Source organism: Streptomyces sp. NPDC025793, from assembly GCF_055558375.1.
Genome location: NZ_JBVHMR010000030.1, coordinates 1 through 57671, shown reverse-complemented (window position 1 = coordinate 57671; position 57671 = coordinate 1). Strand labels below are relative to the sequence as shown.

At 72.1% G+C, this 57671-nt stretch carries 42 protein-coding genes and 2 pseudogenes; 13 read left to right on the top strand and 31 right to left on the bottom strand.

All coding sequences use genetic code 11. The features are described 5' to 3' along the window. Positions 1–62 precede the first annotated feature (62 nt). Complete coding sequence (locus ACZ4MF_RS36580) at positions 63–986, bottom strand: NAD-dependent protein deacetylase (protein ID WP_467496985.1); 924 nt, start codon at positions 984–986, stop codon at positions 63–65. 155 nt (positions 987–1141) lie between these two features. On the opposite strand from ACZ4MF_RS36580, the gene ACZ4MF_RS36575 reads away from it, so the two are divergent. Further along, positions 1142–1804 carry a DUF998 domain-containing protein gene (locus tag ACZ4MF_RS36575; protein WP_467496983.1) on the top strand — a complete coding sequence of 221 codons (663 nt, stop codon included), beginning with the start codon at positions 1142–1144 and terminating at the stop codon, positions 1802–1804. A 51-nt stretch (positions 1805–1855) separates the two neighbouring features. On the opposite strand, the gene ACZ4MF_RS36570 is transcribed toward ACZ4MF_RS36575, so the two are convergent. Both ACZ4MF_RS36570 and ACZ4MF_RS36565 read right to left on the bottom strand, forming a co-directional pair. Then, positions 1856–2728 (bottom strand): phenylalanine 4-monooxygenase, encoded by an 873-nt coding sequence (locus ACZ4MF_RS36570; protein ID WP_467496981.1) that lies wholly within the window; start codon positions 2726–2728, stop codon positions 1856–1858. 140 nt (positions 2729–2868) lie between these two features. Then, positions 2869–4137 (bottom strand): MFS transporter, encoded by a 1269-nt coding sequence (locus tag ACZ4MF_RS36565; protein WP_467496979.1) that lies wholly within the window; start codon positions 4135–4137, stop codon positions 2869–2871. 133 nt (positions 4138–4270) lie between these two features. On the opposite strand from ACZ4MF_RS36565, the gene ACZ4MF_RS36560 reads away from it, so the two are divergent. After that, a complete protein-coding gene (locus ACZ4MF_RS36560; protein ID WP_467496977.1) occupies positions 4271–5206 on the top strand; it encodes a LysR family transcriptional regulator in 936 nt (311 codons plus the stop codon). 61 nt (positions 5207–5267) lie between these two features. On the opposite strand, the gene ACZ4MF_RS36555 is transcribed toward ACZ4MF_RS36560, so the two are convergent. Both ACZ4MF_RS36555 and ACZ4MF_RS36550 read right to left on the bottom strand, forming a co-directional pair. Then, a complete protein-coding gene (locus tag ACZ4MF_RS36555) occupies positions 5268–6989 on the bottom strand; it encodes a DEAD/DEAH box helicase (RefSeq protein ID WP_467496975.1) in 1722 nt (573 codons plus the stop codon). 87 nt (positions 6990–7076) lie between these two features. Beyond that, complete coding sequence (locus ACZ4MF_RS36550) at positions 7077–7280, bottom strand: cold-shock protein (RefSeq protein WP_071365560.1); 204 nt, start codon at positions 7278–7280, stop codon at positions 7077–7079. A gap of 699 nt (positions 7281–7979) precedes the next feature. Between ACZ4MF_RS36550 and ACZ4MF_RS36545 the strand changes: the two genes are divergently transcribed. Further along, positions 7980–9188 carry a cytochrome P450 gene (locus tag ACZ4MF_RS36545; protein WP_467496973.1) on the top strand — a complete coding sequence of 403 codons (1209 nt, stop codon included), beginning with the start codon at positions 7980–7982 and terminating at the stop codon, positions 9186–9188. A 219-nt stretch (positions 9189–9407) separates the two neighbouring features. Here ACZ4MF_RS36545 and ACZ4MF_RS36540 read toward each other — a convergent pair whose 3' ends face one another. Continuing rightward, the gene (locus ACZ4MF_RS36540) at positions 9408–10739 is read right to left on the bottom strand and encodes a carboxypeptidase regulatory-like domain-containing protein (protein ID WP_467496971.1); all 1332 of its coding nucleotides are present in this window, start codon (positions 10737–10739) and stop codon (positions 9408–9410) included. 142 nt (positions 10740–10881) lie between these two features. On the opposite strand from ACZ4MF_RS36540, the gene ACZ4MF_RS36535 reads away from it, so the two are divergent. Next, positions 10882–11451 carry a TetR/AcrR family transcriptional regulator gene (locus ACZ4MF_RS36535; RefSeq protein WP_467496970.1) on the top strand — a complete coding sequence of 190 codons (570 nt, stop codon included), beginning with the start codon at positions 10882–10884 and terminating at the stop codon, positions 11449–11451. Positions 11452–11619: 168 nt separating this feature from the next. Here the strand turns inward: ACZ4MF_RS36535 and ACZ4MF_RS36530 are convergent, their stop codons facing one another. Both ACZ4MF_RS36530 and ACZ4MF_RS36525 read right to left on the bottom strand, forming a co-directional pair. Further along, positions 11620–12456 (bottom strand): maleylpyruvate isomerase family mycothiol-dependent enzyme, encoded by an 837-nt coding sequence (locus ACZ4MF_RS36530; protein WP_467496968.1) that lies wholly within the window; start codon positions 12454–12456, stop codon positions 11620–11622. 111 nt (positions 12457–12567) lie between these two features. Next, positions 12568–13221: a TetR/AcrR family transcriptional regulator gene (locus ACZ4MF_RS36525; protein WP_467496966.1), complete on the bottom strand. Its 654-nt coding sequence runs from the start codon at positions 13219–13221 to the stop codon at positions 12568–12570. 159 nt (positions 13222–13380) lie between these two features. Here ACZ4MF_RS36525 and ACZ4MF_RS36520 point away from each other — a divergent pair, with 159 nt between their 5' ends. Both ACZ4MF_RS36520 and ACZ4MF_RS36515 read left to right on the top strand, forming a co-directional pair. Then, positions 13381–14712: a lanthionine synthetase LanC family protein gene (locus tag ACZ4MF_RS36520; protein WP_467496964.1), complete on the top strand. Its 1332-nt coding sequence runs from the start codon at positions 13381–13383 to the stop codon at positions 14710–14712. An 85-nt stretch (positions 14713–14797) separates the two neighbouring features. After that, positions 14798–15754 carry a hypothetical protein gene (locus ACZ4MF_RS36515; protein WP_467496963.1) on the top strand — a complete coding sequence of 319 codons (957 nt, stop codon included), beginning with the start codon at positions 14798–14800 and terminating at the stop codon, positions 15752–15754. Between the two features lie 15 nt (positions 15755–15769). Here the strand turns inward: ACZ4MF_RS36515 and ACZ4MF_RS36510 are convergent, their stop codons facing one another. The 12 genes from ACZ4MF_RS36510 to ACZ4MF_RS36455 all read right to left on the bottom strand — a co-directional run bounded on the left by ACZ4MF_RS36510 (position 15770) and on the right by ACZ4MF_RS36455 (position 38276). Continuing rightward, positions 15770–16933 (bottom strand): substrate-binding domain-containing protein, encoded by a 1164-nt coding sequence (locus ACZ4MF_RS36510; RefSeq protein ID WP_467496962.1) that lies wholly within the window; start codon positions 16931–16933, stop codon positions 15770–15772. A gap of 68 nt (positions 16934–17001) precedes the next feature. Then, entirely contained in the window at positions 17002–18096 is a 1095-nt protein-coding gene (locus tag ACZ4MF_RS36505; RefSeq protein WP_467496960.1) for an ABC transporter permease, read from the bottom strand. Then, positions 18093–19646 carry a sugar ABC transporter ATP-binding protein gene (locus ACZ4MF_RS36500; RefSeq protein ID WP_467496958.1) on the bottom strand — a complete coding sequence of 518 codons (1554 nt, stop codon included), beginning with the start codon at positions 19644–19646 and terminating at the stop codon, positions 18093–18095. Before ACZ4MF_RS36500 ends, ACZ4MF_RS36505 begins: the two co-directional genes overlap by 4 nt. 120 nt (positions 19647–19766) lie before the next feature. Next, on the bottom strand, positions 19767–22589 hold the full coding sequence (locus ACZ4MF_RS36495) for a SpoIIE family protein phosphatase (protein WP_467496956.1): 2823 nt from the start codon (positions 22587–22589) through the stop codon (positions 19767–19769). Positions 22590–22710: 121 nt separating this feature from the next. After that, positions 22711–23679, bottom strand: a complete 969-nt coding sequence (locus ACZ4MF_RS36490) for a cyclase family protein (protein WP_467496955.1) — start codon at positions 23677–23679, stop codon at positions 22711–22713. 560 nt (positions 23680–24239) lie between these two features. Continuing rightward, positions 24240–27209, bottom strand: coding sequence for a condensation domain-containing protein (locus ACZ4MF_RS36485; RefSeq protein ID WP_467496953.1), 2970 nt, complete (start codon positions 27207–27209; stop codon positions 24240–24242). After that, positions 27199–29034 carry an amino acid adenylation domain-containing protein gene (locus ACZ4MF_RS36480; RefSeq protein WP_467496952.1) on the bottom strand — a complete coding sequence of 612 codons (1836 nt, stop codon included), beginning with the start codon at positions 29032–29034 and terminating at the stop codon, positions 27199–27201. Before ACZ4MF_RS36480 ends, ACZ4MF_RS36485 begins: the two co-directional genes overlap by 11 nt. A 1-nt stretch (position 29035) precedes the next feature. Then, complete coding sequence (locus ACZ4MF_RS36475) at positions 29036–30940, bottom strand: non-ribosomal peptide synthetase (protein ID WP_467496950.1); 1905 nt, start codon at positions 30938–30940, stop codon at positions 29036–29038. Next, a complete protein-coding gene (locus tag ACZ4MF_RS36470; protein ID WP_467496949.1) occupies positions 30937–34137 on the bottom strand; it encodes a non-ribosomal peptide synthetase in 3201 nt (1066 codons plus the stop codon). The genes ACZ4MF_RS36475 and ACZ4MF_RS36470 overlap by 4 nt, the downstream gene beginning before the upstream one ends. A gap of 300 nt (positions 34138–34437) precedes the next feature. After that, complete coding sequence (locus ACZ4MF_RS36465; RefSeq protein ID WP_467496947.1) at positions 34438–35739, bottom strand: non-ribosomal peptide synthetase; 1302 nt, start codon at positions 35737–35739, stop codon at positions 34438–34440. Between the two features lie 148 nt (positions 35740–35887). Beyond that, positions 35888–37228 carry an MFS transporter gene (locus tag ACZ4MF_RS36460; protein ID WP_467496946.1) on the bottom strand — a complete coding sequence of 447 codons (1341 nt, stop codon included), beginning with the start codon at positions 37226–37228 and terminating at the stop codon, positions 35888–35890. A 319-nt stretch (positions 37229–37547) separates the two neighbouring features. Next, positions 37548–38276: a hypothetical protein gene (locus ACZ4MF_RS36455; RefSeq protein ID WP_467496944.1), complete on the bottom strand. Its 729-nt coding sequence runs from the start codon at positions 38274–38276 to the stop codon at positions 37548–37550. A 433-nt stretch (positions 38277–38709) separates the two neighbouring features. On the opposite strand from ACZ4MF_RS36455, the gene ACZ4MF_RS36450 reads away from it, so the two are divergent. Beyond that, positions 38710–39171, top strand: a complete 462-nt coding sequence (locus tag ACZ4MF_RS36450; protein WP_467497058.1) for a hypothetical protein — start codon at positions 38710–38712, stop codon at positions 39169–39171. Positions 39172–39877: 706 nt separating this feature from the next. On the opposite strand, the gene ACZ4MF_RS36445 is transcribed toward ACZ4MF_RS36450, so the two are convergent. Continuing rightward, on the bottom strand, positions 39878–40714 hold the full coding sequence (locus ACZ4MF_RS36445) for a MerR family transcriptional regulator (protein ID WP_467496942.1): 837 nt from the start codon (positions 40712–40714) through the stop codon (positions 39878–39880). Positions 40715–40853: 139 nt separating this feature from the next. Here ACZ4MF_RS36445 and ACZ4MF_RS36440 point away from each other — a divergent pair, with 139 nt between their 5' ends. Beyond that, a complete protein-coding gene (locus ACZ4MF_RS36440) occupies positions 40854–41261 on the top strand; it encodes a hypothetical protein (RefSeq protein WP_467496940.1) in 408 nt (135 codons plus the stop codon). A gap of 461 nt (positions 41262–41722) precedes the next feature. Beyond that, positions 41723–42640, top strand: coding sequence for a hypothetical protein (locus tag ACZ4MF_RS36435; RefSeq protein WP_467496938.1), 918 nt, complete (start codon positions 41723–41725; stop codon positions 42638–42640). Positions 42641–42820: 180 nt separating this feature from the next. Here the strand turns inward: ACZ4MF_RS36435 and ACZ4MF_RS36430 are convergent, their stop codons facing one another. Then, entirely contained in the window at positions 42821–43522 is a 702-nt protein-coding gene (locus ACZ4MF_RS36430) for a Clp protease N-terminal domain-containing protein (protein ID WP_467496936.1), read from the bottom strand. 1026 nt (positions 43523–44548) lie between these two features. Continuing rightward, positions 44549–44776, bottom strand: coding sequence for a hypothetical protein (locus tag ACZ4MF_RS36425; RefSeq protein WP_467496934.1), 228 nt, complete (start codon positions 44774–44776; stop codon positions 44549–44551). A gap of 6 nt (positions 44777–44782) precedes the next feature. Here ACZ4MF_RS36425 and ACZ4MF_RS36420 point away from each other — a divergent pair, with 6 nt between their 5' ends. Continuing rightward, positions 44783–44938, top strand: a complete 156-nt coding sequence (locus tag ACZ4MF_RS36420) for a hypothetical protein (RefSeq protein WP_467496933.1) — start codon at positions 44783–44785, stop codon at positions 44936–44938. A 540-nt stretch (positions 44939–45478) separates the two neighbouring features. Further along, complete coding sequence (locus ACZ4MF_RS36415) at positions 45479–46375, top strand: LysR family transcriptional regulator (protein WP_467496931.1); 897 nt, start codon at positions 45479–45481, stop codon at positions 46373–46375. Positions 46376–46444: 69 nt separating this feature from the next. Here the strand turns inward: ACZ4MF_RS36415 and ACZ4MF_RS36410 are convergent, their stop codons facing one another. From ACZ4MF_RS36410 to ACZ4MF_RS36395, 4 genes and pseudogenes are all read right to left on the bottom strand, one after another. After that, positions 46445–47215 (bottom strand): SDR family oxidoreductase, encoded by a 771-nt coding sequence (locus tag ACZ4MF_RS36410; RefSeq protein ID WP_467496929.1) that lies wholly within the window; start codon positions 47213–47215, stop codon positions 46445–46447. 519 nt (positions 47216–47734) lie between these two features. Continuing rightward, positions 47735–49483, bottom strand: coding sequence for a sigma-70 family RNA polymerase sigma factor (locus tag ACZ4MF_RS36405; protein ID WP_467496928.1), 1749 nt, complete (start codon positions 49481–49483; stop codon positions 47735–47737). An 804-nt stretch (positions 49484–50287) separates the two neighbouring features. Then, a complete protein-coding gene (locus tag ACZ4MF_RS36400) occupies positions 50288–51328 on the bottom strand; it encodes a vWA domain-containing protein (protein WP_467496927.1) in 1041 nt (346 codons plus the stop codon). Between the two features lie 159 nt (positions 51329–51487). Next, positions 51488–52434 (bottom strand): annotated as a pseudogene (locus ACZ4MF_RS36395) (GlxA family transcriptional regulator). Positions 52435–52734: 300 nt separating this feature from the next. Between ACZ4MF_RS36395 and ACZ4MF_RS36390 the strand changes: the two are divergent. Further along, complete coding sequence (locus ACZ4MF_RS36390; protein ID WP_467496925.1) at positions 52735–53535, top strand: alpha/beta fold hydrolase; 801 nt, start codon at positions 52735–52737, stop codon at positions 53533–53535. 301 nt (positions 53536–53836) lie between these two features. On the opposite strand, the gene ACZ4MF_RS36385 is transcribed toward ACZ4MF_RS36390, so the two are convergent. The 4 genes from ACZ4MF_RS36385 to ACZ4MF_RS36370 form a co-directional block, all read right to left on the bottom strand. After that, a complete protein-coding gene (locus tag ACZ4MF_RS36385) occupies positions 53837–54745 on the bottom strand; it encodes an NmrA family NAD(P)-binding protein (RefSeq protein ID WP_467496923.1) in 909 nt (302 codons plus the stop codon). Between the two features lie 203 nt (positions 54746–54948). Continuing rightward, complete coding sequence (locus ACZ4MF_RS36380; RefSeq protein WP_467496921.1) at positions 54949–55080, bottom strand: hypothetical protein; 132 nt, start codon at positions 55078–55080, stop codon at positions 54949–54951. 1103 nt (positions 55081–56183) lie between these two features. Then, on the bottom strand, positions 56184–56804 hold the full coding sequence (locus tag ACZ4MF_RS36375; protein WP_467497056.1) for a glycosyltransferase: 621 nt from the start codon (positions 56802–56804) through the stop codon (positions 56184–56186). A 318-nt stretch (positions 56805–57122) separates the two neighbouring features. Then, positions 57123–57344: a hypothetical protein gene (locus ACZ4MF_RS36370; RefSeq protein WP_356031115.1), complete on the bottom strand. Its 222-nt coding sequence runs from the start codon at positions 57342–57344 to the stop codon at positions 57123–57125. A 204-nt stretch (positions 57345–57548) separates the two neighbouring features. Here ACZ4MF_RS36370 and ACZ4MF_RS36365 point away from each other — a divergent pair. Continuing rightward, positions 57549–57671, top strand: a pseudogene (locus tag ACZ4MF_RS36365) (DNA-directed RNA polymerase subunit alpha); the annotation flags it as partial.

The following is a 57671-nucleotide window of genomic DNA, read 5'->3' as shown; positions in this document are numbered from 1 at the left end:
CGTCCGGCATCGACCGGGCCGAAGATCTCAATGCGCCGCTCCGCCGAGCGGCGAGCAGCGCTTTACGGCGCTGAGGGCTTCACCGGTTCTGCCGTCGGACCGCCGTCGACGGGAATGCCCAGTCGGCCGGCCACGGTGGTGAGGGCGTCGCCCAGCGGAAGTGCGACCCGGGTGAGGGCGTGCCCGTCGCCCCGGGTCGGGTCCCGGTTGACGATCAGGACCGGTTTCCCGGCCTGGGCCGCCTGGCGGACGAACCGGAGCCCGGACATCACCGTCAGTGAGGAGCCCAGGACCAGCAGCGAGGTCGCCCCACGGACCAGCTCACGGCAGTGCTCCACCCGCTGCGGCGGAACGGCCTCGCCGAAGAACACCACGTCCGGCTTGAGGATGCCGCGGCACACCGAACAGGGCAGGACGCGGAAGTCCCGGACCTGTTCGTCGGTGAGGTCGGCATCGCCGTCCGGGTTGATCCCGGCGGCCACCGGCTCGAAGCCCGCGTTGGCCTCCTCCAGCCGCCGGGCGAGTTCGCGGCGCGGGCTGAGGGCACTGCAGGACAGGCAGACGACCCGGTCCAGACCTCCGTGGAGTTCCACGACGCCGTCGGTGCCGGCGGCCTGGTGCAGGCCGTCGACGTTCTGGGTGATCACACCCGAGAGCAGGCCGTGGCGCCCGAACGCGGCCACGGTCCGGTGCCCGGCGTTGGGGCGGGCGCGACCGAAGGTGCGCCAGCCGAGGTGGCTGCGCGCCCAGTACCGGCGCCGCGCCCGGGCGCTGGTGGTGAAGTCCTGGTAGGTCATCGGGGTGTGGCGGCTCAGGCTCCCGCCCTCGCCCCGGTAATCGGGGATGCCCGACTCGGTGGAGATGCCCGCACCGCTGAGCACCAGCACACCGCCCGTGCGCAGCACATCGGCGACCGGCTTCAGATCCGTGGTGCCCGGCGGCAGGTCCTCGGTGGGGGTCCAGCTCAGAGTGGGGCGCGTGCGCATACCGCCAGGGTACGAAACCGGCAGCCGTCCTCCGCTCGTACCGTGGCCGTGGGGCGGGTCTGCCCTACCTCGTGCCCGGGGGCCTGCCGGAGTGTCCGAGGCCGGCCGTGCATGATCCGCTGTTCGCACGTGAACCGTGCGAGAAGGGCGGAGAGTTGAAGGCTCGGATCGGATACGTCGCGTGGGTCGCAGGTGTAGCGCAGTTCTTCGTGGCCCATGTGATCGTCGAGTCGGCCTGGAGCAGGCCGTACAGCTGGGCGCGGAACAACATCAGCGACTTGGGCAACGTTCGCTGTGCGCTGCAGTCGGCACCAGAACCACGCTATGTCTGCTCGCCCGAACACGGCGTGATGAACGCCTCGTTCGTGGCTTTGGGGACGCTCCTGGTCGTCGGCGCCGTCTGCGCCGGGACCGTGTGGGGCAGAGGCGCGACCGCGAGGGCGGCCCGGTCCCTGGTGGCCTGCGCCGGAGTCGGGTTCGCGGTGGCCGGGCTGGCGCCTGCGGACGTCCACGAGAACCAGCATGTCCTCGGTGCGCTGCTCATCATGGCCCTGGGCAACATCGGCCTCGTGCTGACGGGAGTCGGCCTGGCGGATGAAGCACCGGGGCCGCTGCGCTGGGCGACCAGTCTGCTGGGAGCGACGGCGATCACGTCGTTCGGGCTCTTCCTCTCCCACCGCTACCTCGGACTCGGCATGGGAGGAATGGAGCGGGCCGCGGCGTTTCCCCTCCTCGCGTGGGCGCTGTTCGTCGGTGTCCGCGGTCTGCTCCACCGGGCGACTCGCACGGAGCCGCACCATGACCCGGCGCGGGCCTGACGGCCGCTCCTCCAGCGTGCGTCGACATGTGCTGAGCCGTCGAACGGCGCTCTACGGTCTGCCGGCGCAGGGCTGCGGTGCGGTGTCGTCGCCGAGCCTGTCCAGGAAGCCGGCGAGGGTGTCGGTGACCTCGTCGAGGGTGCGGGCGGCGAAGAGGACGGGCTGGTAGCCGCCGACGTCGTAGGGGGTGGCGAGCATGGCGTCGATGTCCAGCCGGCGGATGCGGGATGCGTGCAGCCGGCTGATCTCTCCGTAGGAGGAGAGCAGGGCCGCGCCGTAGGCCTTGGGTGCTCCGTTCTCCTCCAGGACGCCGTACTCGAGCGTGAACCAGTACACGTCGCTGATCATCTGGAGGACGTCCTCGCGCTCGATGCGCTCCGCGGCTTGGCCGAACAGGCGGTAGATGTCGGCGAAGGCGGGGGAGGAGAGGTGGATCCCGTGCCCGAAGACGTCGTGGATGATGTCGGGCTCGGGGGTGAACAGCGGCACGGCCGGGTGGCGCACGAACTGGACGGCGTGGAAGTAGCCGGCCGCCATCGAACCCAGGAACCGCTTGTTCGCGACGACTCCTCCCGCGAGGGTGAAGTCGAAGCCGGTCAGCCGGCGCAGGTGGGAGCCGACCTCGGCATGCTGCGGGATGTGGTCGGCAGGGATCGGAGCCTGGTCCCGGGCGCCGAGCGCGGCGCGGCAGGCATGCGCGTCCTGGGCGCCGAGCAGCGCCCGGTGCACGGTCCGCCAGGTCCGCTCCTCGCCCTCGCTGTAGTCGACCGTCGGGTAGGGATCACCGACCCGGTGACCGCGGGCGGCCGCGGCGATCGTCCTGCGCCGCAGCAGGTAGCCCGGATCGCTCAGCCCAGGGTGCTGGGCAGCCACGCCCATCCGGCCGTCGGCCGCTATGGGCGTTCGCACGGGAATACCGCTCACGCACCCGATCCTCCCATCGGGCAGAAGGGCACACATCTCGGCGCCCGGTCGCCAACAGGATGTGGCGCGATCCAGGCGGTGACCTGCTCCGGGACGCCCGCTCGTGGGTGCCCTCGGCGAGGGTTCTCGGCGGGGCGCTGCTACGGGGTGACCGGACCCGGCTCCGGCTCGGGGACAGCCGCTGGCGCGCGGCGGGGGAGCAGCAGCGGGGTCGCCAGCAGGAGCACACCGGCCAGGCCGATGGCCGTACGCGGGCCGAGCAGGCCGCCCAGCACACCCCAGACGGCCGTCAGGAGCGCGGTCGAGGCCTTGGTCGTCACCGTCCAGGCGGACAGTGTGCGGGTGACCCGGTCGGTCGCGGTGCGGTCGAGGCGGTAGGTGGCGTAGACGGGGTTGAAGACCCCGCAGCAGAAGATGAGCCCGAGTTCCACGCCCATCACCAGCAGCAGCCCGCCGGTGCCCGGCCCGAGGAAAGCCAGGCCGACGGGCCAGAGCGCGCGCAGCGCCCCGACCACGACCAGGGTCCGGTGCTGCCCGTACCGGGTGACGAGCGGTCGGGCCAGCCGTGAACCGAGCAGTCCGCCGATCGAGGGCGCGGCGAAGGCGAGGCCGTACTGCCACGGCGCGAACCCGAGTGGGCCGAGCATCAGGACGGCCAGCAGTGGCTGGGTGGCCATCACCAGGCCGTTGAACAAGGCGGTGTTGAAGAACAGCGGGCGCAGTGTCGTGTCGGCGAGGATGTACCGCCAGCCGTCGAGCAGGTCCACGGCCCGCATGCGCGCGGCCTCCCGGCGCTCGGGCCGCGGCTCGTGGCCGCCCGTCGCGCGGATGCCCAGGGCCGAGAGCAGGTAGCTGACCGCGTCGGCCACCACCGTCGCCACCGGACCGAGGAGCCCGATCGCCGCGCCGCCCAGCGGCGGTCCGATGATCGTGGTCGTCCAGGCCGTGGACTCGAACCGGGCGTTGGCGACGAGCAGGTCCTCGGCCGGCAGCAGCGTCTTCAGGTACGCGCCGGACGCGGCGCGGAAGGTGATGTCCGCCGCCGCGACGACGACGGAGACCAGCAGGAGCTGAAGGAAGCCGAGCACGCCGAGCGCGTACGCGACGGGGATCGTCAGCAGCGCCCCGAACCGCACCAGGTCCATCGCGATCAGCACCGGCCGCTTACGGCGGAACTCCACCCACGGACCGAGCGGCACCGCCACGGCCGCGCCCACCGCAGCCCCCACGGAGGAGAGCGCGGCGACCTCGGCGGGTCCGGCGTGCAGCACCCGGACGGCGATCAGCGGGAACGCGCCGAAGGCGAGCCACGTGCCGAGCGCGCTCGTCCCGTATGCTCCCCAGAGCCATCCGAACGGCCGCCCCAGCCGACCTCCGAGCAGATGCCCCAGCCGGTCCCCGCTCCTCATACCCGGTGCTCCTCGCCACTCACCCGCACAACCGATCCGCGACCGGAATCATCAAAGCGAGCGCCATAGCCTGGGATCAAACAACCACGGGGCTCTCGGGTACAACCAGGAGTTGTACCCATAGGCTGTCCGCATGGACCTCGACACCGTCCGGACCTTCGTCGCCGCCGCCGACGCTGGGCAGTTCCAGGAAGCCGCCGCCGAGCTGGCGGTCACCCAGCAGGCCGTCTCCAAGCGCATCGCCGCGCTGGAGCGCACCCTCGGCGTGCGGCTGTTCACCCGCACCGCGCGCGGCGCCGAGCTCACCATCGACGGGCAGGCGTTCCTGCCCCACGCGCGCGAGCTGCTGCGCGTCGCCGAGCGCGCGGTCGCGTCCGTGCGCACCGGCCGCCGTCCCCTGCGCGTCGACATGATCTCCTCACGCGGCGCGGCGTCGGGCCTGATGCGCGGCTTCCACCACGCGCACCCCGAGATCGACCTCGACGTGCTGATGCTGCTCGACATCGAGACGGCCGTCGCCGCCATCCGGTCCGGTGCGATCGACGCGTCCTTCCGCGCCGTCGCCGCACCCGGTCGGCCCCTTCCCGAGGACATCGAGTCCATCCGGGTGCTCGACGAGCCGCTCCAGCTCATGACCGGCCCTGCCCACGCGCTGGCGGGCGCCCGCTCGGTGACGATGGCTCAGCTCGTCGGGCACCGGATCTGGATGCCCGGCATCGTCCCTGGCTCGGAATGGGCCGCCTACTACGACGACCTCGTCGCCGAGTTCGGCCTCACCATCGAGGCGACCGGCCCCAACTTCGGCTCCGACGCGCTCCTCGACACCGTCGCCGACACCCCGGCCCTGGCCACCTTCATGAGCGAGCAGACCCGCCTCGTCTGGCCCGCCGGGCACGGCCTGCGTCGGATCCCGGTGACCGACCCGATGCCCGTCTACCCGCACTCGCTCCTGTGGCACCGCGACAACCCCCACCCGGCCCTGGCCACGCTGCGCGCCCACCTCGCCGCCACGGCGTCCCGTCACGACGCGGCCGGGACCTGGACGCCGCACTGGGTGCTCCCGCGCTGAGCGTCGCCGCGTCCGGGATCACCGCGGCCGGATGGCTCGCTCCGACAGCACCCGATCAGGCTCAGGTGGCGGAGGGACGACGGCCGCCTCGGCGGTCGGAGCCACGGCCTCTGGCCCCGGCGGCGCCACCCGTGGCTGCGCCGGGCGCCGTCCGCCGGCCGGATCCGCGCACAGCCTTGCCGGAGGCGGTGCCGGTCGCCCCATCGGTGGCTGCCTGGCGGGCGGAACCGCGGCCACCGGCGCCACCGCCCGGGGCCCCACCGGAGCCCGCCCGGCGGGCCGAACCGCGCCGGGCGGTTGCGGAGGTGCCCTCGGAGGCCTTCGCCCCGGCCGCGGCCTGACGCTCGGTGCCCCGGCTCCCCGCGCTGTTGGCAGCACCCGTGGTGGGCTTGGCCCCGCCGCCGTTACGGCGGCGGCCGGATCGCCTGCCGGGCTTGGTGCCGGTCTTCTGGTCCGGGCCGGACGCCGGCGGTGTCGCCTGCTGGGGGACCTCGATGGTGACGGCCACACCGGAGGGCTCGCGGGCGCCGGTGATGGTGGCCAGTGCCGCGTCGCTGGAGGTGATGCGGGCCGTCCGGGGGCGGATGCCCGCGTCCGACATGAGCCGGGTGACGTCGTGCTTCTGCGTGGGCAGGACCAGCGTGACCACACTGCCGGAGCCGCCGGCGCGGGCCGTGCGACCCCCGCGGTGGAGGTAGTCCTTGTGGTCGGTGGGGGGATCGACGTTCACGACGAGGTCGAGGTCGTCGACATGTATGCCCCGGGCCGCGACATTGGTCGCCACCAGGGCGGTGACCTGGCCGTTCTTGAACTGTTCCAGGGTGCGGTTGCGCTGCGGCTGGGAGCGGCCCCCGTGCAGTGCGGCCGCGCGGACGCCGACGGCCAGGAGCCGCTTGGCGAGCCGGTCGGCGGACCTCTTGGTGTCGAGGAAGAGGATGACCCGGCCGTCACGGGCCGCGATGCGCGTGGTGACGGCCTTCTTGTCGGTCTCGTCCTGGACGTGGAGCACGTGGTGCTCCATGGTGGTCACCGCTCCCGCGGAGGGGTCCACGGACTGGACCACCGGGTCGGTCAGGAACTGCCGCACCAGACGGTCGATGTTGCGGTCGAGCGTGGCCGAGAACAGCAGGCGCTGTCCGTCGGGCCGTACGCGCTGCATCAGCCTGGTGATCTGCGGCAGGAAGCCCATGTCGGTCATCTGGTCGGCTTCGTCCAGCACCGTGATGCGCACCTGGTCGAGAACGCAGTCGCCGCGTTCCACGAGGTCGTTGAGTCTGCCGGGGGTCGCCACGAGGACCTCGGCGCCGCGGCGGAGCGTGCCGGCCTGCTTGGTGATGGACAGCCCGCCGACCACGGTGGCCAGTCGCAGGTTCACCGCCGTGGCGTAGGGGGTGAGCGCGTCCGTCACCTGCTGGGCGAGTTCACGGGTGGGCACCAGCACGAGGGCGAGGGGAGCCTTGGACTCCGCCCGCAGTCCCGCCGTGCGGGCCAGGAGCGCCAGCCCGAACGCGAGGGTCTTGCCGGAGCCGGTGCGTCCCCGTCCCAGCAGGTCACGACCGGCGAGCGAGTTCGGCAGTGTGGCGGCCTGGATGGGGAACGGGACGGTCACGCCCTGGGCGGTGAGGGTCTTCAGCAGCCCTGCGGGCATGTCCAGAGCGGCGAAGTCCTCGACGGCGGGAAGAGCGGGTGTGGTGCTTTCCGGCAGCCGGAATTCCCTCGGCGCGGACACGGCCGGTGAGGGTGACGAGGCGCGCCGGTTCGGCTTCTGGGGCCTGCGGGACATGCGGTGGTCTGCCTTCCTGGAAACAGCACAAACCGGGGTCCGCACCATGACGGTATGGACCCCGGTGAGCGGATACGCGTCCGGCGATCAGGCGGGGATGATGTTCTCCGCCTGCGGGCCCTTCTGGCCCTGCGTGACGTCGAAGGAGACCCGCTGGCCCTCCTGGAGCTCACGGAAGCCCTGGGTCGCGATGTTCGAGTAGTGCGCGAAGACGTCGGGGCCGCCGCCGTCCTGCTGGATGAAGCCGAAACCCTTTTCGGCGTTGAACCACTTCACGGTTCCCTGAGCCATGATCTTCTCCTTCTGTAGGCAGAGGCCCCATCCGGAGACGCCGGAAAACAAATAATGCGCCTGAAGGAGAAACATTCCTGTCAGGCGCACATAGGTTCATGGGTACCACAACTGCAACTCCGGAACCTTAGCACAGCCCGGCGTCAGCAGTCCTCCGTCACCCTCTACGGACCGAGTCACGAGGCGGCTCTCGTCCTTGCCCGAGGGATCGACCTCCCAGAGCCTCGTCACGTGCCCGGTACCCGCCTCGTCGACCGACTGCACGGAGGCGATCAAGCGTGTTCCGTCAGGCGCCAGAACCAACCCGGTCAGGCGAGAACGCGCCGCCGACAGGTCATGGAACGTGGCAGCTCCATCAGGTTCGTGGAACAGGGCGATCGTCCTGCCCGCCGTACTCGATCTGCGGCAGGGCGCCGCCCACGGAGCCGGCTCCTGGGGAACCGCGTTCTCGCTCGCCCTCGCCGACGCCGGATGCGATGTCACGCCGTGGCGTCCGGGTCCAACCTCGCCGGAGAGACCGTCGTCAGTGATGCGCGCTCGTCGGTCGGCGTCGGCCGGGTGATCCAGGTGGACCGGCGCCGGGTGTCAGCCGTTGGTCACTGCGGTGTCAGTGGGGGGTGCTGGTGTGGTCCGGTCGGGGCGCCCGCCGCCGGGCATGCCGGGTGGGGCGGGTATGCGTACGAGATGAAGGGAAGGATCATGCCCGCTGTGTACACCAGTGCGCTCGACTGGCCGCTGGCCCGTACGTGTCCGATGTCGCCGCCGCCTGCCCTCGGCGTGGTCCGTGACGGCCCGCCGACGCAGGTCCGTCTGCCGGCAGGCGCCGGGGCGGAACAGCTGGTCTGGTTGATCACCCGCTACGAGGAGGTGAAGGCCGCGCTCAAGGACCCCCGGCTGAGCGCCGACGAGACCCGGCCCGGCTTTCCGTTGCGCATCCCCGTGCCCGCCGACGACCGGCCGAGCGGATTCCTGCGCATGGACGATCCGGAGCACGGTCGGCTGCGCAGGATGGTCGCCCCCGAGTTCACCGTGCGCCGGGTACGCGCGCTGCGCCCCCGCATCCAGGAGCTGACCGACCAGGCGGCCGGCGCGCTGGCAGCCGGGCCGCAACCCGCCGACCTGGTAAGGGACTTCGCTGCCAAGGTCTCGGCCCTGGTCATCGCCCGGCTGATGGGGATTCCGGACGAGCACACCGCGTTCTTCCTGGAGCAGACGCAGATCCTGCTCACGGACGACGATCCGGCGCTCTCCCTTGCCGCGCACCACCGCATCATCGGCTTCCTCGACGAGAACGCGCGCGCCAAGGAGCACGACCCCGGTGACGACCTGGTCAGTCGTCTCGTCCGCGACCACGTGGCCACCGGCGAACTCGACCGTGCCGATCTCCTGGCCATCCTCAAGCTGCTGCTCATCGCCGGCCACGAGTCGACCGCCACGCAGATCGCCGTCAGCACCCTGAGCCTGCTGACCGATGACGCACTGCGCGCCGAGGTCCTGGCCGAAAGCGGGGCTCTGTTGCCGAAGTTCGTGGAGGAGTCGATGCGTTTCTGGTCGATCATCCAGGACGGCGTCGTGCGTCAGGCCACCGAGGACGTCCGGATCGGCGGGACGCTGGTCAGGGAGGGCGAGTCGGTGATGATCAGCCTCGTCGCCGCCAACCACGACGCCAGCGTCTTCCCCGACCCCGAACGCCTCGACATCCACCGCGATGCCTCGGGTCATCTGCTGTGGGGCCATGGCGCCCACTTCTGCCTCGGCGCGTCGCTGGGCCGACTGGAGGTGACACTCGCTCTCGACTCCCTCTTCACCAGGCTGCCGACCCTCCGCCTGGCCTGCGAGGCGTCCCGGCTCCGTTTTCGTGAGAACCCCGTCTTCCACTGCCTCGCCGAACTGCCCGTCGCCTGGTGACCGACCGTCCGAGACACTCCGAGGAGCGCCGCGCGTGCGACGGAGGGACGGCTCTCACCACCGAGCCCGCTTCGGGCGCGGGAGGCACGCCGGGGCCGAGGCGTCCGCGGCAACCGAGCCCGACCATGGGCTTCGACCGGTCGTTCCACGTCCACGGCGCTGCCCGGCGACTGCGGCGTGGACGACATCCCGATCACTTTGCCTTCACCGCCCGGACGATCACGCTCGGCCAGAGCGGCCGGTGTGAGCCGGGTGGGCCGGCGACCCGCTGTGACGGTCGTGCATGGTGAAGTCGCTCCGGACGGCCGCACCGGACTGCAACAGCCTCTGGTGAACGACCGGATTTCGCCCGGGGTATGAGGCCACGACGCTGATGTACCCCTCGGGCAGGCCGGTCACGGCGTACTGGCCGCGCACGTTCGTCGAGGTCCGCACCAACTGTCGGCCGCCGGCGTCCATGATGGTCACCGCGGCGTGGCGGAGGGGCTGCTCCCCGTCGTCGCGCACGGTGCCTTCGAGCATCGGCAACTGCTCGCCGAAATGGTGCGGGTGGACCGGAAGCGCCGTGGGTGAAGGTGCCTCCACGGACGGGTCCTCCACCGGCGGCTCCGGAACGTCCTCCCGCCCGCTTTCCCCGGGCAGTGGTACGGCCGCGCGGTGGTGCCGCCACGCGTCGAGGCCCAACAGGGACATGCCCGCCGCGATCCACGCGCACAGTACGAGGACCGGCCTGAGCACTCCCACGTCGTTGAAGTACAGGACCCCCCGCAGGGCGTCGACCGCGTTGCCCAGGGGCATGACGGCGTGCAGGCCCTGGAAGAACGCGGGCAGGAGCTGGACGGGGGCGATGCCACTGGAGGGGACGCTCAGCACGATGTACAGACCCAGGCCCGCGAGGGGGAAGAACTGCTTGGTGAAAGGCGCCATGCCGAGGGAGAACGTGGCCACCGCCGTGCTGAGCAGGAAGGCGATGCCCAGGGCCGAGGGCTCGTAGGGGAAGTAGCCCAGCCCTGCGCCGACGAGGAAGCCCACCACGCTGAAGAGGGCAGAGGCCGCCACGATCGCGAGCATCTTCTTGCGGCGGTTGAACGTCACCGCTCGCAGCAGGGTCGTGGCGAGTATGTAGCCGGGGACGTTCCAGGCGACTGCGAAGTACACCGGGGTCGTGCCGTTTTCGTCCTTGCTCACGGTGGGCGCCACGTCCGTGATCGTGAGCTTCTGGTGATGGCGCGCCGCGACCGTCGTGAACCCCTTGGCGAGCGCCTGCTCAAGTGCCGTGCCGTTGGCCTCGGCCACGTACAGCACGGCGTTTGTCCCCTGGGCCGCGTAGCCGGCCACGGCCGTACGGTCCAGCACCGCCCGGCGGGCCTCGCGGGCGTCCGCGGCGGCGGTGACGTCGAACCAACCAGGGTGCCGCTGTTGCAGCGAGGCGTCGACCTTGCGCTCCAGCGCGGGGTCGGCGACCACCACCTCCGCGTGGTGCGGCCGAGGCTCGTGGAAGGCCGTGGGGAAGCAGAACAGCAGGCCGAGGAAGAGCAGTGTCGGGATCATCAGGGCTTCCGCCAGTGCCCTGGCCGAGGACATGCCCCGCTGACGCTCGATCCGGTGTCTCACAGAACCACCCGATTAATGTACCGATCGGAACATCTATTCCTGCTGGACAATACATGTACCGGTCGGTACGGTCAAAGTCGTGGCCCGACCCGTCAACGCCGAAAAGCGCACCGAACTGCTGAAGCAGGTGGTGCACTACCTGCAGCACCACGGCCTCGCGCAGATGTCGCTGAGTCCGCTCGCCGAGTCGATCGGCACCACCAAGCGCATGCTTCTGTACTACTTCGGCAGCCGCGAGAACCTGCTGGCCCAGGCGTTGGCGGCCTGCCGCCCCGACGCCCGCGCGATGTTCGACGACGTCCAGGACGCCGCCGGCCTGCGCACGGCTGCCCAGGGCCTGTGGGAAGCGATGACCGTCGGAGAGCAGTCCCGGTCGATCCGTATGCTGCTGCAGCTGCTCAGCCTGGCCGCCACCGATCCGGAGCAGTACGGCAGCCTCGCCGCCGACAGCGTCGAGGTGATGGTCGGCCCCATCGCCGACGCGTATGCGCGGCTGGGTCATTCGCCGCAGCAGGCGCGGGCGGGGGCGACCCTGCTCGTCTCCGGCCTGCGGGGGCTGTGCCAGGACCGCCTGGTGACCCATGACGCCGCCCGCACGGACGCGGCCGCCCGCCGTCTCATCGGGGACGCGGTGACGTCGGACGGATGAGGTGTGCTGCGGTCGGCCCGACCGTGTCGGGACCGGGGGATCTCCTCGATCCCGGGTCCGGGTCGGGGTGCGGCGGACGTGGGCCGCCGGGCCGCTCGCTTCAGGGTGTCGTCGGCGGCTTCGGCCCGGCGGGTCCGGTGTGCCGTGCGCGGCCGTCGGGGACGTGGTTCAGGGCGCGGTGAACAGCGTAGGGAAGCGGGTGGCCAGCCATGGCCGGGAGCCCCAAGCGAGGACCTGTCCCCGGGCGATGGCGCGCCAGGGATTCAGCCGGCCCAGCGCGATGAGCAGGAAGGCGACGGGATCGAGCAGGATGGTGCAGTGCGGGCGCCGGAGTGGTGCTCCTGGTGTCACCGGCGTCACCTGTACGGCGCCGTCGGCCAGGGAGACGCCGAATGCCGCGCCGCCGCGCAGCTGGATCCGGTAACGGGCCGTGAGCCCGGCCGTGACCGCGGGGTTCGTGACGCGAGGCATGGCCGAGAGCATGAACGGCATGCACAGGCCCACCCGTGCGCGGTCGACCATGTGTGGGCGCTGCAGGGCGCGGGCCAGGTCGTAGCCGTGGCCGAGCATGTGCGTGAGCAGGTACGACGCGAGGACGGACCGGTCCATCAGCCCCATGGGCGTGGCCGGCGCCGGGCCGTCGGCCGCATGGCGCGACAGCGCGTCCAGGAACGCCTCGGCCTGCTCCGTGATCATCGTCGCGAGAGGCTCCGCCCGGCGCTCCGTGACGACGGCGAGGGACTCCGCGTTGGCCCTGGCGAGGCTCTCGGGCGTTCCGTCGCCGTAGGGGCGCTCCCGGCCGGCTGCGAGGTCGGCCATCAGCTCGTTGGCCATGGCCAGGTGGGCGGCCGCCTCGCCGACGGTCCACTGCGACCCCGGCACGGCACGCCCCGTGTCGCCCGCGCTCCGCACCAGCGTGGCGATCTCCTCGGCGGTGTCCCGGATGGCCCGTGAGAGCCCCTCGGGTATGGGCCACGAGCCGTCCAGCTGTCCCGTCGTGTGCACGTTGCCTGCTCCGCTCCCCACTTGCCCGGCACGCCCCACGTGCCTGTGGCGCTGGAACCCAACCAGACTCGGGGGCGCGCGGCAAGCCCCCGTGCGCCCGCGGACACGGTGTCAGGTCCGGGGTGACAGCAGGTCGTCCAGTTCGGCCGCGAAGAGGAGAGCCGGGTCGAAGCCCATTCCGGTGAAGTGGCCGGCGAGTTCCAGGGACAGCACGCCGTGCAGCCGGGTCCAGAAGGTGAGGGCCCGGTGGAGGGCCGTGGGCGGGGCGGGGTGGCCCTCGGCCCAGTGCCGGTTGCCCTCCAGGTGCGTGCTGAACGGTGTCGCGCGCCGGTCCTCGACGAGCGCCGTGCATGCGTCGAGCAGGGTCGTCATGATCTGGTCGGCAAGCCCCGTCGTGTCCTCGGGGGCGTGGTAGCCGGGCACGGGGGTGCCGTAGATGAGGAAGTACCGCTGGGGATCGGCCAGGGCCCAGTCGCGCAGGGCGTGCGCCAGCCCGGCCAGGTCGGCGCCGGTGTCGGAGGCCGCACGGAAGGTTTCGGCGAGGCTGCGGTACGCGTCCCGGACGAGTTCGGTGATCAGCTCGTCGCGGCCGGCGAAATAGCGGTAGAGCGCGGGCCCGCTCATGCCCATCTGCTTGGCGACCGCGTTGAGGGAGAGCGCGGGCACGCCCGCCGTGGCGATCTGCTCCCAGGCGCGTTCCTTGATCTCCGCCTGCACTTGGGCGCGGTAGCGCTCCCGGGGCGTCTGCGCACCGGTGTCGCCCATGCCCTGCCACCCCGTTCCCGCACCATCGGCTACATACTGAAGGTTCCGTTAGAAGTTATCACGGAACGTCCTGACCGGCCCTCCGCGACCGCCGGAACCGACGGACCGGCAACACCGCACCGCACGGGCCGGTGCATCCGGCGGTTGTAGCGTGGCCTGGTGAGAAGCGACGCATACCGGGATGTGGGCGAGGCCGCGTGGTCGTGGGTGCTGGACCACGTGCGCGAGGACGAGGGCCCGTGGCTGGTGCAGGCCGTGGTGGAGGGCGGTCCTGAGGCCACGTCACCTGCCCAGGACCGCGACTCGCTGTACGCGGGGATCGCCGGCCTGGCCCCGGTGCTGGTCGAGATCGCGCAGTACCGGGAGCTGAACGCGCGGGAAACGGCACTGGCGACCGGCATCGTGACCAGACTGTCGGCCCAGGCCGGGCAGCGAACGGAACCCTCGCTGTACGACGGCCTCGCGGGCGACGCGACGGCGCTCAGACTGCTCGCCCCGGGCGAGGAAGCGGTGGCGCTGCGGCGGCTGGCCGCCCTGGCGACCGGCGACGGATGGAAGACCACGCTCGACTTCGAGCCGGGCTCCGACGCGCCCCTCACCGACGTCATCATGGGCACCGCGGGCGTGGTGATGACGGCGGTCTGGGCGAAGAGCGAGTTCACAGACGCGATCGCGACGACGGGAGCCGAGGCCCTGCTGCGGGCGGCGGACCGCACGGAGGCGGGCCTCGACTGGGGCATGACACCGGGGGCGGCGTCGAGGGCGCCGAACTACTCGCACGGAACCGCCGGGGTCGCGGCCGCTCTGGCGGTCGCGGGCGCCGCCCTGGACCGCGAGGACTTCGTCGAGGCAGCGGTCGCGGGCGCCCGGCACGTCCTCTCGGTGGGGTCGTTGAAGGACGCGGGCTTCGTCGTCCCGCACACGATCCCGCCGTCGCGCCGGGAGGTGGAACCGGTGACGTACACCTGGTGCCACGGCCCGGCGGGCACCTCCCACCTGTTCACCGCGCTGGCGCACGCAGGGGTCACCGAGGTGGCCGGCCACGACGTCGACGAACTGCGGCACCGCTGTATGACCTCGATCCTCGCCTCGGGTCTGCCGGAACGCCTCCGTCCCGGCTTCTGGGACAACGACGGCCGCTGCTGCGGAACGGCGGGCGTCGGAGACGTCCTGCTGGACGCGGCCCAGGACTGCCGGGCGCCGGAGAGGAGACAGACCCTGCTGCGGGCCGCGCACAGGATGGGTGACGCGTTGGTCGACCGGGTCATCAGGGATGGCGCGGGCGCCCGTTGGCGCTTTCTGGAACACCGCGAGGACCCGCCGCTGCTGCCGCCCGGCACGACGTGGATGCAGGGCGCGGCAGGCATCGCGGCCTACCTTCTGCGCCTCGCCCGGTACGGCGAGACCGGCCCCGACGCCCCGGTCGTCGACCGCCCGGACCAGTGGTGGGCCGTGCCGACACACCTGCGCGTTACACGTACGGGTGCATGAGCGACCAGTCCCATTCAAGACAAGTAATCCATAACGATCTCGGCCCAGGCCTTGTGTGAGGCGTGGTCCCCTCTAGCCTCCGGGCATGGCTTTTCTTTCAAGTCGTCGCAGACGATCCCGCCTTGCCCCGGAACTCGACGACGAGGACCTGGGCAGGCTGATGAAGAACCTGCTGGCGACCGCGAGGACGAGCGCGATCGCGATGACCGACATGTGCGTGGCGCAGATGTCCCGTCTGCTGGAGCAGGCCCCGGACGACTGGGACCGCCGGGCGCACCGCATGGGCGTCCTGGCCGAGTTCCTGGCGGGATCGCGGCTGCCGCGCTCCTGGGCCACGCGCGAGCCGCGCAACGCGAACGCACTCGTGCTGTACGCATGGAGCGAGGTGGTCCGCGCCCGCTCGCAGGGGAGGCTGGACGACGCGGCCGGCGTGGTCGACAGCTGTCTTCGGGCCGCCGAGCTCACCCCTCAGGACCCCACCCCGTGGGTGGTCGTCCTGACGGCGGCATGCCTGGAACGCTGGGAGCAGCAGCGGGTGTTCGGCGTGTGGAACGAGGTGCTCGCGCGCGACCGCTGGAACCGCGAGGCCTACCTCACCATGCTGCGCTATCTCACCCCGGAGCAAGCGGGGTCGCGCATGCAGGTCATGGAGTTCGTGGACGCCCTGCGCGCACGCATGCCCGCGAACGCTCCCTGCGCGGGGACGGAACTCACCGCCCAGGTCTTCCAGTACCACTCCGTCCTCGACCGGGGCGGCTTCGAGGCGCTGGTGGCGCGCAACCACTGGTCCCAGGCGACGGCCGCCCAGGCCCTCGACCGCGTGGCCTACACGTGGGTGCAGCCGGGATTCCTCCGTCACGCGCGGGCCCGTGCCGACCTCAACGTCCTTGCCTACACGCTGATGGCCGCCGACCGGCGCCACGAAGCCCGCGCGGCCTTCGAAGCGCTCGGCGGCATCGTCACCCCTTGGCCCTGGCAGGCCGGCGGCGACCCGCTGACCCAGTTCGAGGAGGCACAGCGCAAAGTGCCCCGCGACGGGTGAACCGACGTGTGGGCCTCATCTGCCCCAGACCCGACGGTACGTCTCCCGGTAGCCCGGCGGGTCCCAGGTCGTGGCTCCGGCGCTGTTGGCGGCCGTCGCGACGTGGACGGGGGCGACGTAGCCGCTGGCAGGGCGGTGGGCGAAGGCGCGGTTGAACTCGTCGACGATCTGCCAGCCCTGCTGCGACAGCGGCTCGGGAACGGTGGCGGCCTGGTACTGGCCGCTGTTGATGCGCTGGAAGGCGGACGGGTCGCCGTCGCCCGCACCGATGTTGAACGGCGGGCCGGAGCCCTGCCTGCCGGCCGCGCGGAAGGCGGGGGCGGCGTCGGCGAAGTACAGGTCGTTGATGGCGACGGAGTGTGTCCACCTGTCCTGGTAGCGGGAGAGGAGGGTGGAGACCTCGCGCGGGGTGCGGCTGCTCGCGTCCGGGATCGGGATGTTCTCGTAGGCCAGCAGCCGCACGCCGGAACAGGTGGCGAGCTCCTTCCTGATCAGGTCGGACTTCTTCTTCGCGAACGGGATGGAGGCATCGGTGATGAGCACGACCCCGGCCCGGCCGTCGGAGTGCGCGATGATCCACTGCGCGCTGATGCCGGCGACGTCCTCGACCCGGGTGGTGACGTTGGTGAAGAGCTCGGGCCGCCGGCTGGGGCCGGGGGAGGCGAGCGCGTGCCAGCCGATGAGCGGGATGCCGGCCGCGTTGGCCTGAGCGACCTGCTGCGAGGTCGAGCCGGGATCGAAGCCGCCGATGACGATGCCCGAGGGCCTCAGCGTCACGGCCTCGCTCATGGCCGCCTGGATGCCGGCGGGGCTGCCGCCCCCGTCGATGACCCGGATATTCCAGCCGATGACGCGCACGGCATCCCGCACGCCGTTCGCGACGCCCGCGACTCCGGGGTTCGTCATGGTCTGCGCGACGTAGACGATCGTCCTGCCGGGGACCGCCGCGGGGCCGTCGGGCGGTCCGTTCCGGGCGGTGCCGGTCTTCTCCGCTCGGGCGACGGCGGCCTGGGCCCTGGCCTGGACCGCGGGGCAGCCGCTCGGGCCCGTGGTGGAGACGGCGGGGCCGTTCGACGAGCCGCGCTGGCAGCCCGCGAGGCCGGCGAAGGCGGCCAGCAGGGCGATGGCGACGGACCGGGCCGTGACGGCGCGGGGCAGGGCCTTGCGGTTGCTGTGCACAAGAGCTCCTCGCGGAGGGACGAGCGGCAGGGTGCGTCCGGGCTCCGGGGCCGGGGCCCTCGCGTGGATCATGGAGCGGTGCCCGGGGTTTCGCCGCCGGAGGCCTTCGACGGAGGCTGCGGCGTGCCGGCCGGCGCGTCGCGGGGCGCGTCGGCGCCGGTGCGCAGTCGGCGCGCGGAGTAGCCGGCCATTCCCACGGCGAGCAGGAGAGTGCCGCCGTAGAACAGGGGAGTGGTCCAGAAGTCGCCGCCCATCTGCGCGATGCCGGTGAGGCCTACGGCGAGTACGGCCACGGCGACGACCGTGCCCAGGGCGTTGGGGCGGCCCGGTTTGATCGCGGTGGAGCCGAGGAGGGCGCCGGCGAAGGCGGGCAGCAGATAGTCGAGGCCGACGCTGGGATTGCCGATCTCCTGCTGAGCCGCCAGCAGCACACCGGCGCAGCCGACGATCAGCCCCGATGCCGTGAACGCGTAGACGGTGTACCTGCGGGTCGGGATGCCGACCAGCTCGGCGGCGCGCGGATTGGCACCGATGACGTACAGGCACCGGCCGAGCGGCAGCCGCTCCAGCACCACCCAGAGGGCGACGGCGAGGCCGAGCACGTAGAAGGCGGGCAGCGGCAGGCCGAGGAGCCGGGAGTCGTAGACGTCGGTGAAGGCCGCCGGCAGACCGCCCGGGCCCGGGACGATCCGGCCGCCGCCGGTGACCCAGCCGGTCACGGCGTACAGCATGCTGCCGGTTCCGAGGGTGGCGATGAACGAGTCGATCCGGCCGAACTCGACGACCACACCGTTGACAGCACCCACGACCGCGCCGCCGACGATCACCACGAGGCAGGCCCAGGGCCAGGGCCACGCGGCGTGGACGACGAGTTGCAGCACCATGACATGGGCCAGGCCGAGACCGTAGCCGAGCGAGAGATCGAACGAACCGGTCACGACGGGGACCATGGCGGCGAGCGCGAGGACCGCCGGGATCGACTGGCTGAACAGGATCGAGTCGACGGTGTCCCGGGTGGGAAACGTCCGCGGCAGCGCGAGGGAGAAGACCAGGAAGAGCAGCGCGGTGAGGACCAGGAGGCCGTAGGCGCTCACGAACTGCCAGGCCGGGCCCCGCCGGCGCGGCCGGGAGCGCGGCGCGAGGGGGGAGGGCGGGGCGGTCATGAGTCCGTGGTGGTTCCGTGGTCCGGAAGGGCCGAGGCCGCCCGGGTGAGTCCCGAGACCGTGAGGCCCGCACCGCTCAACTCGGTCGTCACGCACCCGCGGACGAACACCAGGGCGCGCCGGCACACGCCCGCCACCTCCTCGAAGTCGGACGAGACGAGCAGGACCGCGAGCCCGGCGGCCAGTGCCTCGTCGAGCAGCCGGTAGAGCGCGGCCTTGGCCCCGACGTCCACGCTCGCGGTCGGCTCCTCCAGGATCAGCAGGCGCAGGCCCGGCCGGAGCCACCGCCCGATCAGCACCTTCTGCTGGTTTCCGCCGGACAGGGTGGCGAGCGGGGCTTCGCTGTCGCGCGGACGCACCGCGAACCGCTCGATCAGCTCCGCCGCCCGGGCGCGTTCACGGCGGGGACCGATCCAGCGCAGCGCGGGCAGGCCTCCCGCGCGGGGATTGGCCAGGAGGTTCTCGCGCACGGTCAGCCCCGCGGCGCAGCCTTCCCGCTGTCTGTCGCCGGGTACGAGGCCGACACCGCGAGCGACGGCGTCCGCGACCGTGCGGGGGCGGTAGGGCCTGCCGTCGAGGAGCACCCGGCCGCCGAGGAAGGGCCGGGTCCCGGCGAGCGCCCGGCCCAGATCGCTGTGTCCGGCGCCCGAGAGGCCGACCAGGCCCAGGACCTCTCCGGCCCGCAGCCGCAGGGCGACCGCTCCGGTGCCGGCGGTCCGTGCGCCGTCGAGGGCCAGGACGACGGGGCCGCCGGCGGCGCCGGTGGCGGGGCGCGGGCGGGGCGGTTCCGCGCCGACGATGTCGTGCACCAGACGGGCGGGGCTGTGGCCCGCCAGCGGGCCGTGGCCGACGAGCCGGCCGTCGCGCAGGACGGCGAAGGTGTCGGCGACCTTGTACACCTCGTCCAGGCGGTGGGTGACGTAGAGGACGCCGTGGCCCCGGTCGCGCAGGGCGTGCAGGACCTGGAAGAGCCGGGCGCAGTCCGCGGCGGGGAGGCGGGCGGTCGGCTCGTCGAGAACGACGAGTCGCGCGCGGGCGGCCAGGGCCCGGCCGATGGCGACCAGTGAGCGTTCTGCCGGGCCGAGCCGGGCGATCGGCGTGTCGGGATCGAGGTGCCCGGCGACGGTTCCCAGGGCGCCGGCGCAGCGCTCCCGGGTCCGCTGCCAGGAGATCAGTCCGGCGCGGCGCGGATATCCGGTGGTCAGGGCGAAGTTCTCGGCGATCGTCATCCACTCCACGAGCCCGAGGTCCTGGTGGATGAAGGACATGCCGCGGGAGGCGGCGTGACTTCCGAGGGGATGCCCGGCCACCGTGATCCGGCCCGCGTCGGCATGGTGGACGCCTGCCAGCACCTTGATGAGCGTGGACTTTCCGGCACCGTTGGGGCCGAGCAGGGCGAGGACGCTGCCGGCCCGGACGTCGAGGTCGACCCCGTCCAGTGCGAGGGTCCCGCCGAACCGTTTGACGAGCCCGCGGATGCGGACCAGGGCGCCGTCCTCGACGTCCCTGACCGCGTACGCAGAGGTGTCGGGAGGGTCGGGCACGGACATCTCCGGGGGTCGGCAGGGCGATTTCTTCCCGACTTTCGCCGATGATACTAGTGGAGAAAATCATGGCATTACGGATTTGTTCCTCGTTGCGCCACCAACGGGCCAGCCGCGCCGATTACCTCAGGCGGCGTCGAGCCCGCATTCGGCCCAGATGACCTTGCCCTGCCCGATGTAGCGCGTACCCCAGCTCTGGGACAGCTGGGCCACCAGGAACAGACCACGGCCGCCCTCGTCGGTCGTGGCCGCGCGGCGCAGATGCGGGGCGGTGTTGCTGGTGTCGGAGACCTCGCAGATCAGGGTGCGGTGGCGCAGCAGGCGGACCCGGACGGGCCCGGAGCCGTGGCGGATGGCGTTCGTGACCAGCTCGCTCAGCACGAGCTCCGCGGCGAAGGAGGCCTCCTCCAGTCCCCAGTCGGCCAGCTGCCGCAGGGCCGAGGCGCGGACCTCGCTGACGAGAGCCGGGTCGGCGGGCAGCTCCCATGTGGCGATCCGCTGCGGGTCCAGGGCGTGGGTACGGGCGACGAGCAGGGCGACGTCGTCATGGGGGTGGGCCGGCGCCACGGTGTCGAGGACCGCCTCGCAGATCTCCTCGGGTGTGCGTTCCGTGTGGGCGAGGGTGGCGCGCAGCTGGTCGAGGACCACGTCGACGTCGCGCTCCCGGTCCTCGATGAGTCCGTCGGTGTAGAGGACCAGGCCGCTGCCCTCGGGGAGGTCGATCTCGACGGCCTCGAAGGGCAGGCCGCCCAGCCCGAGCGGGGGCCCGGCGGGCAGGTCGGGGAAGGAGACCGTGCCGTCGGGGCGGATCAGCGCGGGGGGAGGATGCCCGGCGCGGGCGATCGTGCACCGCTGTGTGGTCGGGTCGTAGACGGCGTACAGACAGGTCGCGCCGATGATGCCCGATTCGCCCGCGGCGGGCTCCTCCCGGTCGAGACGTCCCACCAGGTTGTCGAGTTGGGTGAGGACCTCGTCCGGAGGGAAGTCGAGCTCGGCGAAGCTGCGGGCGGCGGTGCGCAGCCGGCCCATGGTGGCGGCCGACAGCATGCCGTGGCCGACGACGTCGCCGACCAGGAGGCCGACCCGGGTGCCGGACAGCGGGATGACGTCGTACCAGTCCCCGCCCACGTCGGACTCCGCGGGCAGGTAGCGGTGCGCGACCTCGACGGCGTCCTGGTCGGGCAGGTTGTGCGGGAGCAGGCTGCGCTGGAGGGCCAGGACCATGGTGCGCTCGCGCGTGTAGCGCCGGGCGTTGTCGATGGACAGGGCGGCGCGGGTGGCGAGTTCCTGGGCCAGCGAACGGTCGTCGTCGCCGAAGGGAGCGGGGTCCCGCCCGCGGTAGAAGGCGGCCACGCCCAGGACGACACCGCGGGCGATCAGGGGGACCGCGATGAGGGAGTGAACGTGGGTCAGCAGCTCCTCGGTGCGCTCGGGGTCCTGGGCGAGCCAGCCCGCGGCGGCGTGCAGGTCCGGCTCCAGCACCGCCTTCCCGCTGGTCAGACAGCGCAGGTGCGGAGTGGTCGGACCGTAGTCGATGCGCTTGCCGACCGGGTGGAACGGCCGGTCGTCGCGGATGCCGTGGACCACCGTCCGGTACAGGCTGGTGAGGAGGTCGGCGGCCTCCTCGCCGCGCGGTACGGCCTCGGGCAGGTCGATCGTGACGTAGTCGGCCAGTCGCGGCACCGCTGTCTCGGCGAGTTCCTGGGCGGTGCGGAGCACGTCCAGCGTGGTGCCTATGCGCGTGCTCGCGTCGCTCAGCAGCTCCAGGCGGCGCCGGGCGGCGAGGGCGTAGCGCCCCACGTGCGGCTCTCCGACCAGCACGAGTCCTCGCGCCGGGGACGGGGAGCCGGGGCGGCCGCCTGCCGTGACGCCGGGCTCGCCCGCCCAGGCGCCCTTGGCGCGCGCACGGGTGCGGCCGGGCACGAGGCCGGGCGCCGTGGTGAGGCGGGCGGCCCGGGACGAGGAGACGGCGGGGGCACCGGAGGCGACGGCTTCGACAGGCAGGCGCCACGGCTGCCCGGCCGACGGCGGGACGACGAGCGGTTCCTGCGGTGCGGGGCCGGGCAGGACGGCCTCGGCGACGAAGCCTTCCACCCCGGTGGCGCTCGTCATCGGACGGCTCACCAGGGTGACCCGCCGGCCGTCGGACAGGCGGACACGGACCGCGGCCCGCTGCCCGCAGGAGATCAGCTCGGCGGCCCGTGCCATGAGGATCTCGCGGTCACAGGGACGCAGTGCGAGGGCCAAGTCGCCGACCCCGACGCTGTGGTGAGGGCCGGTGGCGGTTGCGGCGCCGGTGTCCAGGTACGCCCGCAGCAGGGCCCGCTCACGGTCGGAACTCTGTCCCAGCAGCCGCCTCTCGATGGCGTGGGCCGCCCTGCGTATCACGGCGGCCAGCGCCGGGTCCTCGGCGCTCCGGGGATAGCCGAGGCACAGCACGCCCTCGATGCGGCCGCTGAGCGGGTCGCGGACGGGAAGTGCACGGCAGGCGTTGCCCTGAGAGCGCTCGGCGAAGTGCTCGGCGCCGTAGACCTGGATGAGGCGGCGCTCCGCCAGCGCGAGACCGATTCCGTTGGTGCCGGCGTACTGCTCGGCGAACACGAATCCGGGCTCACGCTGGAACGCCGGGAGGCTTCGGGCCAGGGACGCGGATCCGAAGCGGCGCAGGAGGACCGTCCCGCCCGCATCCGCGACGGAGATGTTCATCGCGCTGCCGGCGAACCAGGACTGCAGCCGGTCGAGCACCGGCAGGGCCGCGCGGACGATACGGGCCTCACGGTCGAAGTCGGCCCGGAAGGGAGGACCGGACTGGTCGGGCGAGAGCCCCAGGGCGCGGCAGCGCTGCCACGAGTTCGAGATCGGGGTGCGCACGCAGTCTTCGACCGGTTCACCCTCGAGAAAACGCTCACGGGAACGGGCGGGCCCCGTGCCGTCTGTCGCACGCCCCATCAGTGTCGGTTTCCCACCTGGCCGAACCACGTGTCGCCTCACTCGAGCCTGCAAGAGTTCCTTTTCCAAACAATAGAGCCAATAGGACATAGGCGAGAAACCGGGCATCGGAGGCGGGTGGTCACAGGACGGCGACCGGATTGACGGGCGAGCCCGTCCCGCCCGGGACGTTCAGCGGCGCCACGACGAGCAGGAACTCGTACCGCCCCGCCTGCGCCGTCGCGGCCGACAGGGCCTCCAGATCGAGGTTGTCCAGCAGCGGCACCCCCATCGCGGCCACGACCAGGGCGTGGACGGGCGAGTGCACGCCGGCGACGGGTGAGGGCCGTACGTCACTGTCGCCGTCACCGCCGAGCAGCGCGATGCCACGCTCGGCCAGCAGCGGTACCGCGTCCACGTGGAAGCCCGCGCTCGCCGCGGCGGAATCCCAGGCACCGAGGTCCCCGCGGCGGCGGACGTGCCCGGAGCGCAGCAACACCGCGTCGCCCTCGCCGATCCGCACACCGAGCGCCTCCTCCGCGGCCACGACGTCCTTCGCGTGCACCGCCCGCCCCGGCTCCAGCCAGCGGATCCCCAGGACGGTGGGGAGATCGAGGAGGACTCCCCTCGTGACGAGGGGGCCGAGCGCCGACACCGCGCCGAATCGGGCACCTGCCGCGCCCACCACGTCCGCGGCCGCCCAGCCGCCGTACAGCTGCCCCCGATAGGCGACATGGCACAGGGCGTCGAGATGGGTGACGGCCTTGCCGTGGTAGTCGGCGGCGATGAAGTCCTTGTGGGTGGAGGGTTCCGGACGCTCCACGTCACCGAGATCGGTCATGTGGTGCAGCGCGGGCCTGGGGTTGTCCGGGCCGGGCACGGTGTTCCAGGGCAGCGCCAGCGGGACGACCTGCCCGGACCGCACGGCGGCCGTGGCCCGCCGCACGTGCTCCGCCGTCACCCGGTTCCAGGCGCCACGGTCGGCCGGGGCCCAACGGCCCCATGTGCGCACCGCCTCGAAGAACGCGTCGAACTCCCGGCGGGAGACGGCGGGCCGGTCACCGGCACCGGCGGGCCCCGGATCCGGGTCGTCCGCGGAGTTCGGGCTCATCCGCACTCACCGTCCCCGGCGTCGACGCGGCCCCGGCGACGGGGCATCGCTGCGCCGGCGGGACACCGCCGTGCGGCCCGCCGACCCGGAATCCCAGCTTCGCACGACCCGCGCCGAACCGCCGGTTCACGCCTCCACACGGCAGGCGCAGCCGTGGGGCGGCCCGTAGATCGAGGAGGAGCCGGTGAGGCGGGAAGAGAGCGCCGCCGGTGGCATCGCAGGTTGATCACGCGGCCCAGTTCGCCGCCACACCGAGCCCCTGTCCGGTGCCCGGTCCGGACCTGGGCCGGGGGCCGACGGGGTCCGCAATCTCGGTGCTTTCCCGCACCGGGTCCTCGCCACCGGCCGCGCCGACACGATGGCGCTCCAGAAGTACGACATCCCCGTCATGGGGCGGCCGGGGGTCTTCGAGGAGCGGACATACGCTGCCGTCTGATCACCTACAGCCCCGGTGCCATGCCACGCCAGCGCAGGACGGCACCGGCACGAGGCCTCTCCGGCGGAGTCTGCGGTGCGCGGCGCCCGGTGCCTTCGCGCAGGCTCCGGGCGCCGTCGGGGCGTCAGCCGTCGTCCCCCGTCATGCCGTCGATCATCTCGGCCAGGACGGTCCGCCGGTCCTCTCCCGGCCGTGCCCGGAGGACACGGGCCAGGCGCGCGCTGTCGTAGTGCCAGTGGTGGTCGAGGTCCTGCGCGACTTCACCGGACTCACGCACGTCGGGCCGTGAGCCGAGCAGTTCACCGAGGTCGTGCGCCAGGTCGTGCCAGGACACGTGGCCGCTGCAGGCGTTGGCGACGCCGTGGACGGGGCGGTCCAGGCACTCGGCCACCGCGCGGGCCAGGGCAGCCGCGTGCACCCAGGCCACCCCGTGCCAGAGGTGGCCGCCGGTGCCCGGACGCGGCAGTTCGATCGCGCCGCCTCGGTGGGCTGCCTGGTAGAGCCCGCCGATGGCGCCCCAGCGCAACTGTTCGCGCAGCCGGTCGTGCGCGCCCCAGACGATCGGTGAGCGCACGGCGCTCGCGCCCCCGCGCCCCTCGGTGCCCGCGGCGCGCAACAGCATGGCCTCGCAGTCGAGTTTGCCCTTGCCGTACGGGCTGACGGGCTCGCACATGGGGGACTCCTCGGCGACCCGGTCGGTCCGGGGACGACCGTAGGCGTCCACGCTGCTGACGAAGACGAAGGGGCCCCGTCGCCAGGCGCCGACCATCGCCTCCATGGCCGCCAGGTCGACGTCGGGGCGGGTGAAGGTGCTGGCCGCGTGGACGATCGCGTCCGCGCTCGCGACGGCGTCGCGCAGTCCGGCCAGGTCGGAGAGGTCGCCCTCGACGACGTCGACTCCCTCGGCGGCGATCAGATGGGCGGACTCGGGCCGGGCGAGGGCCAGCACGGGGCGGCCCCGGGCGGCCAGTTCGCGCAGGACGAACGCGCCCACGCCACCCGTCGCGCCGGTGACCAGAACGGTCCCGGCGCGCACCTTCCGGGACCGGCCCGGCCTGCCCACGGCGTTGGCGGCGGCCTGCTGTGCCGCGCGCTCGTCGAGGAGCGCGGTCAGTGCCCGGGGGGTGCGGGCCTGGAGCACATCGAGACCCGTCAGGGGCAGTCCGAGCTCGGTGCGCAGTCGTTCGGCGAGCTGCACGGCGACCAAGGAGTGACCGCCGAGGGCGAAGAAGTCGTCGTCGGGCGACGGGACGGGACCAAGCAGTTCGGTGAAGGCCCCGGTGACGGCTTCGGCCCGGGCACCGGACGGCGGGTTCGGCGCGGATGTCCCGGGCAGCCGGGTGCCGTCGAGCTCTCCGGAGACCGTGCGCGGCAGCGCGTCGAGCAGTGTGACCGTGGCCGGTACGGACTCCGGCGCCAGCGTCCGCCGCAGCAGACCGAGCAGTTCCTGGCCGGACGGACCGACGCAGTCGCGCAGGACGGCATAGGCCACCGGCGGCCCCTGGGCGGGCTGGACCACCGTGGCGTCGGCGACCTGCGGCTGAGCGCGCAGGGCCCGTGCCGCCGGGTGGCCGGCGCCGTCCGCGTCGCCGCCGTCGCCGGCCGGCGACGACCGGGCCTCGGCAGCGGGGCCCAGCAGCTTGCTGAGCGCCCGTTCCGGGGCGGTCGCCGCGGCGTCGAGGAGCGCCGCGTAGTGCCGCCCGGTCGCCTCCGCGACGGTGTCGTCCAGCGCGTTGCCGTCGTACTGGACGAGCGCCACGGGACGTGCGGCATCGCCCAGCCCCAGGGCGTAGGACAGGGTGAACTTCGCGCCGTCGGTGCTGACATCGACGTACTCGGCCGACGTGCCGGGCAGCCGGAGCACCGTCGGCTCGCCGAGCACATCGGCGGTGACGCGGACCAGCGCGGTGCCGTCGCCCCCGCGCGCCGTGGCGCCGAGGCGTTCGAGAACGAGGTCGAAGGGGATGTGCCGATAGCGCTGGGCCTCCAGAAGCGCGTCGCACACCCGTCGCAGCAACTGGGCGAAGGACGGGTCGCCGGAGGCGTCGACCCGTACGGGCAGGGTGTTGACGCACAGACCGACCAGGCCGCGCATGGCGGTTCCGCTGCGATGGGTGCCCGCCACGCCGATGACCAGGTCGTCGTCGCCGGTGAGCCGGTGCAGGGCGGCGAAGGCCGCGGTGAGCGACACCGTGAACAGCGTGGCGCCCCGCTCGGCACCCAGCCTGCGCAGGGCGTCGGGCAGCGCGGACCCGAGCGGCACGCTGTGCACGGCCGCCGGTCGGCTGCCGGTGCGCGCCGCGGCGGTCGTCGGCCGGGGCAGCCGGGGCGGGGTGGCGCGGGCCAACAGGCCGCTCCAGCGGTCCAGTTCCGCGGCGAGGCCGGGGATCCCGTCATGCTCGCGGCGCGCGTGGTCGGCGTACTGCGGTGGCGTCGTGAGGGTGTGCCCGCCGACCGCGTCGGTGGCCGCCGCGTAGAGCGTGCCGAGTTCGACGGCCACGGTCTCCAACGACCCGCCGTCGATCGCGATGTGGTGGAACGTCAGCAGGACGGTGTGGTCCAGCGGCCCGTGGCGCAGAACCAGTGCGCGTACGGCCTGCCCGGCCGCGAGGTCGAACGGCCGGGCGGCCTCCCGCCGCAGCAGCGCCGGGGCGTGCGCCGCGTCGGTGTCGACCACGGGCACGGGGACCGTACGCGGTGCACCGAGCACCACTTGGCAGGGCTCGCCCGCATGCTCCGCGTAGCGGGTGCGCAGGATCCCGTGCCGGGCCACCAGCGCGGTGAGCGCGGTCTCGAACACGGCCGGGTCGAACGGGCCGCGCACCCGGGTGGCGAACGGCACGTGGTACGAGGCACCCGCGCCGCCGAGCCGTTCCGTCAGCCACATGCGGCGCTGGGCGCGGGAGAGGGGGACGTGGCCGCCCGCCGAGGCGGTGCCGCGAGTGTCCTGCGGCGTGCGGGCGGCGTCGCCCGGGGCCGCGCCGGTGTCGGTGGCCGGGGTGCGCCGTGCGGCTCCGGCGCGGGCCCGGCGCAGCAACTCCCGCTGGAGCCGCTGCTGTTGGTTCCGTGACGTGGAGTCGGAGTCAGTGGGCATCGCTGTGCTCCGGGGTCTCGGGGTGGAGGTCGCTGTGGGCGGCCAGCAGGGCGCGTTCGACCAGGTCGGCCTGTGCGGCGACGGTCGGGGCGGCGAAGAAGTCGGCGAGGGAGAGCTCCACGCCGAGTTCCTCGCGCAGGTCGTCGGTGACGGCGAGGGCGAGCAGCGAGTGACCGCCGAGGGCGATGAACTCGGCGTCGGCGTGAGTGACTTCGCTGCCCAGTGCCCGGCTCCACACCTCGGCGACGGCCTGCTCCAGCGGGGTCAGCGCGGCTGCCGGGCTGTCGGCGGGGTCGTCGCCGGACGGCAGGGCGCGTTCGGTCAGCGCACGCCGGTCGACCTTGCCGGCCGGCGTGAGGGGAAGCCGCTCCACCACGGTGACCGCGTCGGGCACCAGGTGCGCGGGCAGGAGACCGGCGAGCCGCTCGCGCAGGGCTTCGGCACGGGGCACGGGCCCCGGCGCCGCGACGACGAACCCGACGAGGCGCGCCTCGAACGTGCCGGCGCGGTCGACGGCGACGGCGGCGTCGTCGACCTCCGGCTGCCGGCGCAGGGCGTGTTCGACCTCCGCGGGCTCGATGCGGAAGCCGCGGACCTTGACCTGGTCGTCGTTGCGACCGTGGAACTCCAGGATGCCGTCCGGGCGGAAGGACGCGATGTCGCCCGTACGGTAGAGCCGGCCGGCGACGGGGTCGTCCACGAACCGCTCGGCGGTGAGCTCCGGCAGACCCGTGTAGCCGTGGGCGAGCCTGCTGCCGCCGATCCACAACTCGCCCCTCTCGCCGACCGGGACCGGGCGGCCGTCGGCGTCCAGGACCTGCGCGGTGGCCCCGGCGATCGGCCTGCCGATCGGCGGCGGAGCGTCGCAGTCGCGCTCGGTGACCCGGTGGGCGGTGGCGAAGGTGGTCGTCTCCGTGGGCCCGTAGCCGTTGACGAGCTCCAGCCAGGGGAACGTGGTGAGCACCTCACGGGCCGGCGCGGCGGCCAGGGCCTCGCCGCCCACGACGACCGAGCGGAGCTGGGCGAAGACGCGGGAGCGACGGGCGGCGAGCTGGTGGAAGAGGGCCGTGGTGAAGAACGCCACCGTCACGCCGTGGCGCTCGACGTGCCGGGCCAGGTCCTCCAGAGAGGGCCGCTGCGCGGTGCAGACGACCACCGCGGCGCCGTTGGCGAGCGCGCCCCAGACCTCGAACGTCGAGGCGTCGAAGGTCATGGGCGAGTGGAACAGGACGCGGTCGCGGGCGGTGAGGGTCACGTAGTCCGGCGCGGTCACCAGCTCGGCGACGGCACCGTGCGGGACGGCGACGCCCTTGGGACGACCGGTGGAACCGGACGTGAACATGATGAACGCCGCGCTGTCCGGATCGGACTCGTCCAGGGGCCCGCCGTCCGGCAGCGGCTCCTCGGGCAGGGCGAGGACGGGCCCGGTGAGCGCGGCCGCCTCCAGCAGCTTCGCGTCGCCGACGGTGAGCGTCACCCCCGCGTCGGAGATCATCGCCTCGGTGCGCGGCCGGGGCTGGGCCGGGTCCAGCGGCACGCACACGGCGCCGGCCAGCCACAGCGCGAGCTGCGCCACGACCGTGCGGGCCGAGCGGGTCGTCAGCAGCGCCACCCGGTCGCCGCGGACCACCTTGTTCTCCCGCAGGCGTGCGGCCAGGGCGCGGCCGGACCGGAGGAGAGCTCCGTAGGTGAGGGCGGTGTCGCCGTCCACGACGGCCAGGGCGTGCGGGGCGAGTTCGGCGTGCCGGACGACGAGTGCCGGGAGGGCCGTCGCCGCGGGCGGGTGAGACCGGGTGTCGACGGGCTTCGGGCTGAGAAGAGTCATGTCAGGCTCCTGCCGGTTGCGGGGTCCGGCACTGGTCCAGGAGGGCGGCGAAGGCGCGCAGGTCGGTGCTGCGCAGCAGGTCCCGAGCACGCGGGCGTACTCCGGTGGCGTGCTCGACGGCCACGAGCAGCCGCGCGGCGACGACGGAGGTGCCGCCGGCGTCGGTGAAGTTGTCGTCGAGGCCGGTCCCGGGGCGGCCGAGGAGGTCGCGTACGGCGGTCAGGACGAGCCGTTCGGTCGGTGAGGCGTCGGCGAGGTCGTCGGGGGAGGCGGCCGCCACGGGAGCGGGGCTCTGGGCCGCCAGGGCGATCCGGTCGACCTTGCCGTTGGCGTCGAGGGGGTAGCCGCCGACGATCCGGACGGCGGCGGGAACGGCCTGTTCGGGAAGCCAGACGCGCACCGCGGCGAGCAGGTCACCGGCGGCGGGTTCGGTGCCGTCCGCCGGCCGGACGTGCGCGACCAGGCGGGCGTGCCCGGAGCTGTCGCGCAGCACGGTGACGACGGCACCGCGCACCCGGGGATCCTGCTCGAACGCGGCCTCCACCTCGGCCGGTTCGATCCGAACCCCACTGATCTTGACCTGGTCGTCGAGCCGCCCCAGGAACTCCAGGCAGCCGTCGGCGGTCATCCGTACCCGGTCGCCGGTGCGGTAGAGACGGTCGACCGCGGGCCGCGCCAGTTCCTCCGGCGGGGCCGTGAACCGGTGCGCGGTGAGCTCGGGGTCGAGATAGCCGAGCGCCAGGCAGTGGCCGCCGATCCGCAGCTCGCCGTCCCGCCCGCGGGCGACCGGCCGGCCGTCGTGGTCCGTGACGACGACGGTGACACCGGGCAGCGGCGTGCCGATGGGCGGCGGGGCCTGCTCGCCCGCCGTCGCGTCGGTGCCCCGCATGGCGTGGGTGGTGGTGACCACGGTGGCTTCCGCGGGGCCGTAGGCGTTGTGGACGGTCGCGGTGACGTCGGGGCCGGGGTGGCGGCGCATGCGGTCGCCGCCCACGACGAGGTGGCGCAGCTTCAGGCCCGTGGGCCATGGCCGGTCCAGGAGCGGTTCCACGGTGGGGGTGGCCGCCACCGACACCGTGACCTGGGCGTCCCGCCACCAGTCGGTCAGCACCTGGGCGTCCCAGCGGGTGTCGTCGGGGGCCGGGACGAGGGCGGCACCGGAGGTCAGCGCGGCCCACAACTCCAGCAGGTGCGGGTCGAACGCGACGCCGATGAGCAGCGACTGACGGTCACCCGGTGCCAGTCCGGTCTCGGCCCGGTACCAGTCCAGGGCGACGGACAGCGAGGCCTCGGCCACGGCGACCGCCTTGGGCCGGCCGGTGGATCCGGAGGTGAGGACGGCGTACAACGCGCCCTGCGGCGCGCGCCGCGCACCACGGCCGCCGCTCGCGGCGAAGGCCGCCACCACGGTGGCGGGGGCGTTCACGCCGTCGGTGGGCAGGGGGAGCGGGCACTGCTGCGCGGTCCGGTGGCCTTCGGGCAGGACGCCGGGGTCGCCGACGAGGCAGACGACGTCGAGGTCCTCGGCGACCGCCTGGGTGCGCCGCTCGCCGGGGCGAGGGCCGAGCGGCAGGTACACGGCGCCGAGCCGGGCGAGCGCGACCGCGGTCACCACGAGGGCGGTGGAGCGGTCGAGGCAGACGCCGACCAGGTCCCCCGGGCGTACGCGGTCGCGCAGGGCGGCGGCCACGTCCGCGGCGGCGGTGTCGAGTTCCTGGTACGTCCAGGTCCGGGCGCCGTCGATCACGGCCGCCGTGTGCGGGGCGCGCCGGGTCCACTCCTCGAAGCGGGCGAGCACGCGGGTGGGTTCGACGGCGGGGCCGTGGGCGATGCTGAGCGTGGTGCCGGTGCCGGTGCCGGGCGCCGTGGACCTGGCATCGGGGACGGGCGGGGTGTGGTTCATCATGACTCCGAGGAACGTTCGGCGACGGCCGCGAGGGCGTCGGCCTGATCGGCGAGTACGGGGTTGCCGAAGAGCAGCTTCAGCGGCGGGCGGGTGCCCAGCCGGGGCTCCAGCCAGGCCGCGAGCTCGGCGGCGAGCAGGGAATGACCCCCGCTGCGGAAGAAGTGGGAACCGGCGTCGAAGCGACCGTGGCCGAGGACCTCGCGCCAGCCCTCCGTGAGGAGGGCCGTCATCGGATCGTCGGACACGGCGGCCGCCGGCCCGTGCGCGGACCCGGCCTCGGCCTCGGCCTCGGACCCGGAGTGGGTCCCGGACCCGGCCTGGACTCCGGACTCGGCGGCGGTCACAGGGTCGAGCGCGGCCGCGCGACGGGCCAGGGCCGTACGGTCGGGCTTGCCGCCGGAGAGGGTCGGCATGGAGTCCAGCACGGCCCACCGGGCGGGCACGAGAGGGCCGGGCAGCCGGCGGCTCAGCTCGGCGTGGAGTGCCTTCTCGTCGAAGTCCGCGCGCTCGGCGCCGTCTTCGAGGAAGCCGACGAGGCGAGGCCCGCCGGGGCTCTCACGGTCCAGCACGACGGCGCACGACCGGCCGCCGAGCGCAGCGGACGCCGCCGCCTCGATCTCCTCCAGCTCGATGCGGTGACCGCGCAGCTTGACCTGGTTGTCACGCCGTCCCAGGAAATACAGCAGACCGTCCGAACCGCGGTAGCCGAGGTCCCCGGTGAGGTAGGCGCGCTCCCCGCCGAGAGCGTCGACCCTGACGAACCGGGCGGCCGTCGCCTCCGCGTTGCCCGCGTACCCTTCGGCGAGACCGGGCCCGGCGATGGCGAGTTCACCGACGGCACCGGACGGCAGCGGGCGGTGGTGGTCGTCCAGGACATGGACACGCTCGCCCGGCAGTTCGGTGCCGAGCGGCACCTCGGCGCCCTCGGCGAGCGCCGCGCGGGAGACCTCGTGCACGGTGGAGCTGATGGCCGCCTCCGTGACGCCGTACACGTTGAGGACGGTGGCGTCGGTGTCGGCGAGGATGCCGCGCAGCGCCGGAGCGGGAAGGCGTTCGCCGCCGAGGACCAGGAGCCTCGGTGCCCAGCTCTCGTCGCGCAGTGCGGGACGCAGGTCCTCGCGGGTGGCGAGGAAGTAGCTGGTGGGCAGGTTGGCGACGGTGACGCGGGCGGATGCCAGCAGGTCGGCGAGTTCCGTACCGGTGGGCACCTCGTGCTCGGGCAGGACCAGACACGCCCCGGCGTGCAGGGTCGGCAGCACCTCCTCCAGCGCCACGTCGAAGGACGGCTGGGCGAACATCAGGACCCGGTCGGAGGTCGTGAGGCCGAACCGGTCCGCGGTCGCGGTCAGATGGTGCTCCAGCGCCGCGCGGCCGACGGCGACCGGCTTCGGTGTTCCGGTGGAGCCGGAGGTGTGGATGACGTAGGTGGTGCCGGGCAGCACACCGGCCTCGTGGGCACGGGGCAGCACCGGTGCGTCGATCCGGGCGGTCGGCAGCGTGTCCGGCAGGGCCGGGGTGGTCTCGCCGGTGAGGACGAGCGCCGGGGCGAGCCGCTCCAGCAGCAGTCCGAGTCGGCCGGGCGGGTCGGACGGGGACAGCGGGCAGTACACGGCGCCGGTCCGCAGGCATGCCAGCAGGGCGACGACCGAGTCGGCCCCGCGGGGCAGGACCACGGCCACCGGCCGGCCGGGCGTCACACCCGCGGCGCGCAGACGCTCCGCGAGGGAGCCGACGCGCTCGTCCAGCTCGCCGTAGGTGAGGCGGCGCGCGCCGCACAACAGGGCGGGCAGCGAAGGGTGTTGAGCGGTCACGGGATCGAGCAGATCGCGGTCGGCGGCGACCGGCAGGGACCGGGTGGCGGGTTCCACGGCGGCGGGCGCGAGCGCGGCCAGCGGCGCCTCGGGGGTGTCGAGGTAGGCGCGCAGCAGGTCCAGGAACCGACCGGAGAGCAGCCGGGCGACGTCCTCGCCGAAGAGGTCGGCGTCGTAGTCCCAGACCAGGGTCATCCCGGGCGCGCCGTGACGCGGGGTGACCCCGCGCCGGTCGTCCGGCAGCAGCACCACGTCGAGGTCGAACCGGGTGGTGCCGGTGTTGAACCCCTCGAACAGGGTGATGTCGAGGCCGGGTACGTCGATCTCGGGCAGCGGTGCGTCGTGGGCGCTGAACATGACGGAGAACAGCGGATTGTCCGCGCCCGAGGTGTGCATGCCGAGCGCCCGGGTCAGCTCCTGGACCGGCACGTCCTGGTGCGGCAGGGCACGGATGAGGGTGTCCGTGACGTCGTCCATGGTGTCCTGGGCGGGAGCGGCGCCGTCCAGGACGAGCGGCAGCGGGATGGTGTTCACGAACATGCCGACGGCGTCCTCGTAGCCGAGGGGGCGGTTGCCGACGGCGGTGCCGATGACCATCCGGGAGCGGCCGCTGTGCCGGCGCAGAAGCTCCGCGAACAGACCGAGCAGCGTGGCGAACGGGGTGAGACCGCGGGAACGGGCGTGCCCGCGCAGCCGCTCGGCGAGATCGGCGCCGATCGTCTGCCGCAGTTGCCCGCCGTGGTGCCGGCGGCGGGCGCCGGGGCGGGCGAGGCCCGGCAGTGGCAGGTCGTGGGGCTGGTCGCGCAGCTCGTCGCGCCAGAAGTCGAGGGACTCGGGCGCGAGGGCGGCCTCGGCCCGGGAGCGGACGTGGTCCGCGTACGACGGGGCGGGCGGAAGCTCCAGGGTCTCGCCGAGGACATGGGCGCGGTAGACGCGGAAGACGTCGCCGAGCAGGATCGCGAAGGAGTGCCCGTCGTGGATCAGATGGTGCTCCACGTGGACCAGCCGGTGATGACGCGCGGCGAGCCGCACGAGCGTCCAGCGGATCAGCGGTGCCTCGAACGTGTCGAGCGGCGACTCGGCCTCGGTGCGCAGCAGCCGCGCGAACTCGGTCTCGGGGTCGGCCTCTTCGCCGAGGTCGACGGTGCGCAGCCGCGGCAGGCACCGCGGCGCGACCCGCTGGCCCGGTACGGATCCCGTGGCGGCGACGAGTTCGAGCCGCAGGCCGTCGTGGCGGGCCAGGGTGGCGGCGAGACCCCGGCGCAGCGCCTCGGTGTCGAGGGTGCCCCACAGGTCGAGTGATGCGGTGAAGTTGTAGGCGCGACTGCCGGGCTGCAGCTGTTCGTGCAGCCAGACGATCTCCTGCGAGGAGGAGAGCGGAAGCATGGGCGATCCCTGAGGTCGTCGGGTCGGTGTCCGGCGCCGGTCACGGTCGTGGCCGGCGGTGGTCGTGCGGGCGGCTCCGCGGATCGCGCGGTGCCGTGTCAGAGGGGGTGGTGCGTGAGAGTGCTTCGGGTTGCGCGCATCCGGTGCGTGCGATGCGTTCCGCGTGGCGGGTGCGTTCCGGTGTGCCGGGTGCGCTGGCGGCGCAGGGAGGGGTGCACGAACGGCGCCTGCCCCACCGAACTGCCCACCGACCTGCCTGCCGAACTGCCCAGCGGTTCGGCCGCGTTCGGGCGGCGGCGGTCAGCGCACGGTCCGCTCCGCGGGGCGCAGCGCCTCGGTCAGCGCGTCGAACGCCCGGTGTGCGGTGTCGTCGTCGAGGACGGCGCGGTCCCACACCATCCGCAGCTGGATCTCCGCTCCCTGGGTGACGGAGACGGCGAAGGGAGCACGGACCGGTCTGCCGTCGACGTGGATCTCCCGTCCCTCGACACCGGCCAGCGTGAGGAGCGGCCGGCGGCTGTCGTCGTCCACGGTCAGCAGTCCGTCGAGAGCACCGGTCCAGCCCGAGCCGGCCGCCCGCACCGCGGCCACGACCACGTCGAACGGGACGTCGGCCCGGTCGAGGTCGTCCCACCAGGCGTCGGCCGTCGCCTCCGCTGAGGGCTCGTCCGCGGTGTCGGCGGGGAAGACGACGGTGTTGAGGAAGCAGCCGACGACCGGGTCCGCACCGGCGGGGCGGCCGCCCCACGGATAGCCGAGCGGGACGACGTGGCCCGGCCCGTACAGCGCCCGTGCCGCCGAGCGGCAGGCGTCGAGCAGTGCGGGGAAGGGTACGCCGTGGTCGGGCACGGGCAGCCGGGCCCGGGCGGCACCGCTCGGGAGCGCGCCGTCGGGTACGCGCGCGGTGCGGGCCGCAGCGGCCTGGGCGCGCAGGGCGTGCAGCCGGTCCGCCCAGTACGCGGCCGCCTCGGGTGTCTCCGCCCGTTCCTCGGCGGCGAGTTGGAGAAGGACGGCTTCCCGGTAGGCGACGCGTTCGGCTTCTGTCCGCTCGTGTTCCCCGGCTGACGGACGGGGCCCGGTGACGTCCGCGGCGTACGCGGCGCCGAGTTCCTCGACGATCCGCGCCAGCGAGCGGCCGTCGCAGACCGCGTGGTCCAGGACGACGGCGACGATGTCCTCCTCGCGATCCGTGTCGCGTACCAGGAAGAGCCTCAGTGGTGGGCCGTCCGGATCCCAGCCGGCCAGCGCACGGCGCAGTGTGTCCGCGGGCCGTTCGCCCGGAGCCGGAGTCGGCCGGGTCACGTGGACGTCCGGGTCCCCGACGCACAGCACGGGGGTCCCGCGGACGACGGCCGGCCGCGAGCGCAGCACGGTGTGCCGCGCGGCGAGCCGGCGGGCCGCTGTCCGCAGACGCTCGGGGTCGACGGCTCCGTACGGGAAGGCGAAGAACATCGGCACCACGTCGGGGCGTCCCGACGGGTCCAGCGAACGCACCAGTACGAAGCGGCGCTGTGCCCCGGTGACCGGCAGCAGGGCGTCGGACCGGTCGTCGGCGGTGAGACGCCGGAAGCGGGCCAGGTACTGGCCGGTGATGCTGAGCACTTGGTCCTCTCAGTCGTGGCCGCGGTGGCGCGGCACGGGGCGGTGGCGGGTACGGACGATCTGCGGCCTGCCGTACGGGTACGGCGGTGGCCGGTGGCCGGCGGTGCTCGCGCGGAGTTGTTCCGGCCGTGCCGCTCGGGTCGGGCGGTCAGTGGGTGGGCGCGGGAGCGGACTGTTCGGCACCGTCCGCGGTGGTGGTCTCCTGCGGGCTCCCGGAGGCCGCGCCCGCCTGGAGGTCGCCGGGTCCGGGCAGGTCCCGCATCCGGCGCAGCGGGGAGAGCAGCAGCGGCAGCGGTACGGCGAGGAAGCCGGCGGCGCACCAGGCGAGCGCCGTGCGCGACCCGAAGGACCCGGCGAGAGCGCCGCCGAGGAGCGCGCCGAGCGGCAGGGTGCCCCACATGAGGAAGCGCAGCGTGGCGTTCATCCGGCCGAGCAGCCGCGGCGGGCACAGCCCTTGACGGAAGCTCACCTGGGCGACGTTGTAGACGACGGCGCCGAAGGAGACGACCGTCGATCCGGCGGCGAAGAGGACCGCGCCGAGGACTCCGTGGCCGGACAGCGGCCAGAGCACGGCGAACGGGCCGGTCACGATGACGGACAGGAGGATGACCCGGGCCTGGCCCAGCCGGGCGGCGAGGCGCCCGGCGCACAGGGCGCCCAGGAGTCCGCCGACGGCCGATCCGGAGAGCACCAGCCCGAGCGCGCCCGGCTTCAGCCCGACGACGCGGACGAGATGCACGGTCTGTGTCGCCATGAGGACGGCCGTGCAGAGGTTGGCGAGGGCGGTGGTGAGGGCGATGACACGGAGGAGCGGGTGGCCGACGACGAACCGGACGCCTTCGCCGATCTCCTTGCGCAGTGACCCGCCGTCCGCCGCCGCGGGCGTTTCCTCGGGCTGTTCGACGCGCAGCAGGAACAGGGCGGAGAGCAGGTAGCCGATGGCGTCGGCGATGACGGCGAGGTGCGCTCCGGCGAGCTGTACCAGTCCGCCGCCGACGCCGGGGCCCGTCACCTGGGCGGTGGAACGGACCGTCTCCAGGGCGCCGTTGCCGGCCACGAGCTGGTCGCGGGGGAGGATCTGCGGCAGGTAGCTCTGGTGGGCGACGTCGAAGAACACGGTCGCCACACCGGTGACGAGCGCGACGGCGTAGAGCTGGGCCATCGTCAGGACGTGGGCGAGCGCGGCGGCGGGGACGGTCGCCATCGCCGCGGCGCGCACCAGGTCCGCGCGGATCATCAGGGGACGCTTGCGCATGCGGTCCGTCAGTGCTCCGGCGGGCAGTCCGACGAGCAGGAAGGCGGCGGTCTCCGCAGCGGTCAGCAGACCCACCTGGAAGGCGGACGCATGGAGTTCGAGGACGGCCACGAGGGGGAGGGCCACCAGCGTGACCTGGGCGCCGAGCTGTCCGGTGGCAGCTCCCGCGAGCAGCAGCCGGAAGTCGCGTATGCGCATCGGGCCACCGGTGGCGGCTCGGGATGTGACGGACATGTGAGCGACATTCACCGAAACTGCGATCAGGAGTCAAAGGATCGCGGTCAGTTTCGGTCGATTCTTGCGCCTGTTTGGCACCAAGGTAGGAAAAGTTTCACATAAACGAGGTTCCTTCCGCATGAATTACCGTCACCGGCATGCCGCACGGGTTCGGTGGGGGCGGGCGACGACGCCGATGCGAGGGGCGCCTCGGGTGGTGCCCCTCACATGGGGCGGTCAGTTCATTCCTGACCGAAAATGCACATGTGTGATCACGGCCGTGCGGAACCTCTCATTCCGTCGGCTATGCGATTCTCGACCGCAGGTGTTGCTCCCGTCAGCCGTTCAGCACCGTGCGATCTCCCATCACCACGACAGGGTGGAGCGTGGGGTCGAGGGCGCGCAGCAGGTACTCCATCGAAGACTTGGACTGGCTTATGCACGCCGATGTGCCGCTGCCATGGTCCATGTGCAGCCAGATGCCGCCGCCTTCCGACTGCCCCTCCGGCCGGGCCGGGTCGTTGGGCGGGGTGCCCTTGACGCGGTTGTAGTCGATGGCGATCACGTAGTCGAAGTCGTGCCAATACGACCTCTTCCAGGACCGGGGAGCCTGGAAGCCCGCGGAGCGGGTGTACGGCAGCTTGGCCCAGGGCGCGGCGAGCACACCGCCCGCATCGCTCAGCGTGAACACTCCCACAGGGCTGCGTAGATCACCCTCGTGGTGATGCGTCGTCCAGCCCTTCCGCCCGTTGTGCGCCGGCCAGGACCGCTCCTGTCGCCACCCGGAGCCGTGTTGGGTGAAGACCGCCACGGTGGAGTCGGGGGAGTTCTCGCCCGCCCCGAACACGGCCACGACCTGACGCGAGTCGGCCGGCACCTGTTTCCACCACCGATCCCCGATGCCGGGTACGCGCTTCAGGGCCGTCTTTCGAGGGCGGGCGGCGTCCGCCTGGACGCGCGCGCCGGCGCTCCGGTGACCCCCGGCGCCGCACGCCGCGAGGGACAGCACCAACAAGACACCGCAGCTTGCGCCGGCGACTGCCCGCACGTGACCTCTGCTTCGCATGCGCCTCATGATCGCAGGCCGCTTCGAACGGCTGTGCACAGCTTGGTCCTACGCCGCTCGGTGGCCACGACGCGCGGTCGTGGACCGCAACTCCCACCGATGCCGGAGGATCGGCCGCCGATGGCGGCTGTCGATACGGTGGTGGGCCGTACCCGGAGCCGTTGTCACCGGCCGGGACACGGGCTGACGATGTGCCCTGTCGTGCCGTGCCGCCGGCGCCGGCCTCCCCGGCGGTTGACGGCCTTTTCCGGACTACTTCGCCTGCGCCGTCGCGGCGCTCGGCTTTCTGGCCCACCCGCAGCTCCGCACCGAGTGCCGGCGTGCCAGGACAGCCCCGGCACGCCGCGAGACCAGGGTCCTGGTCGCCGCGCCTGGCCCAGCCAGGGAGCAGCGAGTGAAACACGCCCTGTTGAGGCCGCCCGAGGCGCGCTGACTGAACTCTGCCCGGCTGAGCGCACACCTGGACCTCGCCGCCCACGCCCGTGTCCACCCGCCACTGGCCGAACCGGACCGGGGCGCTCTGCTCACCCTGGCCGAAGCCCTCGCCCTGTCCGGCCGCGGCGGCGTCGGCTTCCCGTTCGCCCGCAAGGCCCAGGCCGTGCTCGCCACTGCCGACCGCGCCGGCGCGCCGCCGGTCATCGTGGTGAACGGCGCCGAGGGCGAACCGGCCAGCGATGCGGACAAGACGCTGCTCGGCGGCACTTTGCACCTGGTACTGGACGGCGCCTGCCTGGACGCGTCCGCCTCCGGTGCCGAGGAGATCGTGATCGGCGTCGCCGCCGGCAGCCCCGGCGAGACAGCGGTCCCGGCCGCCGTCACCGAGCGTGAACATCCGTGCCCGGCCCGGGGCGTATGCCTGCGCGAGCGCTTCGTTTCCGGCGAATCGGGGCCCTGATCCGGGCCATCAACGGTCTGCCGGTGGTTCCGGCGCCGCTGAAGACCCGCGCGGCCGACGGCGGACCGGGCGGGGTGCGCCGGCGTCCGACGCTGCTCGCCAACGCGGAGAGCCGGGCCCGACTCGCCGTCGCAGCCCGGGTCGGTCCTGCTCACCGTCGACCGGCCCAGGACGAGGAGCTCGCGGCGGTCCGCACCTTCACGACCGAGCTGCTGCGCAGGCCCGACACCAACAGGTACATCTCGGGCATGATGTCCGGTCTCGGCACCCAGTACCCCGGTCTCGGCCCCCGAGTGATCGACCTGGAATCGACCACCGAGGCCGGCCTGGTCCACCGTCGACCGCGCCCCTCTCGAAAAGCCCCTCACCCGGCGGTTGGGCTGAGCTTCGCACACCGGGGCCAGGGCCGGGGCCTGCGCGGGGAGCCACGTCGTCGACTGGGAGCTTGCCGGACCCGCCCGGCCGGGCCTTCCCCCGGTGCAGTCCCGCATGGCGCCACACCGAGGGCGACGGACGTCGTCGCCGTCACCCGTCTTCGATCAGCGGCATCCGGAATCCGGGCGGGCGGACGGACGGCTGAATACGTCGCTCAACCCCCGGCGATCGCCCGCCAGTTGTGGGAGATCACCGCTGCTGTCCCGCCGAGGCGCAGGGCGCCAAGGGCCCCGCCACAGATGCACGCCGGCCTTCATCGGCGTCCGCGGGGCTACGTATGGTCGGGGATGCTGGTGCGGAAGACGGGCCAGCAGACTTCGGTCCGCCACCGAGTGCTGTCGGGGGTGTGGCGCCGGCTGTGCAGGTAGTACTCGCGCATCGGGCCCTGGACGGCGAGTGCGTGACGTGCGACGTACGCGGCCAGGGTGCCGTAGGCGCGGTCGACTTCCGAGGGCGGCCCGCAGTGCTCGATCACGGCGAGTTCGGCCGGTGGCACGAGCAGAGGTTGGACCCGTCCGACCGGGCGGAGGGGGCCGTCGCAGGGCACGAAGACGGTCGCCTCTCCCCGGTGCAGGGTGAACAGTTCGTCCCCGTACACGCCGCCGGCGTGCCCGGTCTCCCGCAGCCCCTGGCTCGCCACCGTCGCGAACAGTTCGCCGAGAGCGCCCTGGAACCAGGCTGCCATGTCCTGGCCCTCGACCGTCGCAGTGATCGCCGCGGCCTGGACGGCGCCGACGCTGCGGAGCTCGATACCGGGGAAGTCGGCGGAGGCGGGCGCCGACAGGAGGCCGCGCAGTGCCGCCACGGCGCGCTGGGTGCGGCCCAGTTCCTCCTCCAGCCGGTGCAGGTGCGCGCTGATGTGCCGATTGCGGGTGGGAACGTCTGAGGCGGCCAGGACCGTTCTGATGTCCTCCAGAGGCATCCCGAGGTCGCGGAAACGGCGCACGATCTGGGCCGTGGGGATCTGCTCGGCCGAGTAGCGCCGGTACCCGCTCCGCGGATCGACATCGGCTGGTTCGAGCAGCCCGATCTCGTGGTAGTGGCGCAGGGTTTTGACGGTCATGTGGGTGGCTCGGGAGAAGTCGCCGATCGACAGGTGGCTCGTCACCCGTCGATTGTGCGGCCTCCCGTAAGGGGAGAGTCCGGCGGAGCTCCTTGCCTTGACTCTCCCGCGACGGCCGCCGGAAGCCTGCTGCCCACGGCCGGAACCGGGCCGCCGATCACACCGAGCAAGGGAGCGGACCTCCATGTCACACATCACCACCGCCGTCGATGTCGACCAGGTCGTCGGTCGCTACGTCGCCGTCTGGAGCGAGGCGGACGCCGCCGCACGCCGGCGCGCTGTCGCCGAGCTGTGGGCCGCGGAAGGCGTCGAGTTCGTCGAGGGCATCCAGTTCCGCGGCCACGACGCACTGGTCGACCGGGTCGCGGAGGCGTACGGGCTGTTCGTCGCGTCCGGCACCTATCACGTCACGCACGACGACCACGTCACCGTTCACGACGACATCGTCATGCTCACCCTCCAGCTGACGTACGCCTCGGGCCCCCAGGTGGGCCAAGTGGCCTGGGCCGCCCGGGTCTTCCTCGCCCTCGACGACGACGGCAGGATCCTTCAGGACTACCACCTGACCGTCCAGCCACTGCCCGAGGCATAGGGCCTGGCCGGGCCGCCCCGCGCACGACGGCTCGACCTTCGAGGGCGAGATCAATGCCCGCCGCGTCTCCCGCGTTCAACAGTGGCATCGTGACCTGATCAGGCCGCACCCGGCGACAACCCCGGGGCACTGACGACGATCACCTCCTCCTCGGAGCTGTCCAAGCTCCAACTGGTCGAGCACCGCGTCCCGACGGCCTCTCTCGACAACCTGGCGAGCGAGATGGGCACGTCCCGCGGGGTCGACCAGGTGCTCGCCGGCGCCAACCACCCGATGCGGAACGCGGCGGACTGCCACAGCACCGAGACCGCCGCCCTGCCGGTGAAACCGACCGCTGAGTCCGCCTACTGCTGGGACACCGGTGACGCGGTGACGCAGGACTGGCTGCCGCAGTCCGTGACCTCTTCCGGGGACGCGGACAACGACGGCATGTGGGGCACCAACAAGGCCATCCTGGCCGGGTGGGGGGGCAGAACGGCGCCACCACCAGCGACCACATGGGCCGTATCGCGTTCATCGACGCCAACGATCCGGGAAACTTCGAGTACCGCTGGGTGCCGCCGGTCATCCCGCTCAACGGCGGTACCGACCACCGCGCGCTCAAGTCCCATCTCGGCGGCATGGTCTGGTACCAGGACAAGCTGATCGTCACGTCGTGGGAGGGGGACGCCGACAACAACGTGATGTACATCTTCGACATGAAGCGCATCCTCCAGGCCACCGTCAACACTTCCGCGATCGGCAAGGTGAGCGGCGGCTGGTCGGCGGACGGCTACCAGTACGTGATGCCGGCCATCGGCTCCTACAGCCTCGCCGGCGGGGCCTGCAACGCGGACAACGACGACTCCCGGCCGTGCTTCGGCTCCATCTCGCTGGACCGCAGCAGTGTGCCGGACAGCCTGGTCGCCACCGAGTGGTTCTCCTCCGGAGGCACCCGGCCCGCCCGCATCTGGCGGTACGACTTCAGCTCCGAGCCCGGCCACCTCGCCACGGACAGCAGCGGCCACGTGAACGCCTCGGCGGCGTACGAGACGAAGGCCGTCGGGCTGCAGGGAGTGCTGCCGCACAGCGCCACCAGCGGCGGCACACCGAACTTCTATGTCGACGACGCGCGCGGCGGCGTCGGCCGGCACGGCATCCTGTGGCGGCAGAACACCAGCGGGGCCAAGGGGGCCGCCAACTGCGGGCAGGACATCACCTACGCCTGCTGGGGCCAGCACACCGAGAGCATGTCCTACTGGTGGAGTACGGGCCGGGTGCGAACGCTCACCGAATGGGCGGCCGACAGCGCGGGGCGCTGGACGGGAACCGCTACCGCGATTCCGCAACGGGTCCTGTACTCCGTGCCGTTGTCCTCGGTGGACGGCTCACTCGGCTGACCGAGCCGTGTGCCCCGGCACAGCGGGTCCCGCCCCGCCTCACCCGAGTGCTTCGTGGCCGCGCCGCGACCACGTTCGAGGTTGCCGACGTCGGGCGGGGCGGTGGCACCAGCGCACCGCCCCGCGTCGGATGGGAAAACGTGCCGGTCCGGTCCTTTGCGGCGACTGATCGTCTCGTTCCTACTTGCCGCGCGCGGCGAGCCGTTCGGCGATCTCGTTCTTGACCGTCTCGTGCAGTTCCTGTGCCGTGAAGCCGAGGCCGCGCAGGATCCGCGCGGCCGGGCTCTCCTCGACGCGCATCAGGCCCAGCAGGGTGTGTTCCGTGCCGACCCAGTCGTGACCGAGGTCGGCCGATGCGCGGCGTGCCTGGACGATGGCCTCCTTGCTCTCCGGCCGGAAGGCGATGTGACCCCGCAGTGCCTTCTCCCCGGCCGGCGGCATGGCTTCCTCGATCGCGTCGCGGATGCGTTGCTCCGACTCGGTCTTCGCCACCAGCACCTCGTACGCCAGGCCCCGCGGTTCGCCGAGCAGGCCGAGGAGCATGTGTTCGGTGCCGATGAAGTCGTGCTTGTGCGTTCGGGCGGCCTCCTGTGCCAGCACGATGCCGTGCCGGTTCAGGTTGGTGAACCGCTCGAACGCGGCGGGCGCGTGGCGCTGCTGGGCGGCCTGTTTGGACACGCCGATGGCGTCGCCGATCTCGGTCCATGACGCGCCGGTCTGCTTTGCCTTGCTGACGTAGTGGTCGATGAGCTGGTCACCGAGGTCGGACAGCGTCTGCGCGCGAAGTCGCGCCTCGCTGATGCGGGCCAGTTCGTTGGCGTCGGGGAGTTCCTCGTCGAGCCGGGCGATCAGGTCGGCGAGGCTGATGTCGAGTGGGCTCATGCGTCAATTTTAAGTTGACGATCGGTCGCCGTCAACTTGTAATTGACGATCGGTGCGGCGCTCCTCCGGCCGTCCCGCTGACCCGGGTGCGCTACGGGATCCGAGCCGATCTCCACCGTGGGTGTCCCGGGCGGACGGTGCGGGGATGTGCCGGACGGGTTCCCCCGTCGGACTGATCGGCACCGCTGCGTGTCCCCTTGGCCGCCGTGATCGTTGCCGGGGTATGCGAAAGATCATCACGACCGCAGCGCTCGCCTTGGCCGCCATCGCCGTGGCTGCTCCAGCTCATGCCGACAGCGGCGACGGTGGCAACGGCAGCGTCGCCACTGCGCCGACCGGGGACATGGACCGTACGCTTCTGTGCGCACTCACTTCGATCACCGGAGTGGGCAGGGGCACTCATTTCTCCGACTGCGTGAATGGCGGCCCAGCGCAGCCGTAGCGCGGTCGGCAACGCATCCATGGAGCGGATCGGTACGACGGAGAAGTGCTCCAGGCCCGGTGGGGCACCTGGGCCGTGCCGACGGAGGCGGCGCGGCGCAGAAGAGTCATCAGTGAAGCGCGACCGCTGTCTCAACGGCGGACCAAGCGTCACGGGACCGCAAGTGTCCTTGGGCGGCGAAGCCCGCTGAAGCGGAGCCGCATATCGATGGGCCCTGAACCGCGTGAGCTCGATCTTCCCTCTCCTCGGACCGGCGGGCCGCCGACCGCTCGTGCGACGGTCCGAGCACCCCCCGCTCGACAACGGATCGGAGGCGACCGGGTCCCGCTCCGCTGCCGCCGTGTGGAGTCGGCGGGCTCGGCAGTTCCCCGCGCCGCCCGGCGCGGGGTCAACAGGAGAGGCTTGTTCGTTGACGTGGAGACAACGGTCCGCAGGTCCTGCTGACCGTTCCGCTGCCCGGAGCGCCCGCCTACGCGGCGAACGGTGACGGCACTTCACCGTTCGCCGCGTACAACATGCACGTCTCCGACAACGGCTCTCGGTGGGTCTCGGTGATCGCGCCGCCGGACCAGGAACGTTGACCGCTACGTGTCCTTCCGCCAGGCCGACCCCCGCAGGATCACCGGCTCCGACCATGACCCCCGGGACGGCGGCCGGACGAACCCCGCGACCGTTACGACACATGGGCCGACCAGGTCGAAGCCCGTGACGAGGCCGTGGTCGGGTGAGAGGGTCGCCCCGGACTCCTCGACCTCCTGCGCGCCGACGAGAACCTGCTGCGCACCGGCCGGCCAACGTGCCTCAACGGCCATACAGAGGTGCACTTTGCGGCTGAGCCAGGACAACTCGACCGGATCGGCCCCGCCCGCAACGACAACAACCAGATCCGTCTGACACCGTCCAACAGCCGGGTGCCCGCGTCGCCGTGCACCGACGACGTCGCCCAGCGCTGGTTGGCCGGGGGAGAACGGTGATCCGATCGGGACACCATGCCGGCTGACCGACTGCTCCGGCTTTCGAGCCAACTCACCCGGCATGGGGAGAACCAACCGCGGCCAAGGCTGCCCGGGTTGGGGGACACCGAGTACCTCTGGGAGCCCCACGCGTGTGGTCAGCGACGCTCCCGGGCGTTTCCGGGCGACGGTGCGCATGCTGGGCCTCGGGGCGGTGAACGTGGTGGGGCTGGCTGTCTCGCCATGCGACCTGCTGCGAACGCCGGAGCTGATCCGACGGTCCGACCCGAGCTGTGCTCGGTCATCGAGCCCCTGAACGACCGGTTGACGGACAGCCAGGCCGGGTGACCCGGAGTTGTCGTCGGAAACCGTCGCCGCCGCCCACCACAGCAGGCCGCGCCCGCCTGGCCCGGCTCCAGGAGCTGTTCGCGCACCCGCCGACGATCGAGTACACCGATGTCCTCGCAGCCAAGATCGCCGGTACTGCCTGCTGATCGGACTTACCATGACGACGTTGGCATGGGGGGACCGCGGTCCACCGCAGGGAGAGAACGGGAGCCGATGAGCCTTCGTCAGTTCGAGTACGCCCTGGCCGTCGCCGCGGAGGGCTCGGTGACGGCGGCGGCGGAGCTGCTGCACGTCGCCCAACCGTCGATGTCCCAGCAGATCCGTAACCTGGAGCGGGAACTCGGCGTGGAACTGTTCGCCCGTACCCCGACCGGACTGGTGCCCACCGTGGTCGGCCGCGCCTTTCTGCGGGAGGCGGAGGTCGCGGTCAGCGCGGCACGGCGGGCGAGGGCGACGGCGCGGGCCGGCGCCGATGAGCTGGTGGGCGAGCTGGTGGTCGCGGCGCAGTTGGGCTTCGGCACGCGGCAGTTGCCGGGCGCGCTGGGCGCGCTGCGCCGCCGCTTCCCACGGCTGGAGGTCACCGTCTTCGAGGAGCCGAGCTCCGCCGAGCTGGAGCGGCTGTGCCGCCGTGGTGTGCTGGACCTCGCCCTGATGGCGGCGTGCGAGCGGAGCCCCGCCGACGCCCACCACCTCGGCGACGAGGAGTTCGTCGTGGTGCTGGGCGCCGGGCACCGACAGCTCGCCGCGGACCGGGTAGATCTGCGCGAGCTGGAGGGGGAGCCGTGGGTGAGGTTCGACCGTGACAGCGCGCTCGACGGCGTGCTGCAGAACGTGCTGCGGGAGAACGATCTGACCCCGACCACGGTCGCCCGCGTGTCCCAGACCGCGACGGCCGTGCGCTGGGCCGCCCACGGGCTGGGGGTGACGCTCGTCCCGGCCTCCGCGGTCCCCCATGGTCACGAGCACCTCGTGCGCCCGGTGCTCCCCGTCGTGTCCCAGCCCGTCATCGCCGTGCTCCGGGCCGGAGCGGGCCCGGCGGAGACGGCCCTGCTCGAATTCCTGCGTCAGGAGATGTGGTCCGATTCCGCTTTCTTCTCACCGGTGCCCTGACGGCCTGGAGGGAAGCGGTTGCCGCTGAATTCCTTTTGCCGCACAACGTGCTCCGGAATTACATCGGCGTCAACCCCTGGGGAATTCTCCGCCGTCCACGACGAGATTGCTCCCGGTCAGCCAGCTCGCCCGGTCGGACACGAGGAACAGCACCGCGTGGGCGATGTCGTCCGGTTGGCCATCGCGCCCGAGCGGCACGGCGCTGGTGTTCTGGACCTGTGTCGGGTCCAGGCGCGCCCACTGCTCCCGCGTTGCTTCGCCGCCTGGGGTCACGACCTTGCCGGGGGTCACGGTGTTGACCCGGATCCCGAACGGGGCCAGCTCCGAGGCCAGCCCCCGGCTGTAGTTCTCCAGCGCCGCCTTCGCCGCCGTGTAGTGCAGGAACGGGCCTACCGGGGTGGGGACCACGGCCGAGGAGACGTGCACGATCGTCCCCGAACGCCGTTCCCGCATCCCCGGTACCAGCAGCGAGTCCAGCCGAACCGATGCCAGGTAGTTGAAGTCCAGCGCGTCCTGCCACTCCTCGTCGGGAATGGCCGAAACATCCTTGTACGGTCGCGCCCCACCGGCGTTGTGGACCAGGACGTCCACCCCGCCGAGCACTTCCTGCGCGGCCGCGGTGAGCGTCTCCAATCCAGCACGTGTCCGGACGTCGGCCGGCACCAGGGTGGCCCCCTCCGGCACTGCGCTCGTCGCCGACCTGGCGGTCGTGAGCACCTCGGCACCCGCGTCCAGGAGTTGGCGCACGACGGCCGCTCCGATTCCGCGAGAACCACCCGTGACGAGGGCTCGCTTTCCCTTGAGCCCTCGCGTTCCCGATCCGTTGTCGATCATAGTCATGCCATTGGTCCTCTCGATCGCGTCATTGTCCGCCCGACGGAAAAGGAGTCGACATGCGCAGCGCGTGAATCTTCGGAAGAATCGCGCCCGCCACCTCGTCGAGCTGCTTCACGGTACGTACGGAAAAGAGCGAGAGGCAAAGACGGAATGCCAGCAGGGGGCATAGGAAATTCCTATGGCGCCCGGCGAGAACCTGTCCGAGGCCAGCGGGCGGCCAACCGGCCCCACGCGGAGATCCGGCCCCCGCCGCGACCGACGGAAGGCGGCGTGACGGTGCGGGCGGAGCGCCAGCCGATGGGGACGGCGACGCAGGACAGCAGATCGTCGTAGGCCGGGACACCGGAGAGCGCCGAGCGTGCGTGAGGCAGCAGGGTTTCGGAGCGCCGGCCGTTGGACCAACGCGCTCGTCACCAGCGTGGAGGCAGTCCCGTAGCCCGTGTGCAGGGCCGGCTGGGCCACGTCCTTGCCCTGTGGGCCGGGCGGCTGTCCAGCGCGAGCCGACCCACGGTCAGAGGCCCGTCAGAGTTTGGTACCGAAGTCCTGGGTCCACAGCGGGCCGCCGGAGGTCTGGTTGACGCCCACGCCTATTTCCTTGAAGGCGCAGTTGAGGATGTTGGCCCGATGGCCGGGGCTGTTCATCCACGCGTCCATCACGGCCTGCGGGCTCGACTGGCCCTTGGCGATGTTCTCGCCGTATGTCGACCAGCGGTAGCCCGCCGCGGTGATGCGCTGTCCGGGGTCGGTGCCGTCCGGGCTGACGTGGTCGAAGTAGTTGCGGGCGGCCATGTCGTCGGAGTGGCCCTGAGCGGCCCTGTCCAGGTCCGCGTTCTCGCTGACCGGCGAGCATCCGGCGGTCGCTCGCTGCTGGTTCACCAGCGTGATGACCTGGGCGATCTGTCCGGAGGCCGTCGGCGGTGCCTGCGGTGCGGTGGGAGCGCTGGTGGTGATGGTCGGCCGGGGAGCGGGTGTGTCGGTTGTCCGGGCGGGTCGGGGGCTCTTCTTGGCGGGGCTCTTCTTCGTGTGGGTCGGGGAAGGTGACGGGGACGCCGAGGGCGAGGACGAGGCCGGTGCTGTGCTGGGCTTCGCGGCGTCGACGGCCGGGTCGTCGGAGGAGCGTTCGGCGGCGGTGGTGTGCGGCGCGGGGTTCGAGCCTGCGTACCAGATGCAGGCGCCCGCCAGGCCCGCCACCGCGACGGCTGTGCCGACGGCCCGCCGTCGTATGCGTCGGCGCCGCCGGGCCTTGCTGCGAGACGCCTGCCGTCCGGGCTCCGCACGGTGCCCGGCCCCACCCGGGCCTTCGCCGGAGGCGGAGGCCGGTGCGACACCGCTCGGTCCGAAGCCCGGCCGGGCAGCCGAGTGGCCGCCGTCTGCGTACGGCTCGGCAGAGGAAGGGATACCGTATCCGGCGCCGCCGTCGGCCGGTGCGGGGCCGGGCTGCGCCGGGAACGGGGTGGTTGCCGCGACCGGGGCCGCGGCGACGGCCGAGCGGGTGGCGGCGAGCAGCGCCGACGACGCCGCGACCAGGGCCAGCCCGGCCAGCAGGCCCTCGGCGGGCAGCAGGCCCTGCCACAGACCGCCGCAGCGCGTGCAGTCCCGGGCGTGGCGCGCTATTCGTTTGCGCCACAGCGCCGAGGGCAGTCCGTCCCAGGTGGCCAGCAGGGCGCGCTGGTCCTCGCACGGCGGGCGTGTGTCGAGTGCCCGTACCACCACACGGGCCGCTTCGAGGCGTGCCTTCATCCGCTGTACGCGGACAGCGGTGTGCTGGGGTGACAGTTCCAGGGCCGTGGCGACCTCGGCGCGGGTCAGTTCACCGGCGCACTCCAGCCACCACAGCGCCAGCACTTCCTGGTCGTCGGGCTCCAGCCAGCGGGTCGCGCGGGCCGTTTCCTGCCGTTGCCCGGACAGCTGGAGCCGCATGATGGTCAGGTCCACGAAGTCGGCGCCCGGGTCGACGAGTTCCCCGGCTTCCTCGACGTCGGCGGGGGCGAAATGCCGGTTGTGCCGGTATGCCCGCACGCGGTTCATGGCGATGGCCACGAGCCAGGAGCGGAAGCTCTCGGGGGTGCGCAGGTCACCGAGCCCGTCGAGGGCGCGGAGCATGGTCTCCTGGACCACGTCGTCGACGTCGATGGAGCCGTTCAGCGCCCGGCCCACGATGTTGTAGACCAGCGGGAGATATGCGCTGACCAGGGCATCCTGGGCCGCTGGATCTCCCGCTCGGGCGGCGTTCACCAGTGCCGCCGTCTCCTCCGTGCGCTGTGTACTCATCAAAACTTCCCTGTTCTCGACGCCGAACGGTGCTGTCCGATATCTGGGAGACCGCTGGGTGCGGCGCCGATAACGGTTACTCGGAGAATGGCTCGACTTCTTCGGTGCGTGGTCTGCCGCGAAGGCTCACAGCATCGACACACCGTCCGCAATGGAGGAGGTCACACCGAGCTCAAAAAGGGCGATGCCATGTGCGTCCGTCGTCTTGCAGGGTCCGGGCAGGACGCGCTCGAACGATGAGGTCGCCCGCCCTCCCTCGGCCGTATCCGGCAGGGCGCGGCGGCCGACTGCGGCCGAGGTCCCGCTGTCCGAGTCACGCCCGGGCGAGGCCGTGGACCACCGTGCGGACACCTCGCTGCACGCCCGACCATGTGCCCCCCGCCTGACCGAGCACCCGTCCGACCCTGCCCCCGCCCTGGCCACCACCACTGCCCTCGCCACCGGCACTGGCGAAGTGGGGGAGTGGCGGGGCAGGGCGCTCGCGCCCACCGCGCAGCGTCCCGTGGCCTCCGCCCCTGTGCACCACATCGGGCTTCGGCGAGTGAATGGGCTGTGCCGTGGGGTGTGAGGGGGACCTTTCGCGTTCCGGTCCGTCGTACGGAGCGTGCTTCGGTTCGGCGGGTGGCGTGCAGGGTGCGGCGGGTGGTGGTGCGCAGGTGGGTCAGGGTGTCGGGATCGGCATCCAGGGTGCAGTCGCCGTCGAGTGCACCGGGCCGGCGGCGGTCGGACAGTCACGGACCCACCGGGCCGGTGCGCAGCGGCGTCGTCACCGGTGCGTAGGCCGTTCCGTGGGCCTCGGGGGTGTCAGGCCATGAGCAGGAGCCGTGTGTTCGGGACGAGTTTTCGGTTCACGCTGGTGCTCTGCACGAATATGGTGAAGTCGTCGTTGTGGTCCGGCTTGACGCGAATCTCCTCGTCCGGCAGGCGGAGCAGGGCTCGGGCCGCGGGCCCCGTGTAGACGCGGTCCGTCTTCTTCTCCAGTACCGCGATCTGCTTTCGTGCCTGGACCTTTTCCGACTTGCTCAGTTGGTAGAACGCACCACCGGTGCGGTATGTGTGCCCGCAGGCGATGACCCAGTCCCGGATCGCCGCGTCGCGAGTCACCGGTATCAGCTGGTAGTGCGACGGATTCACCGGGGTGAGGCCGGCCGCCTTGATGGTGTCCTTGTTGACCGCCTCGGCACCCGTGGAGAACACCGCCCGCGATCCCCGGATGCCCCGGGTGCGCCCCACCATGAACTTCTCGGTGGCCTCCTGGATGACCTGCCCGGCCTCCTCCAGACCCTGTGTGCTCGTGGCGTCCCAGATGGCGATGTTGTCCTTCGGGAAACCGCACTGCATGGCCTCGCGCTTGCCCATCTGGTCCGGCACGAGGACGGCCAGCGTCCAGTTGTCCGCCTGTGTCGCCATCATCTTGGCCACGGCATCGACCAGTTCACGCGGGTCCCTGGCAGGGGACTCCGGGCAGCGGTGACTTGCGTTCTCCTGCCCGTCGGTGAGCACGAACGTCAAGAAGCTGTGGTCGCCGTACAGTTGGGCTGTCTGCGCGAGCTCCCGCTGTGACTTCAGTGCGGCCGCCAGCAGCGCAGTCATGCCACCGACCCGGTACAACTGCTTCAGTGACGGCATCCTCAGCACGTCCTTGTCGTAGATGACGCACTCCGCCTTGTCCGCGAAGACGTACACGGTGACGCGAGTCTCCTGGTCCAGTTCCCTCGACCGGCGGGCAAGATAGGCGATCTGCTGGTCTGCGACCTCGACGACCTTGCGACTCAGATGCGACATGGACGAACTGGCGTCCAGCACAAGAGCAACGTGATTGATGTAGTTCTGGCTTCCGGACAAGACAGCTCCCCCTCGTTCCGACTCGATGCTTCCACCGTCTCACGCACCACTGACAATCGATCTTGACTCCCCACGTGGACCCCGGTGCGTGTCAGCTCGCCCCGGGCCCCGCCCCGCACCGACCCGCTCAGCCCCGCCCGTCCCGCTTGGCCTGCGCCGTCAGCCACCCTGGTGCTGGAAGGCGCGACGATAGGCCGTGGGCGTGGTGCCGACAGCGTCACGGAATCGGGCGCGCATGTTGGCGCCGCTGCCGAGGCCGCACCGGGTGGCGATCTGTTCCACCTGGAGGTTTGTGGTCTCCAGGAGTTCTCGCGCGCGGTTGACGCGGGCGGTAAGGAGCCATTGGTGGGGGCTTACACCGGTTTCCTGCCGCCATAGGCGGGTCAGGGTGCGCAGGGAGACGCCGGCGTGGTCGGCGAGGCGGGGGATGCTGAGGTCTTCGTCGAGGCGGCGCAGGGCCCATGTCCGGGTTTCGGTGAGCGTGGTGGCCTGGGGGGTGGGGAGGCTCCTCGCGATGTACTGGGCCTGTCCGCCGTCGCGGTGTGGGGCGGCGACGATTTCCCTGGCGATGTCGTTCGCGACGGCTGCGCCGAGGTCTTTGCGGACCATGTGCAGACACAGGTCGATGCCGGCCGTGACGCCCGCGGAGGTCAGGACGGTGCCGTTGTCGATGTAGAGGACATCGCGGTCGACGCGCAGCAGAGGGTAGAGCTCTTCGAGGGCATCCGCGCTCGCCCAGTGCGTGGTGACGGTGCGGCCGTCCAGCAGTCCGGCCGAGGCGACGGCGAAGGCGCCGGTGCAGATGGAGGCGATGCGTATCCCGGCGCGGCCCGCGAGCTTGAGCGCGGCCCTCACCCGTGGGTGCGGAGGGCGCCGGAAGTCCTCGAAGCCCGGGACGATGATCGTGTCCGCGTCGGCGAGCGCTTCGAGTCCCGCGGTCAGTCCGAGGTGAAACCGGCGCTGGTGCTCACGGCCTCCTCGGTGTCACCGCACACGGTCAGCTCGTAGGGGGTGTTCGGACGGGTGTTGAAGATCTGCGTGGGGATCCCCAGATCCATGGGCAGCACGCCGTCCACCGCCAGGACCATGACCTGGTGCCTGTTCATGGCCGTAATATTACGGCCGTTTCCATGTCCCAGAGGGGGCCAGCCAGTCGCCCTTCCGGGAGCAAGGGGCATCACGTGGGTAAATCTCCTGTTCAGGCCCGGATCATCCGTCCGAAGAGCAGTGGCCCATCTGCACCATGCATCGGGCCCATGCATGGCCCGAAAAATGTGCATGCTGGCAGATGAGCCGTGGCGTGGCAGGGAGGCTCCGGAGCAGGATCGAAAAGCGAACGCGGGGCAACCGGCTTCACACACCAGTGGACCGGCCCGAGAGCCCCGGCCATGGACGAGGAGTTGACCGTGACTTCGCAGAATGTGGTGGGCCGCTTCTTCGACGTGCGGGGCGGCCAGGTGTACGCCCACGTCCGCGAGGGTGACGGCCCGGCTCTGATCTTCCTCCACTACTGGGGAGGATCGCGGCGCACCTGGATCCCGGTGCTGCAGCGTCTGGACCCCGGGCAGGGCTTCGTGGCCTACGACCACCGCGGATGGGGCGACTCCACGAGCGTGCCGGGACCTTACGACCTGGAGCAGCTCGCGGACGACGCGCAGCGGGTCATCGACGTGCTCGGAGACTCCCGCCATGTGCTCGTCGGGCACTCCATGGGCGGCAAGGTGGCCCAGCTGCTGGCCGCACGCAAGCCCGCGGGCCTGGCGGGAGTCGTCCTCGTGGCGCCCGCGCCGCCCGCACCGGTCGGGGTGACCGCGCAGATGCAGGAGACGATTTCCCACGCCTACGACGACGAGGAGGCGGTTCTTCAGAGCATCGACCTGATGCTGACGCACGGCGGGCTGAGTCCCGAGCTGCGCCGCCAGGTGGTCGAGGACAGTCTGCGCGGAGGCGTCCAGGCCCGTCTCGCCTGGCCGCGCCAGGGCCTGGTCCAGGACGTGTCGGCCGGTGTCTCGGCCATCGAGGTGCCGGTACTGGTTCTCGCAGGCAGCCACGACAAGGTCGACCCCCCGACCGTGCTCGCCGACCACCTGCTGCCCCTGATCCCGACTGCCTCGCTGACTGTCCTGAAGGGAACCGGCCACCTCTCGCCCCTTGAGGTGCCCGACCAAGTGGCCGCGTGCATCGATGCGTTCGTCGCTCAGCTGTAGACAGAGCACGGCACTGCAGCCGCGCATCACTCTCCCCGCGGGTGACCGGGCGCCGCTCCATGTGCCGTACAGCCGCCCTTGTACCCGGACCGCATCCACCCATCAGGGCGCCATCCGGCGACCGTACCGATCTACCCCGCACCCGGGAACCTGACAAGAGAGACGCATCGCGACCACCGATGCACACCCGTCCGCCTTCGAGCGGCTCGACCTCCGAGTCGCTGTTCGTCGCCTGCGTCCTGCACGACATCGGGCTGGCCAGGCCGTGGCCCACGCGTCCAGATCACGATCGACCCTGGGGCTACGAGGCCGGTGTGTTCCTCAGGAGGTGGTCGAACCCGAGCGGGGGGCGTCCGAGCAGTTCGGTGATGTCGTTCGTGGCGCGGTCGTAGCGGTTTTCGCGGTGGAGCCGGGCCATGGTGGCGACGTGCTCGAAGACGTGGGGCGGCAGGTCTGCCTTCTTCAGGTCGTCTTCCAGCCACTCCTCGTACGGCACGTCGACATAGGTCACGGGACGGCCCAGGGCGGTGGAGAGTTCGGCGGCGATGGCATTCATGTCACGGGACTGTGCGCCGGTCAGCTCGTAGACCCGGCGGGATGGCGCGGTCGGGGCGAGCAGGAGATGTGCGATCACCTCCGCCACGTCGGCCGCGGCGACCGGAGAGGTCCGGGCGGAGCCGAACGGGAGGCGAATCGTACTGTCACGCTGGACCGAGGCGGCTGCGACCCGGGCGAACAGCGGGTTCTCCATGAAGACCGTGGGCCGCACATGTACGACCGGGGCCCCAGACCAGTCGAGGACGTGCTCGGACAGCCAGTGCAGTCGCTGCTGCCGGGATTCGGTGGTGCTGGTGAGGCTCATTTGCGACACCGTCATCTGCGACATGCTCACCAGCAGATCGAGGCCGTCACCCTCCTGGATGGCCGCCGCAACTGTCGTGGCGGCCTCCAGGTATACCGGGGACACGCTCATCCCGAAGTAGGCGCGGTGGCAGCCCGAGAGTGCGTCGACCACGTCGGCGCCGTGCGTGAGGTCGCCGACCACCACCTCCACGCCGTGCAGGGCCCGCAGCGCCGCGGCCCGTTCGTCGTCGTGATGCACCAGAGCCCTCACCGGCATACCGCTCGCTCGCACATGATCGAGGACCATGTTTCCGACTCCGCCGACTGCGCCACCGACGCCGGTGACAAGGATGGGTCCTGCGCCCATGTCGATCGCCTCCTGTAGTTCGGACCGCGGTGTCCGGTTGCTCGGGAATGTCCGGCCTCGGGTTCTGTCGGTCGTCCACGCGTCTGCCGACCGACGCCTGGGTGATGTTTGTCCGCAAGTCCTTCTGCCCTACCGGATTCCCACGGCGGGGAGACTGCTGAAGGGCTTGTGGACATGGGCTCACCTGATGTTCTGATGGCTGGTCATGAGCCGGGGACGATCACCATCCGGAAGCGCGCCTTGCCGGCCGGCGTCTTCCGGCAGTCGGTGTCCTCGCCGTCCAGTGGCACGGCCTCGGTCACAGGTCGGATGCCGTGCAGGGCACTGAAGGACATGGCCTTCCTCGACGTCCGATGCGGTGCCGGCCGGGTGGCGGTGCAGGATGTAGGTGCCGGTGAGCAGTTGGGACGGGGGTGACGCCCAAGAGGATGGTGTCGGCTCCGATGACCACGAGTTCCCCGCGGGGGAGGCGGGCCAGGCACGGTAGCGGTGCTGGCTTCGGAATTCTCGGCGGTGGCGAGGACGCCCCGGCGCGAACGAGGGACTGGAGGGACCTGGCGACCGTGGTGCCGCAGGCGCTGTCGACGTAGTGGTGAGCGCCGGGTCGCCGGGCGAAGTCGGCCTTCTCCACGCCCCGTGCGATCGCCACGGGCCCGAAGCCCGTCGCCGCCGCGAACTGCACCCCGAGATGGCGGAGGCCGCCGAGACCGAGCACCGCGACCAAGTCGCCGGGCCGAGCGGAGCTGTTCCGCAGGCCGCTGAAGACGGTGACGCCCGCGCAGGCCACGGCCCGGCATCGGCGGCCGAGAGCGCGCCGGAGAAGCGGACCAGGGGCTCGACGCCCACAAATGGTTGTCGTGCATGTAAGGATCTTTGGAGTGGCACTCGACGTGGGCACTCACCAACACGATGGCCGCATCCCAATCCCGGAGCCGTTCCGCTGCCCGGACCAGCTCGAACGACTCCACAGCATGAGTATCGCTTAGCGCTGCCCCTCGCGCGTCCGGTCGGCGACAGCGGAGGAGAGCGCTGGCGATGCCCGGCGTAGGCGAGGAAGTACTCGGCTCTGCGGGCGTAACGGTGGTGAAGGTGGCGGAACCCGTTGATTCGCGACATGGTTCGCTCCACCGGCGATGGGTTCAGGCGGTCGGAGCTGTCGACGTTGGTGCAGGGACCCACGCGGCATTGGCATCGGCGTCCATTACCTGTCCCGACATCTCCGCTCGGCGGCTCGGCGGCTCGGCCTCGGCCTCACCGTCCACCGGGCGCGGCAGCTTGTTTGGAAGATGATGGACCGGGCCGACACCATCCTCACGATGGACGTCCCACCGCTCGACGTCCTCCGCGAAGTCTGCGGCGAGAGCAATCGGCCCAAACTCGCCCAGGGCCTCGGTGACCGGGACATCCCCGACCCCGATAGGCAAGGACCAGGAAGTGCTCAACGCGCGTGCCGTCCTCGTCGAGCCGGGAAGGGCTCTTCATGTCCGCCGGCCTCACCGGTGAGCGGCTGGCTCGCGGCGGACGGAATCTCGTCCACGCGCCTGGCCGACGTGTCCGGACGGCCGTATGCAGGGGGTCGCTCCGCCACGCCCCGCCGAACGCGGGGGTCGGCCAGGAGCGGACCTACCGCGTCCGGCGGTCGGGCCGATGTCACCTTGCTGGTGAGGGTGACCGCCGCTTCGCTCCGCTTCAGGTGCCGAGCGTTGTGCGTCTGCTCGTTCCCGGCCGACGACGTCAGCGACACAAAAAAGGTGGGTTTGCTTAGTTCGGCCAGTTTCGCCTGTGTCCCCGCCCCACTCCTCGACATCACCACGTCCGCGGGCGTCGGCACATGGGGCACCGCGTCGTTCACGAACCCCGGCAGGTGGTGGAGGCCGGCAAGCTCGGCCGGCAATCCAGCCGCCCGCACCCGTAGACCTGCCGCGTTGTCCAGGCTCCACCGGTGGATTACGTTCACGTCCGGAACTGCCACATCCCCGCCGGTCGCCAGCACCACGTCGGGCTGGAACCGGTCGGTCGCCCGACGAGCTCGGAGTACGCCGAGCGGCACCCGGGCCATGTCCTTCACGGCGGCTGGCGACGCCAACTTCGTATGTCCGTCGGTCCCGCCCCCTCCGCCCGTGACGACGAGGCGGAGAGAAGCGCGGTCCACTGCCACCTCGTCCGCGGTGTGAGCGGGCGCCCGGACAGGCCGCACAGCGGCACCGGATCGGTCAGGGCGGGTGCTGTCACTGTCCGGCGCCGGCAGCGGGACCCGGGAGACGCATGGACGGCCCGGGTGACGGAGCGTGGGGGGCTTTCAGCAGTGGGACGATCCTGGTGGCGCGCCTTGCAGGTCTCCGAGGAGCGCAGCGTGCCGCGCTTGGGGACAGGGGGCCTACAGTTTGGTCATCTTGGCGTACGGGCTCAGGATCCGCACCTGCTCTGAGCCGAAGTCCACAAGTACCGCGATTCCCTCCTCGATGCTGATGACCCGGCCGAGGCCGTACACGTCGTGTGTGACCTGGTCGCCTTCGGTGAAGTGCTTGGGAGCCGGTGTGACGGGGGCCTTGAAGGGGCTGGTGGGCAAGTGTCGCTTCGGTGCAGCAGGCTTTGTCATTGCCCCTAGTATGCGCCTACCGCCCGCACTGGTGGCAGTCTCGCTCATCGTTCGGTTCCACTCCGGCAGGAGTCGGGCCTGCTCGTCGGTCGGCAGACGGGCGGTGTCGGGCGGTTCGGCTTCACTATCAGGCCGCACGACCCGTACCCTTCGTGGTGTCTACGGCGTCAGATAGCGGGCGCCAAAATCTGGAGGCAATACCTCGTGCTGATTGCTCAGCGTCCTTCGTTGACCGAAGAGGTCGTCGACGAGTTCCGCTCCCGGTTCGTGATCGAGCCGCTGGAGCCGGGCTTCGGCTACACCCTCGGCAACTCCCTGCGCCGTACC

What these genes read in the sequence shown, in the direction of transcription:
- ACZ4MF_RS36580 (WP_467496985.1), bottom strand. Translation starts at nt 986, where the DNA reads ATGCGCACGCGCCCCACTCTGAGCTGGACCCCCACCGAGGACCTGCCG.
- ACZ4MF_RS36565 (WP_467496979.1), bottom strand. Translation starts at nt 4,137, where the DNA reads ATGAGGAGCGGGGACCGGCTGGGGCATCTGCTCGGAGGTCGGCTGGGG.
- ACZ4MF_RS36560 (WP_467496977.1), top strand. Translation starts at nt 4,271, where the DNA reads ATGGACCTCGACACCGTCCGGACCTTCGTCGCCGCCGCCGACGCTGGG.
- ACZ4MF_RS36555 (WP_467496975.1), bottom strand. Translation starts at nt 6,989, where the DNA reads ATGTCCCGCAGGCCCCAGAAGCCGAACCGGCGCGCCTCGTCACCCTCA.
- ACZ4MF_RS36550 (WP_071365560.1), bottom strand. Translation starts at nt 7,280, where the DNA reads ATGGCTCAGGGAACCGTGAAGTGGTTCAACGCCGAAAAGGGTTTCGGC.
- ACZ4MF_RS36545 (WP_467496973.1), top strand. Translation starts at nt 7,980, where the DNA reads ATGCCCGCTGTGTACACCAGTGCGCTCGACTGGCCGCTGGCCCGTACG.
- ACZ4MF_RS36540 (WP_467496971.1), bottom strand. Translation starts at nt 10,739, where the DNA reads ATGATCCCGACACTGCTCTTCCTCGGCCTGCTGTTCTGCTTCCCCACG.
- ACZ4MF_RS36525 (WP_467496966.1), bottom strand. Translation starts at nt 13,221, where the DNA reads ATGGGCGACACCGGTGCGCAGACGCCCCGGGAGCGCTACCGCGCCCAA.
- ACZ4MF_RS36515 (WP_467496963.1), top strand. Translation starts at nt 14,798, where the DNA reads ATGGCTTTTCTTTCAAGTCGTCGCAGACGATCCCGCCTTGCCCCGGAA.
- ACZ4MF_RS36505 (WP_467496960.1), bottom strand. Translation starts at nt 18,096, where the DNA reads ATGACCGCCCCGCCCTCCCCCCTCGCGCCGCGCTCCCGGCCGCGCCGG.
- ACZ4MF_RS36500 (WP_467496958.1), bottom strand. Translation starts at nt 19,646, where the DNA reads ATGTCCGTGCCCGACCCTCCCGACACCTCTGCGTACGCGGTCAGGGAC.
- ACZ4MF_RS36495 (WP_467496956.1), bottom strand. Translation starts at nt 22,589, where the DNA reads ATGGGGCGTGCGACAGACGGCACGGGGCCCGCCCGTTCCCGTGAGCGT.
- ACZ4MF_RS36490 (WP_467496955.1), bottom strand. Translation starts at nt 23,679, where the DNA reads ATGAGCCCGAACTCCGCGGACGACCCGGATCCGGGGCCCGCCGGTGCC.
- ACZ4MF_RS36485 (WP_467496953.1), bottom strand. Translation starts at nt 27,209, where the DNA reads ATGCCCACTGACTCCGACTCCACGTCACGGAACCAACAGCAGCGGCTC.
- ACZ4MF_RS36480 (WP_467496952.1), bottom strand. Translation starts at nt 29,034, where the DNA reads ATGACTCTTCTCAGCCCGAAGCCCGTCGACACCCGGTCTCACCCGCCC.
- ACZ4MF_RS36475 (WP_467496950.1), bottom strand. Translation starts at nt 30,940, where the DNA reads ATGATGAACCACACCCCGCCCGTCCCCGATGCCAGGTCCACGGCGCCC.
- ACZ4MF_RS36470 (WP_467496949.1), bottom strand. Translation starts at nt 34,137, where the DNA reads ATGCTTCCGCTCTCCTCCTCGCAGGAGATCGTCTGGCTGCACGAACAG.
- ACZ4MF_RS36460 (WP_467496946.1), bottom strand. Translation starts at nt 37,228, where the DNA reads ATGTCCGTCACATCCCGAGCCGCCACCGGTGGCCCGATGCGCATACGC.
- ACZ4MF_RS36455 (WP_467496944.1), bottom strand. Translation starts at nt 38,276, where the DNA reads ATGCGAAGCAGAGGTCACGTGCGGGCAGTCGCCGGCGCAAGCTGCGGT.
- ACZ4MF_RS36440 (WP_467496940.1), top strand. Translation starts at nt 40,854, where the DNA reads ATGTCACACATCACCACCGCCGTCGATGTCGACCAGGTCGTCGGTCGC.
- ACZ4MF_RS36430 (WP_467496936.1), bottom strand. Translation starts at nt 43,522, where the DNA reads ATGAGCCCACTCGACATCAGCCTCGCCGACCTGATCGCCCGGCTCGAC.
- ACZ4MF_RS36425 (WP_467496934.1), bottom strand. Translation starts at nt 44,776, where the DNA reads ATGGCCGTTGAGGCACGTTGGCCGGCCGGTGCGCAGCAGGTTCTCGTC.
- ACZ4MF_RS36415 (WP_467496931.1), top strand. Translation starts at nt 45,479, where the DNA reads ATGAGCCTTCGTCAGTTCGAGTACGCCCTGGCCGTCGCCGCGGAGGGC.
- ACZ4MF_RS36410 (WP_467496929.1), bottom strand. Translation starts at nt 47,215, where the DNA reads ATGACTATGATCGACAACGGATCGGGAACGCGAGGGCTCAAGGGAAAG.
- ACZ4MF_RS36405 (WP_467496928.1), bottom strand. Translation starts at nt 49,483, where the DNA reads ATGAGTACACAGCGCACGGAGGAGACGGCGGCACTGGTGAACGCCGCC.
- ACZ4MF_RS36385 (WP_467496923.1), bottom strand. Translation starts at nt 54,745, where the DNA reads ATGGGCGCAGGACCCATCCTTGTCACCGGCGTCGGTGGCGCAGTCGGC.
- ACZ4MF_RS36380 (WP_467496921.1), bottom strand. Translation starts at nt 55,080, where the DNA reads ATGTCCTTCAGTGCCCTGCACGGCATCCGACCTGTGACCGAGGCCGTG.
- ACZ4MF_RS36375 (WP_467497056.1), bottom strand. Translation starts at nt 56,804, where the DNA reads ATGGCCCGGGTGCCGCTCGGCGTACTCCGAGCTCGTCGGGCGACCGAC.
- ACZ4MF_RS36370 (WP_356031115.1), bottom strand. Translation starts at nt 57,344, where the DNA reads ATGACAAAGCCTGCTGCACCGAAGCGACACTTGCCCACCAGCCCCTTC.